Consider the following 57,047-nt stretch of genomic DNA (forward strand, 5'->3'; position numbering starts at 1 on the left):
GGTCCGGGGGCGTTCCCGGTGCGGCGCGGTCCGGCGGCGGGTGCGCACTCCCCCGGCGGGTGCGGAGCCGTGCCCCTCCCCCCTCGGGGGGCCGGTGTGCCGGAGCGGGGCCCGCCCGGCGCGGTGAGCCGGGCGCGGGTCAGCGCCAGGTGGGTCCCCAGTTGGCGCTCTTGGACACCCCGGGCGGCAGGGGCGGCAGGATCCCGGTGCCGGGGGTCCCGGGGCGCCGGCCGGCCCGGCCGGGGGGCTCGGGCGCGGGGTCGGCGGACGGTGTGGGCGGTGCGGGCTCCGCAGGGCGCGGCCCGGCCGGGGGCCGGGTGTCCGGCGTCGGCAGGGGCGGCACGGGGAAGGGCTCGGTCCACGGTTCGGCCGGGGGTGCGGCGGGGGTCGGGGCCGGTGCGGGCGCCTCCTCGGCCAGGAAGCCGCGCACGCGCCCGGGCTCGGGTTCGTCCACGGCCAGGACGGGTTCGGGGATGGGGGTGTGCTCGCCCTCGTCGTCGCTGGGGATGGCGGGTTCGGCCGGGGCGACGCGCTTCCACCACAGGGCGGCCTCCTCCCGGGGCAGTTCGGACTCCACCTCCAGCCATCCGCGGACCTGGGGGTGGCGCCGTCCGGCGTTCCAGGAGCGGGGGTAGGGCTGTTCGTCCAGGACCAGGACGGGTTCGCCGTCGACGGTGGGGATCTCGGCGGGCACGCCCTCGTTCCAGACCCAGGTGCCGTCGTGGGCGACCAGGTTCCACCAGCCGCGCACGGTCTGGGCGGCGGGGTCGGGGTCGCTGTCGCGGAAGGCGGCGACCCAGCGCGGGTCGGGCGGGTCCCCGGCCAGCCCCTGGCCGCGGGGGCCGACGAGGGCGTCGGCGAGCAGGGTGTGGAGCTGGAAGTTGTCGCCGATGCCGTCGAAGAGGACGCGGAAGGCGCGCTGGGAGTGGCGGTCCATGACCAGGGCGCTGGTGGCCTCGGTCATGCGCAGCAGGGCGCGGACCTCGTCGAACTCGTTGAGCAGGTCGCTGAGCTGGTTGGCGATGGCCATGAGTTCGGCGTGCAGGGAGGGTGTGCGGCGTACCAGGGCGCGCACGGAGGCCTCGCCGAGCATGGTGCGGGCGGCCAGGCCGTGGCGGCGGATGGTCCACCAGCACATGGTGGCGTTGGGGGCGTCGGTGCCGAGTTCGGCGGCCACGCGGGCCTCGGCGTCGGCGGTCACGGAGTCGGGGTCGGGGGGCGGGCCGCCGCCGGTGCGCTCCCAGGCGCGGACGAAGACGATGGCGCCCTTGCCCATGGTGCGCAGGCGGTGCAGGACCTCGGGGCCGGTGGGGCCGGGGTCGGTGCCCATCTCGACGAGGGCTCCGGCGACCACCGACAGGTCGGCGATGATGCCGGGGGCGGCGTGGTCCCCGGAGAGGAGGGGGGCCAGGGCCTCCAGGGCGAGTTCGCGCTCGGAGGCGGGGATGCGGGAGGCGAGTACGTAGACCGTGTGCACCGCCGGGGGGAAGTGGCGGGGGTCCGTGGCGACTGAGGCGTCGATCAGCTGCTGGAACGCCCTGCGAAACTCGTCGACCATGGGTCCGTCCCCTTTCTTACGCAACCAACCTAATGTCTCATCAGGGAAGGATCGCACTTTAACGGGTGATTTCATGTGCTGCTGGTGGGTTTGTTGACGTTTTGAGACGCCAGGGGCGTAAGGGCCCCGGGAGGCTCACAGCCCCAGTCGTGTGACCGCGTTGTCCTCCAGCGGGTTGGCGGTGCGGATGTAGTCGTGCACGGTGCGCGGGTTGGTCCACCGGCCCTGGCGCATGATCTCGCGGTCGGTGGCCCCGCCCAGGGCCGCCTGGGTGGCGAACCCCGCCCTCAGGGAGTGGCCCCCGAAGTCGTCGGGGTCCAGACCGGCCCGCTCGGCGTAGCGTTTGACCAGCTCGTTCACCGCCCGCCCCGACATCGCCCGCTCCCCCACCCGGCCGTGCCGGGTGACCGTGGGCAGCAGCGGGCGCTCGGAGCCGTCGGCCAGGTCGGTGCCCCGCCAGCCCTGGCACCGGTGCGCCGGCGAGGCCGTGGCCGCCGTCCCCTCCACCAGGGCCCGCACCGCCTGCGGCCCGCCGTCGCGGCGCGCCTCCAGCACCTGGGACCAGTCGGCCAGCGCGCACACCGGGCAGGTGTGGCGGTGGCGGCCCCGGGGCAGCGCCACGACCTGGCCGTGGCGCCCCTCCTGGTCGGTCTTGGTCGAGCCCAGCCGCACCACCAGGGCCGGGGTGCCGGTGGAGGCGTCGGTGCGCACCGCCACGTCGTCGAAGGTGAGCGCGGCCAGCTCGGCGCGGCGCAGCGCACCGGCGAACCCGGTCAGCAGCAGCACCGTGTCCCTGCGGCGGCAGACCCCGCCGGGGAAGCCGTCGGCGGGGCGCACCGCGAGCAGGGACTCCAGTGTGGAGAGCACCACCGGGTCCTTGCGGCGCGGCCGGCTCCTGCGGGTGCGGCGGATGCCGCGCAGCGTCATCCGGACCACCTCGGCGCGGGTGGGCGTCTCCAGGCCGTGGGCGCCGTGGACGGCGGCGATGGCCGCGGAGCGCCGTTCGATGCTGGAGGGGGCCAGCGCCCACCCGGAGCCGTCCCCGGTGCGGGCCTGGGCGCAGGCGGCCAGGTAGACGGCCACGTCGACCGGGTCGGCCGGGAGCGACTGGCGGTGCTCGGCCAGGCACCAGGCGGTGAAGGAGGTCCAGTCGGCGCGGTAGGCGCGCAGGGTGTTGGGCGACTGGGCGCTGGCCAGGTACCGGCCCAGGGCGCGGGCCTGTTCGTCGTCGAAGCGCTCGCGGACCCGGGCCAGGGCGCGGGTGTCCACCAGGACGCTGTGGGTGACGCGCTCCAGGCGGGCGCGCACGGTCGCGGGCAGGGCGGCCTCGTCGGCCGGTTCGGGGTCCTGGGAGGGGGTGGGTGTGTTCACGGTTATCCATGATGGCCCAGGCGCGGGTGCGGGCGGCACCGCGACGCACGGGGGCGTGCGGGGGTGGTGGCTGGTGTGCCGGGTGTCCTCAGCGCCGCCGGTCCGGTCCCGCGCGCGGGTGCGGTGTGGCGGGGGCCACGGCTCAGCCGCCGAAGTGGGCGCGCAGGGCGTCCCACAGCTCGGCGGGCGGCATGACCCACAGCAGGGGCGCCGCGGACAGGACCAGGGCGGCCGTGAACCCGATCGCGGCGATCCTGCGGCGCAGCACCAGGGCGGTGACGGCGCCGCCCGCCGGGACGCCCAGGGCCAGGACCAGGACCCACACCAGGGCGTTGCCGACCGCGTCCATCGCCTCCTGCGGCGCCGGGGCGGTGGGGTCGGCCGCGGCCACGGCGGCGTCCTGCAGGTCCATGGCCGTGAACAGCAGGTTGGCCAGGGCCAGGAAGGTGCCCAGGGCCCACACCAGGGTCAGCACCACCCACAGCAGGGTGATCCTGCGGTCGGGCGGGTCGGCCACGACCACCGGGGTGCGGCTGATCCTGCCCTCGGTGCGCGCCGGGGGCGCGTCGGCCTCCCGCGTGCGGGGGGCGGCGGCGGACACGGGGGCGGTGGGCCGGTCCTTGCGGCGTTTGCGTTTCTTGGGTGACACGCGCCTGTCCTTGGTGGGGTGGGTTCGCTGGTCGCCGCACCCGGCCCGGGGTCCTCGCGGGCGGGCGCGGCCGGGAAGTCGGAGCCTACCCGCCCAGCGGGGTCAGGTGGATGGCCGACACGAACACCACGGGCCAGGCGAGCAGTGCCAGTGCCCACAGGGCGGCTCTGCGGTCCCCGGCGACGGTGGCCACGGCGGCGGCCAGCAGGGGGATGCCGACGGCGGCGCCGAAGGCGAGGGTGAACCACTCGGCCGCCGAGCCGGCGTGGGAGTGGGCGTCGACGCCCATCAGGTAGCCCACGGGCCCCAACACCAGGGCGAACAGGGCGAGGACGGCGACGACGACGCGGATGCCGGTGGGGTGGCTGGTGTTGCGGCCACCGCCGGGGGCGGAGGGACGGTCAGACACGGGGGCCGTGGTGCCTTTCGAGAACGGGGCGGCGGGCCAGGGCGTCGACGGACGGGGGCATGCCCGGGCCCGGGGGCGCGGGGTGGGTGGGTCCGTCGGGGACGGCCCGCATCCGCCCGGGCGCGGGCGCGCCGGGTCGAGTGCGGTGCTGTGTAAAACGTACTCCACCTGGGGGGCGTCCGAAACCCGAGGGCGGGCCCTCAGGGCGTGGGGGGCCAGGGGCGGGCGCCCCCGACCAGGCCGGTGAAGGAGGCCAGCAGCCGGAGTTCGTCGATGCTGCGCGGGGCCGTGGTGAGCAGGTCGGGCGAGTGGACCACGGCCGCCAGGAGCTGGGCGCGCGAGAGGGCGACGTTGAGGCGGTTGCGGTCCAGGACGAACGCGGTGCCGCGGCTGGCCTCTGCAGCGTTGGAGGTGGTCATCGAGCAGATGACGGCGGCGGCCTCCTGTCCCTGGAAGCGGTCGACGGTGCCCACCCGCACCCCCTCCAGTGCGGGGTCGGTGCGGGCCGCGGCGGCCAGGGCTCTGCGCAGGGCGCGCACCTGGAGGTTGTAGGGGGCCACCACCAGGATGTCCTCGCCGGTCAGGGGTCGCGGCTCCAGGCCGGGGCCGGGGGTGAGCTTGTCCTGGACCAGGCGGGTGGCGATCGCGACGACGGCCTCGACCTCCTCGGGACTGTGGGTGGTGCGGCCGTGGTGGGTGACGGGCAGGGTGTACACGCCGGGGTCCAGGGCGGACAGGGCGCGTTCGGCGGTGGAGGGGTGGGCGTGCAGGCGGCCCTGGTAGGACAGGGCCGAGACGGTCGCGCACACGTCGGGGTGCATGCGGCGGGTCTGGTCCAGGAAGTAGCCGCGGGCGGGGTCGATGATCTGGCGTCCGGCCATGAGGTGCTGCAGGGCGGAGGCGTCGGCGCCCTCGCCGTGGGTGCCCTGGACGACCTGGGGCAGCTGCTGGGGGTCGCCGAGCAGGACGAGGTTGTGGGCGGCGGCGGAGACCGCGAGGGTGTCGGCCAGGGCGAACTGGCCGGCCTCGTCGATGATGAGCACGTCCAGGGGGTCGGCGATCATCGCGGCGTTGGACAGGGCCCAGGCGGTGCCGCCGATCAGGACGGGCTGGTTGTCGGCGGTGCGCTTGGCGCGCCAGCCCATCAGCGCCTGGGGGCTGGTGGGCTGGTCCCAGGGCAGGTCGGGGTCGACGGCGTCCTTGCCGCGGCCCTTGGCGCGTTTGGCGGCGGCCAGGGACACCCCGGCCTGTTCGGCGGCGCGCAGGGCGGCGCCCATGACGTTCTCCACGGCCTTGTGGCTGGTGGAGCACACACCCACGTTGCGGCCCTGGCGGGCCAGGTGGGTGATGAGCTGGGCGGCCAGGTAGGTCTTTCCGGCGCCGGGCGGGCCCTGCACGGCCAGGTAGGAGCCGTCCAGGCGGTCCACGGCGGAGATGGTGGCGGCGATGAGGTCGCCGCCGTGCTCGTCCGGGGAGGGCAGGGGGCCGGGGGTGCGAAGGCGGGGCGGGACGCGGCGCAGCACGTCCAGGCCGGGGTGGTGGGGCCACCGGGGCAGGGCGGCGACGGCGGTGCGGGCGACCGACTCCAGCGCCCCGTCCTTGGGCTGGGGGTTGACGGGTGAGCCGGGCAGGACCGCCACGGGCGCGCGGGAGCGGGTGTCGTCGGGGTCGCTGGTCTCGGTGACGGTGAGCGTGTCGGCGTCGGCGCGGGCGACGTTGGCCGGTACGGCGGTGGCCGGCCTGCCCGGGGCGCCGGGGTAGAGCAGGTGGACGTCCTGGCCGGTGGTGAAGGGGTGGGGGTGGGCGGCGTCCAGGCGCATGGACAGCTCGCGGCGGGCCTTGCGCTGGCGGCCGGTGGGTTCGGCCCACTCCCCCGTGTGGACCTGCCAGGGCACGGCGCAGTCGGTGTCGGCCTCCAGGTCGGTCAGGGGGGCGCTGGTGCGGCGGTAGTGCTCGCGCCAGGGCGGCAGGTTCTCGCGCTGGTAGTAGCCGACCAGGGCGGCCAGGGAGGCGCGGGTGCGGTCCTCCTCGCCGCGCTCCTCGGCGGTGGCGGGCAGGTCCGCCAGGAGGGGTTCGGTCAGGGCGGCGTGGCGGGCGAGCTTCTCGGCGCGCTTGCGGGCGCGTTCGGCCTCCTCCTCGGTGAGTTCGAGCTGGACGGGGGGCCGGTCGGTGATGCCCTGGCGGACGCGGTGGTCCTCCAGCCAGTCGCGCAGGCGGGCGGTGGAGTGGCAGTCGTCGCGGTTGTAGGCGCCGATGTCGGCGAGCACCCGGGCGGCGCGGTCGTGGTCGCCGTGCTCGGCGGCGCGCAGGTAGGCGGCGTAGGCGTCGATGCTGGAGGTGGCGGTGGTGACGTCGCCGGAGCGGGCGGTGCCCAGGTAGAGGGGTTCGAGGTACTTGATGGAGTAGGAGCGCTGGGACACGCGCAGGCTCTTGCGGACCACCGTGTACAGGTCCACGAGCCGGTTCTCGCGCAGGAGCCGGTTGACCTCCTCCTCGCGGGTGGCGAACTCGGAGCTGAGGTGTTTGAGCCGGTCCACCTCGTAGGAGGCGTAGTGGTAGACGTGGGCGTTCTCGTCGGCGTCGATGCGCGCGCAGGCGAAGTCGACGAAGTCCTCCAGGGCCTTCTTCTCCTGGGCGCGGTCGTGGGCCCAGAAGGTGTGGAAGGTCTCGGTGCCGTGCTCGTCCTCGGTGGTGGCGCCGAACAGGTACTCCAGGCCGCGTCCGCCGTCGCGGGAGTGGTAGGGGTAGCCCTCCATGTCGAAGAACACGTCGCCGGGGCTGGGGGCGGGCAGGGCGGCCAGGCCGTCGGGTGAGAAGACCTCGGCGGTGACGGTGCCCTGGGGGTTGTGGGGGGTGCGCGTGGTGTCCTGGCGGACCTGGAGGGCGGCCTGGGCGCGCAGCTGGTCGAAGGAGCGGCGGGGCAGGGTGGCGGGGCGCTGGTCGTCGCCGGCGCCGGCCAGGGCGTCGATGGTGTCCAGGCCGGCGTCGGTGAGTTTGGCGGCCTGGTCGGTGCGCAGCCCGGCGACCAGGGACAGGTGGCGGGCGGCGGTGCGCCCGCCCGAGCACCAGGTGCCGTAGCCGCAGCCCTCGCAGCCGGGGCGGGGTTCGCCCCAGGTGGGGGCGGGCAGGGCGGGGGGCTGGGCGAGCCGGTCCAGCAGGCGGGTGGTGACGGTGGTGAGGATGGGGGCGAAGTCGGCGGTGTCCAGGGTGTGGGTGTGGCCGTCGCCGGTGAGCAGGTGCATGCGGTCGGGGGTGCGGCCGGTGGCCACGGCGACGGCGTGGGCGTAGGCGGCGAGCTGGACGACGGCGCCGGGGCCGGGGCGGCGGGCGAGCTTGGTGTCCCAGGGTTCGTAGGACCAGGGGTCGGGTGCGGGGTCGCGGCGCTCGCCGGTGGCGGGGTCCAGGTCGGAGCGGATGAGGAAGTCGGCGCGGCCGTGGAAGGCCACGGCCGGGGCGGTGGGGGTGGCCGCGGTCAGGGGGTGGTGGAAGCTGCCCTGGTAGATGACGGGCGCCCCGGCGGCCATGGCCTGGGCGGTGGCGGTGGCCGCGGCCGCGAGGGAGGCGTCGTCGGCGCGGGGCTCCTCGATGCGCACGACCTCGCCGAACAGGGCGGTGAGCCGGTCGAGTTCGGCCTGCTCGTGGACGTGGCCGTGGTGGGCGACGAGGGGGTCGACCTTGTCGGGGGCGGGGGCGCCCTCCAGGCGGGCGGCCAGCGCGGTCTTGAGGGCGCTGCGGTGGTCGCACTCCAGGGTGTCGACGAGGTCGGTGGGCGAGACGACCCAGCCGGTGGTGGTGCGGAACAACGCCCCTGCTCCCTGTGTGTCGGTGGTGGGTGGGTGCTGGGGATTGTGCCACGTCGAGGTGACGTGTGGGGTCTCACACGCGCGTGTGCCCCGCCACGGGGTGTCGGGGCGCGTCCGCGCCCGGCCGGGGCCGGCCCCTTCCGCGGCGGCCCCGCCGGGGCCGGTGACGCGAACGTGACGCGGGTCGGGGGAACCGGAGGGGCGCGGGGGGCGTCCTCCCCGGTGGTCGGCGCGGATCGGTCACCGGAAGAGGTGTCCGCACCGGCGGCCCGGAAGGAGTGGATCCCCATGGTGTTCCCGCGGAGTCTTGCGGTGATCGGTGCGAACGCGCTGCTGGTGCTGGCGTCCTCGGCCTCGTGCGAGGTGACGTCGGGCAGCGGGGCCAGGTTCGCCACAACCTCCTGCCAGAGCCGGGACTGCGAGGTCACCGTCAGCGGGGACCAAGGCACCGGCGACCTGTGGGAGCAGGGGAACACGACGATCGGGTACCGCATCCTCCTGGCCGAGGACCAGGAGGCCGACGTGCGGGTGAGCGTGCAGGAGCGGGCGTACCGGGAGTCGGAGGAGGCCGTTCTGGTGCCCGGGGACTCCGCCGAGGTGGGCGGCTACACCGTCACCTACGTCGAGCACACCGGCGACGCCGCCACCTTCGACTTCACCTGGCAGGACTGAGCCGGGGCCCTCCCGCTGCGGCGGTCCGCTGCGGGCGGTGGCGGGGCCGCCCGGCTCGCGGGGGCCGGGACGGGGCCGTCGGGGCCGCTGCGGTGGCGGTCGGGCCGGGGCGCAGACGGGTGCGCCCCGCCCCGGGGTGTCGGGGCGGGGCGCACGGGGTCCGTGTGGAGGGGGCGGCTAGCCGACGACCTGCCATTCGACCTGGCCGACACCGGCCCCGGTGCCGATGATCTGGTCGAAGGCGGCCGTGGACAGGTCCAGGCAGCGGCCATCGATGTAGGGGCCGCGGTCGTTGATGCGCACGGTCACCGACTTGCCGTTGCTGGGGTTGGTGACCTGGACCTGGGTGTTGAACGGCAGGGTCTTGTGCGCGGCCGTCATGGCGCTGGGGTCGAAGGTCTCGCCGTTGGCCGTGGAGTTGCCCGCCAGGTCGGCGCCGTAGAAGGAGGCCTGGCAGGTGCCGCCGTCGCCGGAGGCCTCGCCTCCCCCGCCGCCGGTGTCGGCCTCGGGCTCCTCGGCCTCCTCCTCTTCCTCGGGTTCCTCCAGGACGTCGGAGGCGTCGGTGCTGGTGCTCTGGGTGGCGGAGGTGACGGCCTCCTGGGCCCGCTGGAGGGCGTCCTCCCCCGCCTGGGGCGCGGCGCCCTCGGCGACCAGGGGGTCGGGGTCGGCCTCGGGGATCCCGGCGGCGTTGGCGGCCGTCTCGGGGTCGGCGCCGGAGGCGATGACGGCCGCGGTGGCGGTCCCTCCCACGAGCAGGGTCAGACCCGTGGCCGAGGCCAGGATCATGGTGCGCTTGCGTCGGCTGCGCTTGGCGGCGACGCGGGGGCCGACGGCGGGGGCGTCGGTGCGGTCGTCTTCGACCGGCGGGGTCTGGGGCTCGTGTTTGCCCACGGCGGAGTCCTTACGAACGGGAACAGGGCGTGGCGGCCCGCTCCTGGTGCGGGGTGTGTGCGACGCCCCGGACGGGTGCGGGAGGGCGTGGCACGGGCGCGGAGCCGGGACCGCCGGTGGCGGTGCACGGGGTCTGGGCGCAGAGCTTAGGGGTAACGCGAGGGTAACGGTACCGGAAAGCGGGGGTTTGTGGAACTTGTCACCCGGTGATGTGGGGTTCGGGCAGTTCGGGGCGCCGGGGCGGGACGCCGTCGGGGAACAGGCGCAGGGCGGGGTCGGGCAGGTGCACCCCGCTGAGCTGGGCGACGGCCTGGGACAGGGAGGGGTTGTCCAGGTGTCCGCCCACGGCGCGGATCATGGCGGCCAGGGTGGGCAGGGGCGGGGCGCCCAGGGAGGCGACGGCGTAGCGGGTGGCCACGGCGGGGGTGCGCGAGGCGCCCGCCCAGCAGTGCAGCAGGACGCGTTTGCCCTCGGCGCGCAGGGCGGCCACGGTCGCGGCGGCCTCGTCCAGGGTGAAGTGCAGGTTGGCGTTGGCGGTGGGGCGGTCGTGCATCCACACCCTCACCCAGTCGGCGTCGGGCAGGTGGGGGGCGTCCTGGGGGTGGGTGCGGCACAGGGAGACGACCGCGTCCACGCTCTCGGGGTGGTGGCGCAGGTGGTCGAGGTTGCCGAGCAGCACCTGGGGGTCCAGGGGGTGGGGGACGGCGAAGGGCGGCAGGCGGCGGGGCTCCTGGAGCAGGACGGGGTGTTCGGGCCAGGCACCGGGGCGGGTGCCGTGTACGGCCGTCAGCGCGGCGGTCGTGAGGGCGTGGGGGTCCAGGGTCTCGGACATGCGGCGCAGGGCGTGCAGGGGCACGGCGGAGGCGCCCCACAGGGCTCCGGCCAGGGCGCCGGTGTGCATGGCGGCGTCGTCCCCGGCGGCGGTGTACGCCGACCAGACGGCGTCGACGAGGTGGGCGCACGCGAAGGACCCGCTCGCGGGGTCGTGGGCGGGGCGGGGGGTGCGGGTCAGGGCCCGCCAGGAGGCGCCCAGGGGGTCGTCGGCGGTGGTGTGCTCCAGGGCGGGCGCCGACCCGGGCGGGGTGCCGGTGCGGGCGGTGCTGCGCAGGACCTGCGCCCAGGCCTGTTCGGTGGGGTCCGCGGGCGGGGCGGGGGTGCGCGCGGTGGCGGTCAGCTCGGTCAGCGCGGTCCGGATCAGGCGGGGAAGCCGCGCGGAGGCCTCGGTGAACCCGCGGGTCAGCGCGGCGGGGGCGCCCACCAGCGCGGCGGCCACGGGCGCGCCGAGCATCGCGCCGATGGACCGGTCGGCGGCGGGGTCGTGGAAGTCGGGTGCGGGGGCGGGTACTGCGGACATGGCCGTCCTCGTGGGCGCTGCGGTCTGGTGCGGACTGGTGTCCCAGGGGTGGTCTTCCCGCGGGGGCCCGGTGTTGCGCACGGGTTGCCGGTTGTGGCCATCCGGGGTTCGGGGGGTGTACACCGGTGGCTGCGCGCAGGGCTCCTGCGCCGGGTGGGGAACCCGGTGGGCGGCCGGGGTGCGCGGAAGGGCGCCCGGGCTGGGCGGTCCGGTGCGGAGCGGCGTGGGCGCCTGTGGAGGGGCGGGGCCCGGCGGTGCGGGCCGGGCCGTTCGTCGGCCGGGGGCGGTACGGCCGGTGCCCTCCCCCGTCGGGCCCCTGCCGGTGCGGGGCCGGCGCTCGACTCCTGCGGTCCCCGGGCCGGGGCCGGCCGGTGGGGCGCCCCGTTCGGGGGCCGCTCAGGCGTGCTGGGGAAGGGCCGCGCGGTGGTAGCGGTCGGCCACGGCGTGGGCGACGGCCGGGTCCGGGCACAGAGGACGGGCCACCGCGTCGGCCCCGGCCAGGGCGAGCCTGTCGTGGAACAGGCCCGGTGCGAGCAGCCAGCTGGCCACCGCGACGCGGCGGTGGCCCCGGGCGCGCAGGCGGGCGACCTGTTCGGCGACGGTGGGGCGGCCGGTGGCGATGAAACCGGTCGTGACCGGGGCTCCCAGGCGCCGGGCCAGGCGGGCGGCGGCGCGGGACAGTTCGGCGCCGGCGCGCGGGTCGGTGGTTCCGGCGCAGGCCAGCACGACGGCGTCCCCGGGGCGGTACCCGGCCTGGGCCAGGCGGCGCACGGCGGTGTCCAGCACCGCGGGGTGGGCGCCCAGGGCGGGGGTGAGGACGGCGTCGGCGCGCCCGGCCCGCAGGAGCTGGTCGGGGATGTCGGTGCGCACGTGGTAGCCCGAGGCCAGGAAGGCGGGCACGACGACCAGGGGCCCCGGGGTGTCGGCGGCCACCTCGCCGACGGTGGGGGCGAGCACGTCGGCGAAGGCCAGGCGGGTGGGGCGCCGTGTCAGCTCCCCCACGCGCAGGGCCAGGGAGTGGGCCACGGCGGTGCCGTGGGGGTTGCGGGTGCCGTGGACGGCCAGCAGCAGGGTGGGGTGTCTGTTCATGGCTCTCGGGTGTGGGAGTGCGTGTGCGGTGGGGCGCGCCGTTGGGCGGCTCAGAGCTCGGGCGCGCAGTCGTGGGTGTCCAGGGCCAGGCGGTAGCCGCGTTTGACGACGGTCTGGATGATCCTGGCGTCGCCCAGCGCGGTGCGCAGGCGTGCCACCGCGGTCTCCACGGCGTGCGCGTCGGCGTCCTCGCCCAGGCAGGTGAGCAGGCGGGTGCGGTCCAGGACCTGGCCGGGGCGGCGGGCGAGTTCGCGCACCAGGCGCATCAGGGTGGGCGAGAGGGTGTGCACGGTGCCGTCGACCAGGACGGCGTGGCCGCGCAGGCGCAGTCGGTGTCCCGCCACGCCCAGGGTGGGAAAGCGCGCGGGCAGCTCCTCGGTGAGCTTGCGGACCTGGGCGCCGATGCGGGCGCGTTCGGGCCACACGGTGGGGATGTCGTGGGCCATGAGGGGGCGGGCGGTGACCGGTCCCACGCACATGGCCAGGACGTCGCCGCGCAGGGCCTCGACCAGGGGGCCGGTGCGGCCGGTGGTACGGGCGCGGGCCAGCAGGCCGGCGGCGGCGGGGGCGCTGGTGAAGGTGACGGCGTCCACTCCCCCGCAGGTGACGGCCTCGATGAGCCGGTCCAGGGGGGCGACGTTCTCGGGCTGGGTCCACCGGTAGACGGGGACCTCCACGACGTCGGCGCCGGCCAGGCGCAGGGCCGCGGTGAAGTCGGGCAGGGGTTCGCCGTGCAGCTGGATGGCCACGCGCAGGCCCGTGACGCCCTGTTCGAGGAGGTAGTCCAGGACCTCGGCGGAGGACTCCGAGGGCGGGGACCACTCCTCGGTGAGCCCGGCGGCGCGGATGGCGCCCTTGGCCTTGGGGCCGCGGGCCAGCAGGCGCGAGGAGCGCATGCTGGCCAGGAGGGGTTCGACGGTGCCCCAGGTCTCGCACGCCTCGATCCAGCCGCGGAAGCCGATGCCGGTGGTGGCGATGACGACGTCGGCGGGGCGGCGGGCGAGTTCGTCGGAGACCGAGGCCAGGCGCTGGTCGTCGCTGAGCGGGACGATGCGCAGGGCGGGGGCGGCGATGACCTGGGCGCCCTTGCGCTGGAGCAGGGCGCTGAGCTCGTCGGCGCGGCGGGCGGCGGTGACGGCCACGGTGAACCCGGCCAGGGGCGCGGTGGTCGCGGGCGCGCCGGCCTCCGCCCCCGTGCCGCCGGCCCCGCTCGCGCGGTCCTGGTGGGGACCCGCGGCGGGGGGCGGGGTGTGGGAGGACGGCGCGGACGCGGATGTGCTCAAGGTGACTCCTCTTCGGCGCGGGCGCTGATCTGGACGGTGGCGCCGGTGTCGCGGACGGCCCAGGTGCGCAGGCGCACCTGGGGGTCCTCCAGGCTCTGTCCGGTCAGCAGGGAGAACACATTCTTGAGCATGGGCGAGGCGATGGTGGGCTCGCCACGGCGGTCGCCGACGATGCCGCGCGAGATGACCGCGGCCCCGGTGAAGGGGTCGATGTTGTCGACGGCGAACAGGCGGTTGTCGCGGGTGCGGAACAGGGCCGCCTGACGGCCGTCGGGCAGCAGGACGGCCACGCCGTCGTCGGCGCCCAGGCGGTGGGCGGGGCAGGCGTCGATCCACAGGGCGGGCGGGGCGTGGGTGGTGGTGGCGGTCATCGGGTGGCCTCCTGCGGGCGGGGGGCGGGCATGCCGAGGTCGAGAGCGGCGCCCGGGACGGGCTGGTCGCGTGTGGTGGTGAAGCTGATGGTGGGGTCGGGTGTGCCGGGGGCGTTGGCGAAGGACTCGAACCGGGCGAGTTTGGCGGGGTCGGCCAGGACGGCGGCCCACTCGTCGGTGTAGGAGTGCACGTGGCGTTCCATGGCGGCCTCGAGCTCCTCGGCGATGCCCAGGGTGTCGTGGACGACGACGTCGCGCACGTGGTCCAGGCCGCCGTCCATGGCCTCGATCCAGGGGGCGGTGCGCTGGAGGCGGTCGGCGGTGCGGATGTAGAACATCAGGAACCGGTCGATGTAGCGGATGAGGGTCTCCTCGTCCAGGTCCGAGGCGAGGAGTTCGGCGTGGCGGGGGGTGAAGCCGCCGTTGCCGCCCACGTACAGGTTCCAGCCCTGGTCGGTGGCGATGATCCCGAAGTCCTTGCTGCGGGCCTCGGCGCACTCGCGGGCGCACCCGGAGACGGCGGACTTGAGCTTGTGGGGCGAGCGCAGGCCCCGGTAGCGCTCCTCCAGGCGGATGGCCAGGCCCACCGAGTCCTGGACGCCGTAGCGGCACCAGGTGGTGCCCACGCACGACTTGACGGTGCGCAGGGACTTGCCGTAGGCGTGGCCGGACTCGAACCCGGCCTCGACCAGGCGGGTCCAGATGGCGGGGAGCTGTTCGAGGCGGGCGCCGAACAGGTCGATGCGCTGGCCGCCGGTGATCTTGGTGTAGAGCTGGAAGTCACGGGCGACCTCCCCGATGACGATGAGCTTGTCGGGGGTGATCTCGCCGCCGGGGATGCGGGGCACGACCGAGTAGGTGCCGTTGCGCTGCATGTTGGCGAGGTAGCGGTCGTTGGTGTCCTGGAGTGTGGCCTGTTCGCCGTCGAGGATGTGCCCGCCCCCCAGGGAGGCCAGGATCGATGCGACGGCGGGCTTGCAGATGTCGCAGCCCTGGCCGGTCCCGTGGTTCTCGATGAGGGCGGAGAAGGTGGTGGTGCCGGTGGCGCGGACGGTCTCCAGGAGTTCGGCTCGGGACTGGGTGAAGTGCTCGCACAGGGCCTTGGACTGCTCGATGCCCGCCTGGGAGAGGATCTGCTTGAGCATGGGCACGCACGACCCGCAGCTGGTGCCCGCCCGTGTGCACGCCTTGAGGCCGGCGACGTCGCAGGCGCCCTGGGTGTGGACGGCGTCGGTGAGGGCGCCCTTGGTGACGGCGTTGCAGGAGCAGATCTGCGCGGAGTCGGGGAGGGCGTCGGCGCCCAGGGCCGCGCCGCCCTCGGGGGTGATGAGGGTGAGCGGGTCGCCGGGCAGGGGCGAGCCGACCATGGGGCGCAGGGTGGCGTAGGCGGAGGCGTCGCCGACCAGGATGCCGCCCAGGAGGGTGGTGGCGTCGTCGGACAGGACGAGTTTGGCGTAGCGGCCGCCGGCGGCGTCGTTGACGACCACGTCCAGGCAGTCGTCGGCGCGGCCGTGGGCGTCGCCGAAGCTGGCCACGTCCACGCCCAGGAGCTTGAGCTTGGTGGAGGTGTCGGCGCCGGTGAAGGTGGCGCCGCCGCCGAGGAGGCGGTCGGCGACGACCTCGGCCATGGCGTTGCCGGGGGCGATGAGCCCGTAGACGGTGCCGCGGTGGGCGGCGGCCTCGCCGATGGCGTGGATGCGGTCGTCGGAGGTGGTGCAGGTGTCGTCGATGACGATGCCGCCGCGTTCGCCGACCCGGAGGCCGGCGGCGCGTGCGAGGTCGTCGCGGGGGCGGATGCCCACGGAGAACACGACCAGGTCGGCGTCCAGGCGGGTGCCGTCGCCCAGGAGGAGGTTGCGGACGCGGCCGTCCGCGCCGGCCTCGACGGCGGTGGAGGCCGCTCCGGTGTGGATGTGCACGCCCAGGTCGGTGACGAGTCTGCGGAGCAGGCCGCCGGCGCCCTCGTCGATCTGGGCGGGCATCAGGTGGGGGGCGAGTTCGACGACGTGGGCCTCCACGCCCAGCAGCCGCAGGGCGTTGGCGGCCTCCAGGCCGAGCAGTCCGCCGCCGATGACCACGCCGGTGCGGGCGTGGCGGGCGGAGGCGGTGATGGCGTCCAGGTCCTCGATGGTGCGGTAGACGTGGCAGCCGGGCAGGTCGTGGCCGGGGACGGGGGGCACGAAGGGGGTGGATCCGGTGGCCAGGACGAGCCGGTCGTAGCCCAGGGTGCGGCCGGAGGCGGTGGTGACGGTGCGGGCGTCGCGGTCCAGGGCGGTGGCGCGCTCGCCCACGTGGACGTCCACGTGGGGTCCGGACAGGTCGCCCAGGGACAGGTCCTGGGCGCTGGCGCCGTCGAAGTAGGAGGAGAGCGCGACGCGGTCGTAGGCGGTGCGGGGCTCCTCGCCCACGACTGTGACGTGCCAGCGGTGGTCGCTGTCGCGGTCGTGGAGGGCCTCGACGAGTCGGTGGCCGACCATGCCGTTGCCGATGACGACGAGTTCTTCCATGGTGCGCGGCTCCTCCTGCTGCGGGGTCGGACGCCTCTCAGGCAACCCGCAGGGTGTTACCCGCGGGTCAGCCTCGTGTGTCGCGGTTGTTTCGATGTGCTGTCACCGCAGGTGGGGAGTGCGTGATTCGCGCCGGGGGCGGAGAAGGGCCAGCCCGGGGCGGGTGCGGGCGGCGCGGGGGCGCGGATGGGTGTTCGGTCACACCGGGTGCCGGGGCCGGTGCGTGGACAGCGGTGGCGGGGTCGGCCAGGATGGCCGGTGATGCACACGATCCCTGATCCGCGCCGGGCGCGCGCCCTGTCCTCCCTGTCCGCACTGTCCGTCGGCGACGCCTTCGGCTCCCAGTTCTTCGTTCCCGCGAACCTGCGCTTCCTGGAGGAGCGCGAGCTGCCCCCGGGGCCCTGGGAGTGGACCGACGACACGGAGATGGCGGCCTCGGTCCACGCCGAGGTGCTCCGGGGCGGGGCGGTGGACCCCGACCGGCTGGCGTCCTCCTTCGCCCGCCACCACGACTTCGACCGGGGGTACGGTCCGGCGACGGGGCGCCTGCTGCGCCTGGTGCGCGAGGGCGGTGACTGGCGGGAGCTGGCCGCGGGACTGTTCGAGGGGTCGGGTTCCTTCGGCAACGGGGCGGCGATGAGGGTGGCCCCGCTGGGGGCCTGGTTCGCCGGCGACCCGGACGCGGCGGCCGTGCAGGCGGCGGTGACGGCGCGCGTCACCCACACCCACCCCGAGGCGGTGGACGGCGCGGTCGCGGTGGCGGTGGCCGCGTCCCTGGTGGCGGGGGGCGGGGCGGCGGCGCCCGGGCCCCTGCTGGACGGGGTGCTCGAGCGCCTTCCGCCGGGGCGGATGCGCGAGGCGGTGCGCGGTGCGCGCCTGCTGCTGGTGACCGCCGATCCGGTCGGGGCGGCCCGCGCCCTGGGCAACGGTTCGCGGGTCAGCGCCCTGGACACGGTGCCCTTCACCCTGTGGGCGGCGGCCCGGTACCGGTCGGGCTTCGCCTCGGCCATGTGGGCGACCGCCGCAGCCGGGGGCGACGTGGACACCACCTGCGCGATCGTCGGCGGGGTCCTGGGCGCGGGCCTGCCGGGCGGCCGGGTTCCCGCGGAGTGGGCCGAGCGCACCGAGCCCCTGCCGGGATGGGCGCTGGAGGGCTGAGCGCGGTCTCCGCCGGGGAGGGGCCTGGGGCCGGTGTCCGCCCCCGCTTTCCGGGGAGGGGCGCGGTCCGAGGCCGGGAGGGGACCGCGTGTGCGCGGCGGACCCGTGCCGGGGTCCGGCGCGCCCGGGAGGGGCGGGGGGTCAGGTGCCGTCCGGGCGGGGGTCCCTGGCGCGGTCGTGGCGTTCGCGGGCGGCGCGGATGTCGTCGCGGTGCAGGATTGCCCAGCGGTCCAGCGCGTTGAGGGGTTCCAGGAGGGTGCGGCCCAGGTCGGTGAGGGCGTAGTCCACGCGGGGCGGGACGGTGGCGTGCGCGGTGCGGTCGACCAGGCCGTCGCGGACCAGGGCGCGCAGCGTCAGGGTGAGCATGCGCTGGCTGATGCCGTCGATGGCACGGTGGAGCTCGCTGTAGCGGTGGGTGCGCCGCCCCAGCATGACGATGACGAGCACGCTCCACTTGTCGCCGACCCGGTCCAGGACCTCGCGGACCGGGCAGTCCTCGGGGGCGCGTTCGTCGGTGTGCCCGGTGGAGCGAACACCGGTGTGCGCTCGGGACGTCAATGTGCCTCCTTGTGCCTGGCCTGGGCTCACCTCATACTGACTGATAATGTTGTTACGCACAATAAGTATGCAAGGGGTGTCGTGAGCGTGAGCAGCCCGGAGCCGAGGGCCGAGCCGCGGGAGGCGGACCGGCCCGCCGAGGAGGAGCTCCCCCTGGACGCGGTCACCGGACTGGTGTCGCTGGGAACCGAGGACGCGCCGGCGTGCTCGGACGGAACGTGCTGGTGAGTGAGGGGATTGTCCGTGCAGGTCGAGGTGTGGTCCGACATCGTGTGCCCGTGGTGCTACATCGGCAAGCGGCGCTTCGAGACGGCCCTGGAGCAGTTCGAGCACGCCGACCAGGTCGAGGTCCTCTGGCGCAGCTTCCAGCTGGACCCCTCCTACCCGCGGGGGCGCGGCGAACCGGTCCGTGACGCCCTGGCCGCGAAGACGGGCGCCTCGCGCGAGCAGGTGCGCGCCATGACCGCGCAGGTGGAGAAGGTCGCCGCGGAGGTGGGGCTGGAGTACGACTTCGAGAACGGGTTCATGGTCAACACCTTCGACGTGCACCGGCTCGTCCACCTGGCGCAGAGCCGGGGGCTGGGCACGAAGGCGCACGAGCGCTTCATGCACGCCCAGCTCGTGGAGGCGAAGGACCTCTCCGACACCGCCACCCTGGTGGAGCTGGCCGTGGAGATCGGCCTGGACGCCGCGGAGGCCCGCCGGGTGCTGGAGGGCGACGACTACGCCGCGCAGGTGCGCGAGGACGGCGCCGCCGCGCAGCGCCTCGGCGGGAACGGCGTGCCGTTCTTCGTGATCGACCGGGCCTTCGGGATCTCGGGTGCCCAGCCCGTCGAGGTGTTCGCCTCGGCCCTGGAGAAGGCCTACCGGGCGGCGTCGGCCTAGACCGCCGGCGGGCGGTCCGGGCGCGCCCCCGGGGCGCCCGCGCCGGAGACCGGGCCGGTGGCGGTGGAGCGGGTTCCCCCTCAGGGGGGAGCCCGCTCCCGCTCGTGGGGGAGGTGTGCCCGGGGGTGCGCGCGCCAGGGTGGAGGTATCCACTCCGCACCACTCCGGGAGCACGCCATGACCGCCTTGCCACCCCTTCCCGCACCCCCCGCAGATCCGGGGCACGAACGGCACGACCGCGCGACGGCGGTGCCCTGGGCCGCGCTGGCGTGGTCGGCGGCGGCCCTGGCACTGGGCCTGGGCTGGCTGTCGGGGGTGCTGCCCCTGAGCGTGGCCGATGAGGAGGGGTTCGGTTCGCTCTTCGCCGGGCGCGGCGAGGCCCTGCCGGTGGTCCTCGTACTGGCCATGGGCGCGGTGGGCGTCGTGTGCTCCGTGCTGATGCTCCGGGGCGGCGGGCCCCGTGCGGCGCAGGTGGGCGCCTGGGCCCTGGCCGTCCTCATCCTGCTGGTGTTCGTGGACGGCAACCTGCTGGCCCTGTTCGGCTACACGATGATCATGCCGGTGGTGGGCTGGATCGTGCCCGGCCTGGCCCAGACCTGGGTGACCGCGCTGTTGGCGCCCGACAGCCTCACCGGCCTGTTCTTCACCGCCGGTGTGGGGGTGTGGGTGCTCGCGGCCCTCGCGTGCCGCCGGGCGGGCCGCCGCTCCTGCGCGCGGTGCGGCAGGAGCCCCCGGTGGTCGGCCGCCGTGGAGCGCGGGACCCGGGTGCGGGCGCTGAGGGTGGGTCGGATCGCGGTGGCGGTGGGCGCGGCGACCGCCCTGGTCTATCCGTCCATCAGGATCCCGTGGCTGTTCGGCGTCCCGGTCGGGATGAGCCGGGAGGACTTCGCGGTGCTCTCCGCCGACCCGTTCACGCTGGTCATCGGCGTGGGGTTGGGGTCGGCCGGCATCGTCGGCGCCGTTCTCATGCTGGGGCTGGTCCAGCGCTGGGGCGTGCGGTTCCCCCGGTGGACCGCGGGCCTTGCCGGGCGCCGGGTGCCGGTGCCGCTGGCGGTGGTGCCCGCGACGCTGGTCGCGGTGGCCCTGGTGGCGATGGGCCGCAGCAGCGTCACCGAGGTCCTTGCCGGAGGGGCCGGGTCGATGTTGAGCTCCAGCACCGTGCACGTGGTGGTGTTCTCCTCCATGGGGCTGTGGGGGACGGCCCTGGGCGTGGCCACCGCCGCCTACCTGGTGCGGCGCCGGTCCGAGTGCGGCCGGTGCGGGCGGGGGCTTCCCGAGGCGGAGCCCCGCGACATCCGGGCCGCGGCGGCCTGAGTGGGGACCGCACTCCCCCGCCCTCTCCCGGAGGCGCCCGCCCGGGGCGGCGCGTGCGGGACCGGTGCCCCTCCCCCGGCGGGGAGGGGCACCGCCTCGTGTGCGGCTGGAGTGCTGCGTGTGCGCCCGGCCCCAGGGCCGTGTCCCGACGCGTTCCGGGGGTTCGGCGCGGCTTCCGGGGGCGGCGGCCGGGAGACGTCCCGGCGGGGTGACGTGGCCGGTGCGCGCTTCGCGGGAGGGAGGCAATGGGGCTGGTCATCGGGCAGGTAGAGGCCCGGTCCGGGCTCACCCCCGGCCGGAGCCGGGCACCCGCACGTGCGCGCACCGGCCCGTGTCCGCCTCCACCTGCCACCCGGCGGCGCGCAGCGCCTCCGCGTAGGCGCCGACCTCCGCGGTGAACCACCCCCCGTCCTCCCGCTGCGAGCGTCGGGCCTCGCCGTGGTACACGTACAGGAGCCGCCCGCGCGGCTCCACGTAGAAGCCCCTGGGTTCCCCCACCGCCGTCCAGTCCACGGGCGCGTGCCCGGCCGCCTGCAACACGGCCACCGCCCCGAGCACCTCGGGGGGCGAGCCCTCCCACGCCGGTGTCCCCTGCCCGCCCCACCACTCCCTGCCCGCCGCCTCCACGGGCGCGTCCTCGCCCCGTGCGCGCCGCGCCAGGGCCGCGTCCAGCCCGGCACGGGAGGCCAGGACCCCGCGCTGGATGCCGTACTCGTCCCCGGAGCGGTGCGGCAGCCCCTGGGACTCGCGCTCCTCCAGGTAGTCCAGGTGCTCGCGCAGCGCGGCCAGACCCGCCTGCGTGATGCGGAAGGCGTAGCCGCGGCTGGGGGGATCGCACGGGGAGAGGAGCCCGGCGTCGATCAGCCACTCCCGGCGCCGCCGGTCGCCCACAGAGGTGCGGTAGGCGAGGATGTGCGGTCTGGCGCCCAGGTCGTAGAGGTCGACGAAGCGGGCCGGGGTGAGGCGGCCGGGCATGGGGGTCTCCATCGTGTCGGGGTCGGTGGTGGGGCGTCCGCCCGGGTACGGCGGAGGCGGCCACCGCCACCTTGGCCGGTCCCTCCGACAGTTCGCACCCCTCCCGGTCCGTCCGGGAGGCCGGGGCTGTGCGGCCATGGTCGCAGGGTGTCCCGTGGAGCGCGGCACGGGGCGCCGGCGTGCGGACCGGCCTCCGGGAAGGCCGCACCGACCACGTCGGGGAGACCTCCCACGGCCGCCCCGGCGGCTTTTCCAGAGCCCAGGCCTCACCGCCCGGCCCGCATAGGCCGCCAGCGACCTCAGGTGGCAAGAGGCCATCGTCGGAGGCAACGCCACCTCCTACAACCACCAGCCGGGGGCGTCGATCCTCGACGCGCACGGAAGCCCCTGGGAATCGCACAGCCCCAGCCCGCTCGAAAGCCTGACTGAGCACTAGTTCGGACAGACAGCGCGCCGAACCGACCGCCCCCGTCTGACCATGACAAGTCCTGCTGCTCCCGAACGTTCGGCAACAGGACATGCGGCCGGCGAGTAGCTCTTGTCGAGTGGCCGTTGCCGGACACGGCGCGGCCGGGATCGGCCACACCCCGTGCCCGCGGGCCGGGGGCGGGGCATGCTCGGGGGGCGGGCGCCCCGGAAGGAGCCCCGGTGTTCGCACCCCCCGCCCCACTCCTGGTCTTCACCTCCACCGCCAAGGGAAGCGGACCCGGGGTAGGAAGCCGGTCCCCGGGTGAGCCGCGCGAGACCGGTGAGCCCGAGCGGACCGAGCCGGCCCCCGGACAAGGACGAGGACTGGGACGGGGTCGACCATGCGCAGGGGCGCGCCCCGGGTGGTGACGGAGCTTGAGAGGGGTTCCAGGAGCGTCTGGGAGACCTCGACCAGGAGGTACTCGCCGTCGCTCTCGACCCTGTCGACGGTCGTCTCGAAGGCGGGTTCTTCGCGCGCCGGTGCGCCCGGGCGCACCGGCCTGCCACGGCCGCGGCGGTCGTGGAGCCGGGGGCGGCCACCCTCCCAAGCTGGACTTTCTGCTCGAAATGTGGCAAACCGGGTAGAGGTTCCGAAGCAGTTGCCGCCTCGCGAGATTGACCGGGGTCATGCCATGTCGCTCAAACACGGGTCCAACGAGCTGATGACGTCCCTGGTCAGGGCCGGGCACCTCGCCAACTTCGAGGAGCTCCCCTCCCTCGTGGCCGGCAAGGCCGCGGCCGCGGACCTCACCGAGATCCGCATCTACCTCGCCGACCGCCAGCAGCAGGTCCTGCGCGAGGTCACCGGCCGCGGTCTCGACGCCCACCAGGGCGGAGACGACCTGAAGATCGACGGGACCGTCGCCGGCGAGGCCTACATCATGGGCGTGACCGTGCCCGTCGGGGACCGGGGCCGCTACTGGGTGCCGATCCTGGACGGGGCCGAACGCCTGGGCGTGCTCCACGTGGCCTACAAGGGCGACCCCGACCGCTCCGCGATGCGCGACCTGGCCGCGATGGTGAGCCTGCTGATCATCGCCAAGCGCGCCAACAGCGACGCGCACGCCCGCCTGGTGAGGGTCAGCCCCATGTCCGTCTCGGCGGAGATGCAGTGGACCCTGATGCCCCCGGGCACCTTCGCCGACTCCCGGGTGACCATCTCCGCCGCCACCGAGCCCGCCTACGACAACGCCGGGGACTCCTTCGACTACGCCCTGGCCGGGGAGATCGCCCACCTGGCCATGTTCGACGCCATGGGCCACGACACCGCCGCCGGGCTGATCGCGAACCTGGCGGTGGGCGCCTTCCGCAACGAGCGCCGGCGCGGCGTCCCGCTGGAAGAGATCCCCCGGGGTGTGGAGAACACCCTGATCCAGGAGTTCGTCCAGACCCGGTTCGCCACCGCGATCCTGGCGGAGCTCAACCTGAGCACCGGCGAGCTGAGGTGGGTCAACTGCGGCCACCTGCCGCCCGTGCTCATCCGGGGGGAGGAGGTCCGCGCACTGGAGTGCGACCCCTCCCACCCCCTGGGCATGGACCTGGGGGTGCCCGTCGCGGTCTGCCACGAGCAGCTCGAGCCCGGCGACCGCCTGCTCCTGTACACCGACGGCATCATCGAGGCCCGCGACTCCGAGGGCCGGGAGTTCGGCGTGGAGCGGTTCGTGGACTTCGTCATCCGCCACCAGGCCGACAGCCTGCCCGTCCCCGAGACGCTGCGGCGCCTGGTCCACGCGGTCCTGGAGTACCACCACGGGCAGTTCGGCGACGACGCCACCGTCCTCTTCTGCGAGTGGCACGGCTGAACCCCGGGCGCGGCCCCGCGGCCGTCCGCGCTCACCCCGGGCGCCGGGCCACCACCGAGAAGTTCAGCGGGATCCGCGGGGCCCCCTCCGGGAGCCGCCACCCCTGCGGGCACGCCACGAGCCCGGGGAAGGCGGGCCAGTCCATGAACGGGTGCTCCCCGAGCGCCTCGACCACCAGTCCCGCCTCCAGCAGGGCTCCGGTCACCTCCGCCAGGCTGTGGCGCCACTGGTGGTTGACGGTGCTCGTGATGGACTCCGCCGTCCCGTCGGTGTAGGTCTCGGCCTCGTCGTAGGTGTCGGCGCCCCCGCCGCCGAGGTAGTCGCCGGTCACCTGCCACGGCTCGTAGTCCAGCGCGTTCAGGAGCGGGTGGTCGTCCCGGACCACGAACACCCCGCCCGGCTCCAGCAGGTCGTGGACCGACCGCGCCCACGGGCCCAGCTCGGGAAGCCACATGACGGCGCCCGTGCCGGTGACGACCACCTCGAACCGCCGGTCGACGGCCTGCGACGCCGTGCGCGCGTCGCTCTCCACCCAGGTGACGTCCGCGCCGTCGGCGGCGGCGATGCGCCGGGCGTGGGCCAGCGAGTTCGCCGACAGGTCCAGGCCGTGGACGTCCACGGCGCCCAGCCGGACCCAGCACACCGTGTCGGTGCCGATGTGGCACTGCAGGTGCAGCAGGGACCTGCCCGCCACCGTCCCGCCGTCCAGGTGCGGCTCCAGGACCGCGAGGTCGTTGCGCACGACCTCCGAGATGTAGGAGGGGTCGGCGATCAGCCCATCGACGTCGTACATCGCGGACCGGGCGTGGACGTCGGCCCTCTGGTCCCAGTTCGCGCGGTTGTCGGCGACGGCCCTGTCGTGGTCGCTCATGTCCTCGGACGCCTCGTTCCGTGTGTCGGGGCGCCGGAGCGGATGTCCGCCCGGCCCTTCGGGGCATGGTCTCGGATCGGGGCCGGACGGGGAAGCGGTTTTTCGCGGGCGCGGGCCCCGTGCGGGCACAGGGGCGGAAGGCCCCCTCCCCGCACCGGGACCGGTGTGCCCGGGAGGGCGGGGCCCGGGTCAACCGGAGCCGGCGGCGGCCCCGTCCCCGTGGTCCCGGCCCGGTACCGAGGCCAGGTCCCGGCGCGAACGCAGCCCCAGCTTGGCCAGCGCGTTGGCCACATGGGTCTCCACCGTGCGCGGTGACAGGTGCAGCAGGGCCGCGATCTCCCGGTTGGTGCTCCCCCGCCCGGCCAGGGCCGCGATCTCCCCCTCACGCGGGGACAGGCGGGGGTCCCGCGGGCCGCGCCCGCCCGCCGGGGCGGCCACCACCCCGTGCGCGCGCAGCGCACGGCGCACCCGCGCCGCGTCCCAGGCCGCGCCCAGCGCCGTGTACTCCTCCAGCGCTGCCCGCAGCCCCGCCACGCCCTCCTCCTCGGACCGGCCCCCGGAGCGGTCCAGTCTCGTGTGGGCCGCGGCCTCGCGGACCTGGGCGGCGTCGTAGGGGCGCGGCATGGCCCGGTAGGCGGACGCGGTCTCGGCGTACAGGTGCAGCGCCCGGTCCCCCTGGCCGCGGTGCCGGGCCAGGGCGGCCTCGAACCGCCCCAGGGCCGCCGCGGCGGCCGGGGCGCCGGTGCCGCGCAGTCCCGCCCGGAAACGGGCGCACAGGTCCTGGGCCTCCGCGTCGCGCCCGGCCGGGATCAGCGCCTCCATGCCCGGGACCAGGTCGGCCGCCCACACCCACACGCCCTTGCTCGCCACCAGAGACACCAGGCCCTCCACCCGGGACCACGCCTCCCCGGGGTCGCCCCTGGCGATCGCCAGGCGGGCCAGCAGCCCGGCGGCGAACGCGCGCACGGGAACCGCGTGGTCGGGGTCGGGCGCCGCGGGGCCGTCCCCGGGGGCGGGTTCGAGGAGCGCCAGGTGGGACCGGGCGCCGGCCGGGTCCCCCTGGGCCAGGGCCAGTGCGGAGCGCACCAGGGTCAGCTCGGCGGCGACCGCGTGCAGGTGGGCCAGGCGCGCGGGGCCCAGGTGGCGTTCGGCCTCCTCGTCCAGGCCCGCCCAGTGGCCGCGCTGCCAGTCGAGGATCAGCCGGAGCGCCTGGGCGCTCTCGCGGATGTAGGACACCTCCGAGGCGATCGACCAGGTGGCGGCGTCCGACAGGTAGTGGTCGGCGCGCTCGTAGTGGCCGAGCATGACCGCGGCGTCGGCCAGGTTGAGCGAGGCGCGGGCGAACTCGCGGCGCCGCACGAGGGCCTCGGGCGTGGGCCGCACGTGTGGGGAACCGGGGTCGGGCAGGGCCGCTGTCCAGGCGGCCGGGTCCCCGACCTGGGCGAGCAGGGTGGCCTGGTTGACCGAGACGCTGTGGGCCACGGCCGGGTCCTTGCTGCGGTGGGCGGCCGAGACCGCCTGCTCCATCCACCTGCGGTGGGTGTCGACGGGGTCGGGGGTGCTGCGCGGCACGGCCAGGGCGCACATGGCGCGGGCCGCCAGGTCGGGGCGTGAGGTGAGTTCGGCGGCGGCCCGGACGAGTTCGCTGCGGGCGGTGCGCCCCTGCGCCGCCTGGTTGAGCAGGAGCAGGCCCAGCTCCATGCGCAGCTCGCCCCGGGAGGGCGCGGGCAGGCCGGGGGTGGCCAGGACGTCGCGCAGCAGGGCGATGGTGTGCTGGGCGGAGATCCCGGTCAGGGCGGCGCGGCCCAGTTTGAGGGCGAGGTCGCAGCGGCGCCCGGCGGGCAGGGTGGGGCGGGTCAGGGCGTCGCGCAGCAGGGTGACGGCGCTGGCGTCCTCGCCCTGGGACAGGGCCTGGTCGGCGGCGCGTTCGGCGTGGTCGGTCCACTCCTCCACGAGTCCGGCCTCACGGGCGTGGCGGGCCAGGCGGGCGTGGGGAGGCGCGGGGCCCCGGGACAGGGCGGTCAGGGCGGCCCGGTGCAGGTGGCGGTGCTTGCCCAGGGGTAGGGAGTCGTGGCAGACCCGGCGCAGGAGAGGGGTGCGGACCTCCAGGGCCGCCGGGCCGGCGGGCCGCAGCAGGCCGAGCCGGCAGGCGCGGGAGAGCGCCCTCTCCGCGCGGGAGGGGCCCAGGTCCGCGACCCGGGCCAGGACGTCGTCGGCGGCGGGGGCCTCCAGGACGCAGGCGGCGCGCACCAGGTGGCGGGTGTCGCGGTCCAGGGCGTGCAGGCGTTCGAGGAACCAGTCGCGCAGGGTGGGGGGTACGGGCGGCTCCTCCGGGACGGCGGGGCCGGCGCCGGGCCCGGTGGCGGCGCGGGCGCAGGCCAGGTGGTGCAGGGTCTCCACGGCGGCCAGGGCCAGGCCTCCGGTCCAGGCGTGCAGGCGTTCGGCGTCCTCGGCGGTGACCCCTGCCCCTGCCCCGGCCCCGGTCCCGGCCGGGGGCGGGGCGGCGGTCTCGGCGGCCGGGTCGGCGGGTGCTGTGCGCGGAGCGGTCGCACCGCAGGGGGCGGCGTCCAGGAGCCGGGAGGCCAGCGCTAACAGGTCGCGGGGGTTCAGCGGGGCCAGGGCGAGTTCGTGGTGCGGGGTGCCCGGCGGGGTGCGGGCGGCCAGCGCGTGGACGGGGAAGGACCGGGGCAGTTCCTCGGGTCTGTAGGTCAGTACCAGGCACAGGTGGGCGGGCAGGCGCGGCGCCAGGTAGTACAGCAGGTCCCGTGTGGCCGGGTCGATCCCGTGCACGTCCTCCAGGACGAGCACCGTCGGGCCCAGGGAGTCCATGAGCTCGGTGAGGGCCCGGTAGGTGCGGTGGTGCTCGGCCGCCGGCGAACAGGCGGGCGGGGGCGGCGGAGGCAGCCGCTCGGCGTGCTCGGGCATGAGGGGGTGCAGGGCGCCGCACAGCGGGCTGAGCCCGCCGGGGATCGTCGCCCGGCGAAGGGCCTCGATGACGGGGGCGAAGGGGAAGGGTTCGTCCCGGGAGGGGCAGTACCCGGTCAGGACCGTGGCGTCCACGGCTCCGGGGAGCTCCCGGACCAGGCGGGTCTTACCCGATCCCGCGGCCCCGGACAGCAGGACCAGGGACCCGGGGACCGCCGCGGTGCGCAGCTGTTGTCGTTCCTTCTCACGGCCGACGAGCGGGGGGAAGCACACCTACCGACGGTATAGCGGCAGGGGGCGGCGGAGAAGGGGGTCGGGGCGCGCACTCAGGTGTTGACGCGCCGGAAACACAGGACACCGTGCCCGGGCGCCCCGCAGGGCGACAACGGTCCCGGCCGCCCGCGTCCGCAGGGGCGCGCGACCACCGGTTCCGGGCATACAATCCGCCCAGAGGACCGCGACAACAGGAAAACCGGGGTACGAAATGGCGGACATGGTGTACGCGGTCGTCCCGGTGGCCGCCACAGTGTTGACGGGCCTGTTCGCGGGGCTGTTCTTCGGGTTCTCGATCGCCGTCATGCCCGGCCTTGGGCGGGCGGGCGACCGCGCCATGATCGAGTCGATGCAGGGCATCAACGTCGCCATCCTCAACCCCCTTTTCGCGGCTGTGTTCATCGGCGCCCCGGTGGGGGCGCTGGCCTCGGTGGTGCTCCACACCAGTGCGGCCGAGACCGCTTCCGCGGTCTGGTTCGGCGGGGCGCTCGCCTGCCTGGTGGCGGCCCTGGGCATCACCTTCGGGGTCAACGTGCCTCGCAACAACGCCCTGGACGAGGCCGGCCCCGCCGAGCGGATCGCCGACCCGGCGGCGGTGCGCGGCGCCTTCGAACCGGTGTGGGTGCGCTGGAACCACCTGCGCTCCCTCGCCTCCGCGGTGGCCCTGGTCTGCGCCGTCGTGGCCCTGACCGTGCGCTGACCGACCGCCGGAGAACCCCCCGGCGACCGGGTCGACAGGCGCGACCGCCGGGTGCGGCGGGAGCGCCCACGCAACGCCCCCGGCCGTCGCGCCCCCGCCTCAGGGGAGGCGGTGGACCTGCGCCGGGTCCGGGGCCGCCCGATCACCCGGGACCGCCCCGACCGAGCCCCGGCCCGGGGGCTCGGAGGCGGTGCGGCCGGGGTCTACTGTTGCCTCCCATGACCCGCACCGAGATCGACATCACGGGGGAGCTCGTCCGCGGCCTGCTGCGTGAACAGCACCCCGACCTGGCCGACCTGCCCCTGAGCCTCGGGGCGCGTGGCTGGGACAACCAGCTGTGGCGGCTGGGCGACGATCTCGCCGTCCGGCTGCCGTGGGCGACGGAGTCCGCCGACGCGCTGCTGCACAAGGAGTACGCCTGGCTGCCCTTCCTCGCCCCGCGCCTCCCCCTCCCGGTCCCCGTCCCCCAGCGCCTCGGCGAGCCCTCCCAGCGGTTCCCGCGGCCCTGGATCGTCACCACCTGGGTACCGGGCACGCCCGCCGACCGCGCTCCCGCCACGCGCGCCGGGGCCGCGGCCGACGGCCTGGCCGCCTTCCTCACGGCCCTCCACCGGCCGGCCCCCGTGGGGGCGCCCGCCGGCCGCGACCGCGGGGGGCCGCTGGCCGGGGCCGCCGAGCAGTTCGCCGAGCAGCTCGACACGGCCACCGGGCTGGGGCTGGTCCCCGACCCGGACGCGGTCCGCGCCGTCTGGGAGGACGCCGTCGCCGCTCCCGTCTGGGCAGGCCCGGCGCTGTGGCTGCACGCCGACCTGCATCCGGCCAACGTCCTCACCGAGAACGGCGCCTTCTGCGGGGTGGTCGACTTCGGGGACCTGTGCGCGGGCGATCCGGCCTACGACCTCGCCGCCGCCTGGACCCTGCTGCCGGACGGCGCCGCCGACCGCTTCCACGACGCCTACCGCCCGGGCGCGGACGCCGCGACCCTGCGCCGTGCCCGCGGTTGCGCGGTGCTGCGCGCCCTCGTCGGGATCCTCGTCGGCGACGCCGGCGAGCACGGGCGCCCCGGCGGCAAGGCCGCCTGGGGCCCGCCCGCCCGCGCCGCCCTGCGGCGCCTCACCGCCCCGGCCCGCTGAACGGGGCCCGGCAGGGGGTCGAGGAGGGTTGCCGCAGGATTCGGCGGTAGGTGGCTGTCCGTGCCGCGTCCACTCCCGGACACGGAGCGGCCGGTGCCGGGCGGCGGGGCATGCTCACCGGGATCGGGCGCAGCCCGAGCGCCCCGGAAGGGAGTACCCGTGTGCACACCCCTCGCCCTTCGCCCTCACCACCACCGCCGAGTCCGGGCCGGCGCGGGTCAGTCCGTTACGGGGTCGGCGAGGACGTGGGACAGGACGCGGCGCTGCACGCCTCGCTGGTCGGGGCTCGACAGCCCGGCCATGGTCACCAGCGCCTTCCACAGCGCCCAGCCGCGGGCCCTTCGCCAGGTGTCGGACGGAAGGCCGACAGCCTCGCGGAAGACCGGGCGCTCCTCGGCCGTGAAGAACGTCCAGGCCATGACGAGGTCGCACGCCGGGTCGCCCACGGAGCAGCAGCCGAAGTCGATGACCGCGGACAGCGTGCCGTCGGTGGTGAGCAGGTTCCCCGCGGCGACGTCGCCGTGGCACCACGTGGGGGCGCCCGACCAGGCGGAGCGCACCGCCTCGGCCCAGATGCGCCGGCACGAGGCGGAGTCCACGGCGCCGCCGAGCCGCTCCAGGGCCTGCTCGACCTGATGGCCGTACACGCCGGGGTGGCACCCGCGGTGGTGCGAGTGGGCCCCGGAGGCCGGGCCCGGACCGGTCGGGGCCCGGCGCAGGGCGGTCAGGAAAGCGCCGAGGTCGCGCGCCAGCCGCGTTCGGTCGATGCCGGTCGCGGCCTCGACGGTCACGCCGGGCAGCCAGCGCCGCACCGACCACGGGAACGGGTAGGCCGCCGCCGGCCGGCCGGTGGCGACCGGCACGGGTACCGCGAGCGGAAGATGCCCGGCCAGCCTGGGAAGGCAGCGGTCCTCCTTCGCCACGGCGGCGACGTAGCCCTCGCCGCTGGGCAGCCGCACGACCAGCTCGTCGCCGAGCCGGAACGTCCGGTTGTCCCAGCCCTGGCGGGCTACGGGGCGTACAGGGAGGTCGCGCCACCGGGGGAACTGCTCGGCGACCAGGGCGCGCACGAGCTCAGGGGTGATGTCGGCCATGGCCGACAGTCTGCAGGAGCCCCGCCCCCTCCGCAGCCTTCACCGCGGGGCCCAGCGCCCCGGTGCGAACGCCGCACGGCTACGTCCGGGCCGTGGTCGTCGACCCCGCCGCCTGCCCCGTACAACACGACGGTCTACCGATCCACATCAAGGCCCCTTCGTCCGGCATGGCGAATTTCAGGAGTCGTTGCGCGGGGGCTCTCTCGTACCCGGATCCGTCAACCAGGGTGACTCACCGCCAATAAGGTTCACTTGTCGGGGATGAGGTTGAGAAAAAGGCGCGCCCCCTGTTTGAATGCGAAGGTGAGGAGTCGACATCCTTGTTTTCCTCAACCTCATGAAAGCAGGGTGGGACCCTCGGCCTCTTCCGCCACTCGAGGAGCCCGTGCGAATGTCGGGGATCTGCGATATGACGGGTGCATGGTGACACTGCCGCTCTCCGATGTCCTCTCCCCACAAGGACGAGCCTTCCGGGCTGTGCCCCAATCCCACGTGTGACCGCTACGTGCAGTTCTTGCACGAGACGAACGCCCCTGTGCGCACACGGGTCCGGCCCGAGTTCGGTTACCACAATCCACAGAACCTTCCCGTGGGCATGTACTACCAGGTCTGGACCTGCCCGGTCCGCAAGCGGTCGGTGGTCGTTTTCGAAGAGCGTGACGGCTTCGACGGCCTGGAGTTCTCCGCCGAGGAGGTCGCCGACGTGGCCGACCTCATCTACGAGGCGCTCTTCCAGATCTACGTGCAGCCCGCCCAGCGTGCAGCGTTGCGGGCTTCAAGGAAGGCCAAGCGGAACGCGCACCGGGCTCGCAGGAAAGCCGAAGCGGCTGTCGTCCCCCTGGGTGATGCAGATGCTCAGGGCCCTCTCGCGGAAACGACGAGCGAAAGCCAGGGACATCCGTCCGGTGCTGCGCTCCTCCCCGACCCACGGGCCCGCGCGAGCCCCCGCCCACCCGCGGGCGGTCCCGGCGCGGCCGGGCGGGGCGTACGGGCCCCTCGTTCCGGCGCCGGAACGAGGGGGCTCCCTGCGGCCCGTGTCCCGGGCCGGGTCCGGGACACGGGCGACGCGGCGCGTCGTCGCGCCGGGCCCTGCGGGGTGCCGCCGACCGTGCCGCCCGTCGGCGGCGCGGACGCCGGAGGCCCCCTCCTACCGCCCGGACGTCCCCGATCACACCGTCTGCATGCCGCCGTCCACGGGCAGGACCGCCCCCGTCACGTAGGAGGCGCGGTCGCTGAGGAGCCAGGCGGCCGCCTGGGCGATCTCGTCGGGGTCGGCCGCGCGGCGCAGCGGGGTGCGGGCGTTGAGGTGGTCGATGATGCCCGGCGACCTCTCGTCCCAGCCGCGCATCATGTCGGTCAGCGTGGTGCCGGGGGCGATGGCGTTGACGCGGATGCCCTCCGGCCCGTAGGTGGCCGCCGCCGATTCGGTGAGGCTGTTGAGCGCCCGCTTCGCCGCACCGTAGGAGGGCAGCGCGGGGTTGCCCCTCAGGCTGCCGACGGAGGAGGTGTTGACGATGGCGCCGGTGCCGGAGGTGGCCCGGATGGCGGCCACCTGGGCGACCATGGCCGTCCAGGGGCCCCTGAGGTTCACGGCGTAGACGTGGTCGAAGTCGGCCTCGGTCGCCTGGTCCATCGGGCCTGGCGGCACGGCGGTCGCGCCGTTGTTGAAGGCGACGTCGAGGCGGCCGTACAGGGCCACGGCGCGGTCGACGGCGCCGCGGATGCTGTCGCCGTCGGCCAGGTCGCACACCGCGTGGTCGGCGGTTCCGCCCGCGGCCCTGATCTCCTCGGTCACCGCCTTCAGCTGTTCTTCGGTCCGGGCCGCGAGCAGCACCCTGGCGCCCTCCCGGGCGAACAGGCGGGCCGCGGCGGCGCCGATGCCGCGTCCGGCCCCGGTAACGAGGGCGACCTTGCCGGCCAGAAGGCCCGTGGCGGCGTGGGCGGGGGTGTCGGTGGTCTGTGCAGTGTTCATGGAGGTGAGCCTGGCGCGGACCGCGCGGCCGATCCAGGCACCGGCGGTACCTGGCTACCGCCCCCGGCCGGCGTGCACACTGGGGGCGTGGACAGAAGAGAGCTGGCCGGATTCCTGCGCGGCAGGCGTGAGCGCATCGCCCCTGCCGACGTGGGGCTGCCCGCCGGTCCGCGCCGCCGCACGCCGGGACTGCGTCGCGAGGAGGTGGCGCAGCTGGCGTACATCTCGACCGAGTACTACACGCGGTTGGAGCAGGCCCGCGGTCCGCGCCCCTCGCGCGAGGTGCTCTCGGGCCTCGCCCGGGCCCTGCGCCTGTCGGACGCCGAACGGGACCACCTGCACCACCTCGCCGGCGCACCGCCCGGGCCACCGGTCGGCCCCTCGCGCGAGGTGCGGCAGAGCATTCTCGACCTGCTGGGGCGCCTGCCGCAGGCCGCGGCGATCGTGCTGTCCGCGACCTACGAGGTGATCGCCTGGAACGACCTTGCGGCCGCGCTCCTGGGGGACTTCTCCGCTCTGCCCCGGCACGAGCGCAACCTCGTGCGCCACGCCTTCCTCGCACCGCGCTCGGACACGCGGCTGCACGACCCCGCCGAGGCGGAGGCGTTCGCGCGCGCCGCGGCCGGGCACCTGAGGGCTGCCGCCGCCCGCTACCCCGACGACCCCGAGGTGGCCGCGCTGGTGGGCGACCTCCTCTCCGGCAGCGCGGAGTTCGCCCGGCTCTGGGCCGACCACGACGTGCGCACCGGTCCCGGCCTGCGCAAGACCCTCCGGCACCCGCTGCTGGGCGCCCTCACCCTCAACTGCGACGTCCTGGACATCGCCGACCGGGACCAGCGGGTCGTGATCTACACGGCCGACCCCGGCTCCCCGGCGGAGGAGGCGCTGCGCCTGCTGTCGGTGGTCGGCACGCAGCGCATGGACGTGCCGGGCTGAGTGGGACCGGGGCGGCTCCGGTGCTTCGGGGACCGGTTCGGACCGGCGGGCGCAGCCCCTCCGGCCGGGGCTCCCGGCCCCGGGGTCAGGCGACCGGGGCGGGGGCCTGGGCACCCATCCCCGACAGCAGCGCGTTGACGTCGCGCACGCACCCGCCGCACCCGGTGGTGGCCCGCGTGGTCTCGGCGATGGCCTCGCGGGTGCGCGCCCCGTCCAGCCAGGCCTGCTCGATGTCGGTGCGGGTGACCGCGTTGCAGCGGCACACCGGCGCCTCCGCGACCGCGCCCTGCCCCTCGGGGGCGGCGGTCGGCAGCCCCTGCAGCAGGGCCAGCCGGTCGGCGGGCACCGGGGCGCCGGTGTCGAAGAGTTGGGACAGCGTCGCCGCGGCCTCGGGGAATCCCAGGAGCACCGCGCCCACCACCTTCTCCTCGCACACCGACAGCTTGGCGTAGCGCCCGCCGTAGGGGTCGCTGATGGTGACCGTCTCCAGCCCTTCGGCGTCGTCGGCCTCGTGCACCCTGCCGAACGCGGTCAGCTCGATGCCCTCGGCCTTGAGCCGGGTCAGCGGCCGGGCCCCGGTGTAGAGGGCGTTCGGCGCCGTTCCCGTGAGCCGCCGGGCCAGGACGCCCGCCTGCTCCCAGCCGGGCTGGACCAGGCCCGCGCCGCCGCCCGGGTGCTGGGCGCAGTCGCCGATGGCGTGCACGCGGGCGTCGGAGGTGGACAGGGCGTCGTCCACGAGGATGCCGTGCTCGACCCCGATCCCCGCGTCCGCGGCCAGTTCGGTGTTGCCGCGCACCCCGGCGGTGACCACCAGGGCGTCGCCGGGCAGGATACGACCGTCGTCCAGTTCCAGGCCGGTGCCCGGGATCCACCGGGAGGCCACCCGCCAGGAGTGCACGGCCACGCCCAGGGCGGAGTAGCGGTCGGCCAGGATCCGGGCGGCGGGCTGGTCGATCTGGCGGCGCATGATCCAGGGGGAGGACTCCACCACCGACACCCGGGCGCCGCGTCCCACCAGGCCGCGCGCGGCCTCCAGGCCCAGGACCCCGCCGCCCAGCACCACCACGGGCGCGCCGGGCCGGGCCAGGGCCAGCAGGCGGTGGCAGTCGGCCAGGTCGCGCAGGGCGGTCACCCCCTCCCCCGGCGCCCCGTCCGGCGCGGTCGCCCCGGTGATCGGCGGGAAGGCGGCGCGCGCGCCGGTGGCCAGGACCAGTTCGTCGTAGGCCAGGTGGCTGCCGTCGTCCAGGGCGACGGTGCGCCGCTCGGTGTCCAGGGCGGTGGCCGTGACGCCGGTGCGCACGGTCACCCCCGGGGTGTCGGGGACGGGGAGCCGGATCTGGTCGGCGCTGTAGTCGCCCGCGACGATCCCCGACAGCAGGACCCGGTTGTAGGCGGCGTGGGGCTCGGTGCCGACCACGCTCACGTGGACGCGCTCGCCCTTGGGGTCCAGGCGCGCCACCTCCTCGGCGAAGCGGGCTCCGACCATGCCGTTGCCGACGACCACGATCTGACGCGGGGACGCGCCCTGCACGGTGCTCAACTTCTGCCTCCTGGTGTGGGGTGTGCGTTCCCGGGCTGCGTCGGCCGGGTGGACGGGTGCGGTGCGGGCGGCGGCGCCCGCGGCGGACGGGATCAGAGCTCGGGTTCCAGGCGCACGGCGCTGACCTTGAACTCGGGCATGCGGCTGGTGGGGTCCAGGGCCGGGTTGGTGAGGTTGTTCGCGGCCTGGTCCCCGGCGAAGTGGAAGGGCAGGAACACGGTGTCCAGGCGCGCGGTGGGCGACAGGCGCACCCGGGCGCGGGTGCGGCCGCGCCGGGAGGTGACGCGGGCCCAGTCCCCCGCGGCCAGTCCGGCGCGGGCGGCCGTGTCCGGGTGCACCTCCACGTACGCCTCCGGTTCGGCCCGCCCCAGTTCGGGGACGCGGCGGGTCTGGGCGCCGGACTGGTAGTGGCCCATGAGCCGCCCCGTCGTGGCGACCAGCGGGTAGTCGGCGTCGGTGGCCTCGGCCGGGGGCCGGTGGGACACCGCGAGGAACCGGGCGCGGCCGTCGGGGTGGGCGAAGGAGTCCAGGAACAGGCGGGGCGTGGGCGCGGCGTCCGCGCGCACCGGCCAGTACAGGGCCTCGCCGGAGTCGAGCCGTGCGGGGGTGACCCCGGAGTAGTCGGCGGCGCCCCCCGCGGAGGCACGGCCCAGCTCGGCCAGGACGGTGTCGGGGTCGGTGGCGAAGCGCTCGGGGGGCTGGCCCAGCCGCACGGCCAGGTCGGAGAGCACCTGAAGGTCGGTGCGCACCCCGGGGGGCGGCTCGGCGGCCCGGTTGCGGCGCAGGACGCGCCCCTCCAGGTTGGTCATGGTCCCCGACTCCTCCGCCCACTGGGCGACGGGCAGGACAACGTCGGACATCGCGGCGGTCTCCGACAGGACGAAGTCGGCGGTGACCAGGAGGTCCAGGGCGGCCAGGCGGGAGCGCACGCGGCCGCTGTCGGGGGCGGAGACCGCCGGGTTGGAGCCGAACAGCAGCATGGCGCGCGGCCCCCCGGCGGTGCCCAGGGCGTCCAGGAGCTCGAAGGCGGAGCGGCCCGGCCCGGGCAGGGTGTCGGGTTCCACGCCCCACACCCCGGCGACGTGGGCGCGGGCGGCGGGGTCGTCGATCCGGCGGTAGCCGGGGAGCTGGTCGGCCTTCTGGCCGTGCTCGCGCCCGCCCTGGCCGTTGCCCTGCCCGGTGATGCACCCGTAGCCGGAGCCGGCGCGGCCGGGCAGGCCCAGGGCGAGGGAGAGGTTGATCCACGCCGAGACGGTGTCGGTGCCCTTGGCGTGCTGCTCGGTGCCGCGCCCGGTCAGGACGTAGGCGGAGCGGTTGCGCGCGGCGGCGCCGAGCAGGTCGGCGGCGGCCCGGATGTGCGCGGCGGGCACGCCGGTGACCTGTTCGGTGTGCTCGGGCCACCAGGCGGCGGCGTGCTCCCAGGCGGCCTCGAAGCCGGTGGTGCGGGAGGCGACGAACTCCTCGTCCACCCATCCCCCGACGCGTACGGCGTGGAGCAGGCCCAGGGCCAGGGCGAGGTCGGTGCCGGGGCGGGGAGCCAGGTGCAGGCCGCCGTTGTCGAGGGCGACCTGGGCGGTGGCCGAGCGGCGCGGGTCGACGACCAGGAGGGCGGGCGCGGACAGGTGGCCCATCATCGGCGGCATGGTCTCGGCGGGGTTGGCCCCGGCCAGCAGGACCGCCTCGGCCCCGCCGACGTCGGAGAGGGGGAAGGGCATCCCCCGGTCCAGGCCGAAGGCCCGCATGCCCCCGGCCGCGGCCGAGGACATGCAGAACCGGCCGTTGTAGTCGATCTGGGAGGTGCCCAGGGCCAGGCGTGCGAACTTGCCCAGGGTGTAGGACTTCTCGTTGGTGAGCCCGCCGCTGCCGAACACCGAGACGGTGTCGGGGCCGGACTCGGCGGCCAGGGCCAGCAGGCGCTCGGCCACGTGGTCCAGGGCGGTGTCCCAGTCCGTCTCCACCAGGTCCGAGTCGCGGTCCTTGCGCATCAGGGGCCGGGTGAGGCGGTCGGGGACGGTGAGGACCTCGGCGGAGGTCCACCCCTTGCGGCACAGTCCGCCACGGTTGGTGGGGAAGGGGGCCGGGCGGGCGGCCAGGCGCCCGTCCGGCCCGGGCTCCAGGCGCATGGCGCACTGCAGCGCGCAGTAGGGGCAGTGGGTGGTGGTCATCGCGTGGTGGTCTCCGCCGCGTCGGCCGCCGGTGCGGCGGTTCCGGCGGCCCGGGCGCCCTCGGGGGTGCGGGCGGGCTTGCGCAGGTAGACGGCCCAGGTGACCAGTGCGCACAGCAGGTAGAAGGCGCCGAAGGCCAGGAAGGCGGGCGCTGTCGACCCGGTGGCGGCGAACGACTCGCGGAAGGTCACGTTGATGGCGACCCCGCCCAGTGCGCCGACGGCGCCGATCAGTCCGAGCATGGATGAGGAGACGCGCTTGGTCCGGGACAGGGCCTCCTCGCGGGGCTCGCCCGCGGCGATGGCGTCCTCCGCCTTGGCGGCGTAGATGGACGGGATCATCTTGTAGGTGGAGCCGTTGCCCAGGCCGGTCAGGACGAACATGACCGCGAACGCGCCGATGAACAGGCCCAGCTGGGAGGCCTGGACGGCCAGGACGAGCACGGCGGCGCAGGCGGTCATGGCGGCGAAGACCCACAGGGTGACGCGGGCGCCGCCCAGGGAGTCGGCCATGCGTCCGCCGACCGGGCGGATGAGGGAGCCGATGACGGGCCCCAGGACGGCGATCCCGGCGGACTGGACGGGGGCCAGGCCGAACTGGGCCTGGAGCAGGAGCCCGAAGGCGAACCCCGTGCCGATGAACGACCCGAAGGTGCCGATGTAGAGCAGCGACATGATCCAGAAGTGGCGGTCGCGCGTGGCCGAGAGCTGCGCGGGGATGTCGCTGCGCACGTTGACCAGGTTGTTCATGGACCGCCACGCCCACCAGGCGGCGAGGAGGATCAGCGGGGCGTAGAAGAGGGGGACCAGCTGCCCGGCGGAGGTGGTGAACAGGGCGATGACGGCCAGGCCCACGAGCTGGACGGTGGCGACCCCGATGTTGCCGCCGCCGGCGTTCAGGCCCAGCGCCCACCCCTTCTCCCGTTCGGGGAAGTAGGAGTTGATGTTGGCCATGGAGGAGGAGAAGTTGCCGCCGCCCAGGCCGGCGGTGGCGGCCAGGGCCAGCATCAGCCAGAAGGGCGTGTCGGGGTTCTGGACGAGGAGGAACGCCGCGCCCGTGGGGATCAGGAGCAGGGCGGTGGAGACGATGGTCCAGTTGCGGCCGCCGAAGATCGGCACGGCCAGGGTGTAGGGCACGCGCAGGATCGCGCCGACCAGGGTGACCGCCGACAGGAGCAGGAACTTCTGCTCGGGTGTGGTGGAGAAGCCGTGTTCGGGGAGCATGAACAGCACGAGGACCGACCAGATGCTCCACACGGAGAACCCGATGTGCTCGGAGGCGATGGAGGCCCACAGGTTGCGGCGGGCCACGGGACGGCCCTCGCTGTTCCAGAACCCCTCGTCCTCGGGGTCCCAGCGGGAGATCCAGCTCTTACCGGTGCGCTGGGCGCGCTGGCCAGACGTCACGACCGGGCCTTCCTTCTCGACGGCTGATGGCGGATTCGACGGATACCGATGAAACCGAAGGTAGGAAGCCCGCGTTGCCTGGACGTGTCGGGCCGTAACACGCGGGAAACAGTCGGCTCACCCGGGCGCCGTGCGGGCGGTGAGGCCGACGTTCTCGCAGGTGGGGGTCGTGGCCTCGGCGCGGGGGTGTGGCAGGGGACACGTCGGGTCGGTCAGTCCTTCTTGTCGTCGCCCCCGGCGTCCGTGTCGCCGTCGGTCTCCTCGCCCTCGTCCCGGTCCTCGTTCTCGGCGCCGTCGTCCTCGGGCTCGTCGCCGCCGCCGGTGAACGAGCCGAGAGCGACGCCGAGGGCCAGGCCGATGCCGATGCCCAGGGCCAGGTTGTCCATGACCAGACCGAAGGCGGCGCCGAGGGAGAGCCCCAGGGCCAGGCCGATGCCGATGTTGTTCTTCGTGCTCATGCGTTCCTCGTGTCCGGTGGCGGCCGGGGCCGTGTCGTCCGCACACGCCCCGTGATTCCCAGGCGTCACAAAGGTAGCGTGGTCGGCGTTCTCGTCCCACTCGGAGACGAACAGGTGGGTACCCGCCCCGGTCCCCCGTCCGGCGGTCGGATGTTGCGAGGCGGGCGCGGGGCCGTCCGCCCCGGGGCGGGGGCGGGCGGGGCCCTCCCGGCGGAGGGCGTCAGTCGAGCGGCGCGACGACGTGCTTGCGGGCGCTGTCGTAGATGATCTGGCTGCGGAAGCTCGTCACCTCCCGCCGCTGGGTGAGCCTGTCGATGAGGAAGCTGTGCAGGGTGTCCAGCGAGGGCACCGACACGTGCACGAGGAAGTCCTGTTCGCCGGCCACCACGTAGACCGCCAGCACCTCGGGCAGGGCGAACATCGCCGCCTTGAACCCCTCGATGACCTGGCGGCTGGGCGGGCGCAGCTGCACCGACACGAACGCCTCCACCGGCCTGTTGAGCGCGGCCGGGTCGATGTCGGCGTGGTAGCCGCGGACGACCCCGCGCCGGTGCAGCAGCCGGACCCGTTCCAGGCAGGTGGAGGGGGCCACGCCGAGTTTCTGGGCGAGGGAGCGGTTGGTCTGCCGCGCATCCTGCTGGAGTTCGCGCACGATCGCCGAATCTAGTTCGTCCATGCCCTCCAGCCTAGAAGCCGTGGCGAATAGTGTTCGGAACCAGCCCTCAACCCGCGTGCGTATGGCTAGTTTCTGGACGGCTGGAACGTCATATGAACGGGGAAATCATGACCATGGACACCAAGCTCGTCGTCATCCTGCGCGAGGACCTGCCTCCCGCGATCGCCGCCAACGCCGGCGTGGTGCTCGGGCTGGCACTGGGCGGACGCCTGGAGAACTCCGTGGCCGCCGACACCAAGGACGCGGACGGCGGGGTGCACGCCGGGCTCAACCCCCACCCGGTGCCGACGCTGGTCGCCTCCGGCGAGCGGCTGCGCGAGATCAAGGCCGGGGCGGACGAGCAGGACCTGACCGTGGTGGGGTTCAACGAGGTGGCCCGCCGGTCCCGCGACTACGGCGCGTACATGGACGCGCTCGCCGCCACCCCGGCGAGTGACCTGGAGTACGCGGGCGTGGCACTCCACGGCCCCCGCACCGTGGTCAACAAGCTCACCCGGCAGCTGCCCCTCATGCGCTGAGGCCGGGGCGCGCACCCGGCGGCCGACCCGCGCCGGGCGGGCCGTGGTGGGACACCCGGCCACTCGTGTGGCACGGTGGCACTGTGAGATCCCTGGTGGAAGTCCTCGACCCCTCCACGGCCCCGCACGCCGACCTGGCAGCGTGGGCCTCGGTCTACGCCGACGGGCAGAGCGAGGTGTCCGGCAGCGCTCCCGAACCGGAGGCCCTGGTGCGGCAGCTGCTCCGGACACCGGCCGGGGAGGCGTGGCGCTGGTCGGCCCGGGCGGAGCCGGGCGATCCGGTCCAGGGGGTGGCGGAGCTGCGCCGCCAGCCGCACGACGTGAGGCTCGGCTTCCTGCGCCTCTTCGTCGACCGGGCGGCGCGCCGCCGGGGGCTGGGACGGGCCCTGCGGGAGGCGGCCGCCGCCGAGGCGCGCTCCCTGGGCGTGGTGGGACTCCAGAGCACGGTGCTGGCCGGGCCCCCGGGGGAACCCTTCGCCAACAGCAGCCCCTACCTGCGCACCCTGCTGCGCCTGGAACTCCAGAGGCAGTACCTGGACGAGGAGACCCTGCGGCGCTGCTGGGGCGTCGCCTCCAGGCCCAGGCCCGGATACCGGCTCACCCACTGGCTGGACGAGGCCCCCGACGCCCTGGCGGCGTCCTTCGGCCGTGTGCTGGACCACGTGCTCGACTCCCCCGGGGCGATCCTCCAGACGGGTGCGCGCAGCTGGGGCGCGGACCAGGTGCGCGAGTGGGAGCGCCGGATGACCGACGACGGCTCGCGCCTGGTGGTGGGGGCGGCGCTGGACCGCACCACCGACGAGGTGGTCGCCGCCACGGTGAGCACGGTGACGCGGGGCCCGGTGGCCGACCAGCACGACACGGCCGTCCTGCCCGGGCACCGGCGCCGGGGCCTGGCCAGCCGGGTCAAGGCCACCCAGGCACTGCGCGTCCACGACCTGTTCCCGCACGTGGAGGCCATGGCGGTGACCATCAACCGGGAGAACGCCCCGATGCTGGCGGTCAACCGCTCCCTGGGCTACCAGAGGGTCAGCGAGCGGCTGCTCGTGGAGGAGTCGCTGGTCCACGAGGGGTGAGGAGCGGTTGCGGCGCGGCCGGGTTCCGACGGCGCGGTGTTCCGGCGGCTCAGTCGCGGTAGCGCGCCGTGAGCGCCTCCAGCTCCTCCAGGGAGGCCACGCGTTCGACCTCGGCCCCGGTGAGCTGGTCGATCATGTGCCGGTAGCCGTGAGCCTGCTCCCTGGTGGGCAGGCCCCCCGTGTGGAGCAGGGGCAGACCCAGCTCCATGCCGCACACCGCCCGCGGCTGCACCCGGTGGGGGCGGCTCGCCACCGACCAGGCCACCCGGACGGCGTGCTCGTTGCCCGGCGGGACCCCGGGGCGGTCGACCTCGCGGGCCGCGTAGCGGAACCCGTCGGCCAGGTCGCAGGGGACGCAGCCGCGTTCGCCCGACCCCAGGCTCTCGCCGCACCCCTCGCAGGTCAGGCGGTCGAGCGCTGCGTCGACCACCCGCCACTCGAACTGGTCGGGGCCCTCGGCCACCAGCCGGGCCAGGTCCTGTTCCTCCGGGCTGCCCGGCTCGGCGCCCCAGGCCGCGCACACCCGCGACCAGGCCCGCTCGACCTCCGCGCCGATCAGCTCCATGGCCTCGGCCAGTTCCCGGCTGCGCCACCGCCGGCGCGTGCTCCCCATACGGGCACGCTAACCCGGACCCCTTCGGGGCGCGAGGGGATTTCCGCCCTCGCACGGGGAACCGTGCGGGATGCTGGACTCTCCTATCCGCAGGGGTTTCCCGCCCCTGTCACGTGAAAGGCGGCGCACAGTGGAGTTCGACCCGGCGATGTTGGCCGACGAGGGGTCCAAGGTCCTCGTGCAGGAGATGACCCGGACCGGCTGGGAGCTGGTGAAGGGCGGTTTCGCCCGGGTGTTCGGCCGCGGCGAGGCCGACGAGGCGACCCTCGCCGAGCTGGAGACTTCGCGCGAGGAGGTCCTGGAGGAGGACGAGGAGCTGACCGAGAGCGTGCGGGGGATGTGGAAGGTGCGGCTGCGCCAGCGCCTGAAGAACGATCCCGAGGCCGTCGCGGAGCTGCGTGCCCTCCTGGACGAGATCGCGCCCGAGCCGGAGATCCGGGGCGGTGTCACCAACATCCACCACGGCGACGTCCGGGACCAGGGCATCCTCATCCAGGCCGGGAGCATCGAGGGGGGCGTCCACCGCCACACCTACCAGGGCGACCACGTCGACATGCGCGGCGCGAAGGCTGGCGGCGACGTGATCGGGACCCAGTACAACGACGGAAACCGCCGCCGGAAGAGCTGACCACGTGGGCAAAAAGAAGAAAAAGTCCCCCAAGAAGTCCGGCTCGCGCGTCGACATGCGCGAGCCGGTGCCCCGGAGGGACGCCATCGGGGTGCAGAACAACTACGCCCCGCCCGAGGGTGCGGCGGCCCCGGTGCTCGGGCTGCCCCAGGTGGATCCGGGGTTCACCAGCCGTGACACGGAGCTGGGCAGGGTGCTGGCGCTCCTGGACCCCGAGGGCACCGCCCAGGCGGGGCTGGTGGTGGCCGAGGGGATGGGCGGTGTCGGCAAGACACAGCTGGCCCTGGTGGTGGGGCACGAGGCGCTGGCCCGGGAATGGTTCGCCGGAGCGCTCTTCATCGACCTGCACGGGTACACCACGCCCGTCGACGGCGACCGAGCGGTGGAGTCCTTCCTGCACGCCCTGGAGGTGCCCACACAGAGGTGGCCCGCCGACGCCGACGGCAAGCGGGCCCTGTACCGGTCGGCGCTGGAGAGGCGCGCCGAGGACCTGGGCGGCCCGATCCTGGTCGTGGCGGACAACGCCTCCCACGCCGACCAGGTCAGGCCACTGCTTCCGGGGCAGACTAGACACCGTGTGCTGATCACCTCGCGCGACAGACTTACCTCTCTCCATTCGCGCAGGATCGTGCTCGGCCACCTCGACGAGGCCCATTCCGTGAGCCTGCTCAGCGAATCCCTGCGCATCGTCGACCCTGGAGACGAGCGCGCGAACGACACCGGCGCCCTCGCCCGTGTGGCGAAGACCTGCGGGGGTCTTCCCCTCGCCCTGCGCATCTGTGCCGCCGTTCTGTCGGCCGCCCCGGACATGTCCACCGGCGAGCTCGCGACGACCCTGGAGGACGCCGAGTCCCGTCTGGTCCACCTCCGGGACGACTCACGGAACCTGCGCGCGGTGTTCGAGCAGTCCCTCGCTCGCCTGTCGAAGGACGCCGCCGAGATGCTCGCCCTGCTGGGGCTCGCTCCCGGGCCGGACATCTCCACGACGGCCGCATCCGTGCTGGCGGGTGGTACGGAGCAGGAAACTCTCGTCTCCCTGCGAGCTCTGGCCTCGGCTCACCTGGTCAGCGGCAAGGAAGGGCGTTGGCGTATGCACGACCTGGTCGCCGACTACGCCGCTTCCCTGGCCAGTGGGAAGAACGAGACTGGCCGTTACCCCCGAGCCCGGCGCCGCCTCCTCCAGCACTACACAGCCGTCGCACGGGACGCAGACAGCCATCTTGAAACACGTCCCGGCAAGGAACCGTCGACGGCTTTCAAAGACCAGGCCGCGGCGCTGGAGTGGCTCGACACCGAACGCGCGGTCCTTCTCGACGCCGTGTATACGGCCCAGCGTTTCTCGCATACAGAAGTGGAGATCGGACTGCCCTTCGCGTTGTCCGTATACCTCGACAGTCGAAGAGGCTTCCACGACATGGAAGTCGTCAGCCGGATCGTTCTGCGCGCATCCCGGCGAACCAGCCTCCACGGAAGCGAAGCAGCGGCGTGGAACAACCTGGGATTGGCGCTGCGGAAGGTGGGCCGGTTCGAGGAAGCCATCAACGCCCACCAACGCGCCCAGAACATGCACCAGCGGCTCGGAAACACCCACAACGAAGCAGCGGCGTGGAACAACCGGGGATTGGCGCTGCGGAAGGTGGGCCGGTTCGAGGAAGCCATCAACGCCCACCAACGCGCCCAGAACATGCACCAGCGGCTCGGAAACACCCACAACGAAGCGATGGCGTGGAACAACCGGGGGCTAGCGTTGCGAGAGATCGGGCGCTTCGAGGAAGCCATCAACGCCCACCAACGCGCCCAAGCCATATATCAACAGCTCGGTGACACCTACCTTAAGGCGACGGCCTGGAACAACCTGGGGCTAGCGTTGCGAGAGATCGGGCGGCTCGAGGAAGCCATCGTCCTGCTGAACCGTGCGGTCGACTACTTCGTGTCCTCCGGGGACGAGCACAGCGAAGGGCACACACGCTACGAACTTGGGCTGACGTGGATGGCGGCCGAGGATCCCGACAGCGCGGTCCCCTGTCTAGAGCGAGCTGTTGAACTCCTGGGGGCCGACAACGACCCCCACTTGCACGGCAAGGCCGCCCGGGCCTTGGCGGAGGCGCGGGCGGCCCTCGGACGACCGGTCAGCACCAGGTGACGACTCCGCCGAACCGGCAGGCGAAGCGCTCGACGTCACCGAAGCTGTGGATGCCGCCCGGCCTGTCGACCGGGCGGGCCAAGCCGCCCCGCGCCGGGTGGAACACCCCGTAGTACGCGTGCACGAGGTCGTCGGTGTCCTCGTCCCACACGTCCACGTAGAACGCCCGTGGGCGGTCCTCGGAATCGGCGTTCTGATAGACAGGAGCGGGATCGACGGGATTGTTCGCGTCCATGCGTGCCTTCCTCTGGTTCCCGGCCCGAGCGGGGAGCGACCAACTGTTCCGCTCGGGCCTTCTTGCGCTTGCCAGACCAATCCGCCTCCACACCTTCTCTGTGCAGGCGGGATTACACACTGCTACAGTAGGTCACACGTTCTAGGTGCACAAGCTTTTCTATAAGAAGCTTCCACGGCCCCCAGGAGGCTCACATGGCCGCTGTCAGGAAACCCAAACGAGTGACACTGCGGGGACGTTGGTTGGGCCAACGCCTACGAGACCTGCGCGAGGCAGAGGGTCGCACCATCGAAGAGGTGGCCGACTATCTCCAGCGTGCGATGGGTACTGTGAGCCGCTTCGAGACGGGCATCTACCCCATCCGACGCACGGAGGTCGTGGCACTGCTCGACCTGTACGGTGCCAACGATCCGAAGCTGCGCGCAAACCTGCTGAAGATCGCTGACGACGTGTGGCAGACAGGCTGGTGGGAGGGGTACGCGAACGATGTCGTGGATTGGCTCATCGATTTTGTGTGGCTGGAAGAGTTGGCGATTGAACACTGGCTATTCCAGAGCACGGTGGTTCCGGGCATCCTTCAGACCGAGCCATATGCCCGTGCGCTTGTAGCGGCCGCCAATCCAGAAGCCACGGATGAGCAGATGGAGCGCTGGGTCGAGTTGCGGATAGCCCGCCAGGCTCTGCTGAGTCGAGAGAATCCTCCATCACTCCGGGTCGTGCTGGACGAGTCCGTGCTGCGTCGACACGTCGGGTCTTCGCGCATGATGCGCTCTCAGCTCCAGGCCCTCAACCAGGTGGCTGAGCAGGATCACATGGACATACGCGTTCTCACATATGAGGCAGGCAGTCATGCGACGCTGAGCAGTGGATCGTTCGCCGTATACCGGATGGAGGACCCTTATCCTGAGGTCGGCTACGTCGAGACCCCCAAGGGTGCCCTCTACATCGAGACTCCCGACTCCGACTCGATGATGGAAATGTACGATCGCCTGTGGGAAGTCTCCCTCTCTGCCGAGGAATCGGCGGAGTTCATCTTCACTGTCAGCAAGGAACTCACGTGACCGACAAGCAGACGCAGGCCACCGATCCTCAGGTGCTGGAAGGCGCTGCCTGGCACATCAGCAGCTTCAGTGCCGACCGGGGCGGGAACTGTGTCGAGGCCGGTCCGCTGAACGACGGGACGGGCCGGGTCGCGGTCCGCCACAGCCACTTCCCCGACGGTGCGACGATCCTCTACACCCGCCAGGAATGGGAGGCCTTCACCCGGGGCGTCCGCGCCGGAGAATTCGACTTCCCCGAATAGGTCCGTGGCGCGGGGCCGGGCCCGCCGACCTGGAACCCCTCAGACCCGGTGGCCGTCGAGGGAGCAGGCGTACAGGTACAGGAGCGCGTTCATGGACGTGCCGCCGACCAGCTTGCGCTCCCGCACGAGTGCGGGGACCCGGTCCAAGGGGACCCACTCGATGCGCTCCGCCTCCCAGGTGTCGGTGGGCTCCCCCATGTGTTCGGCCCCGTCGGCGACGAACACGTGGTGCTCGCTGTCCATCAGCCCGTGGGAGGGCTGGGCGTACACCAGCGGCCGCAGCGGGCCGGGCCGCCACCCCGTCTCCTCCTCGACCTCGCGGGCCGCGGCCGCCTCGGGGGCCTCTCCCTCGTGCAGGCCGCCCATGGGGATCTCGTAGGTCCAGGTGTCGGTGATGAACCGGTGCCGCCACAGGAGCAGCACGTTGCCGTTCCCGTCCCGCACCACCGCCCCGGCCCCGCCCCGGGTGCGGATCAGCCTGTGGCCGAACCGCTTCCCGCCGGGCAGCTCGACGTCGGCGATACGGACGTCGAGCCACGGGTCGGTGTAGAGGGGCTTCTCCGAGTGGACGGTCCAGCGCACGAGTGCTCTCCCGGTGAACGAGGGTGGTGGCCGCCGACGGCGACGCCGTGGGTGTACCCCTGCGGGATGCTCCCCACCCGGGCCCGGAGGTCACGCGTGACCGACCTCGCGCCCGTCCCTCCGCCTCGGCTCCCCCAGAACCTGGGTGAGAGCGTCCTCCACCCGGGCGAGCAGATCGCGTCCGAACACGCACAGGCTGCCCTCCCACGGATGTCCGAACGTTCCCAGGCGCAGGTCACGGGTCGCATAGATGTAGTAGTCCCCGTCGGGGAGAACCTGCCCTGGAGCTCGGGGCAGGCCGGGACCCTCCACCCGGGCGGGGTCGAACCGGTAGCCCTGGTGGTTCCAGTCCAACCAGTACAGGGGTTCGCCGGGTAGGACGGAGTCCAGAAGGCCGCGCAGCACCGTGTCCTCGATCGCCTCGTCGGGACCGTCCAGGAACCAGGTGGCGGAGTCCGGGGGTTCGACGATGCCCGGGTATCTCTCCACGCTGGGGGCGAAGGAGAAGCGTTCGTCGAAGCGGTCCCACAGGTCGTCGTGCTCCGGATCGGAGAGGAGCATCTGGACGGGGCGCGTGGTGGCGGGGGTGCCAGGCGGAACCCAGTGGTAGGAGCGCACCGTGGTGATCTCGTGGAACCCCGAGCGCCGGAGCACGTCACGGAGCGGGCCGTCCGCCTCGGCGAGCATGAAGCGGGCTCCGGAGTTGAACCAGTCCCACCAGCGGGGCCAGGACGGGCCGAGTCGGCGCGCCCGCAGGGAGGGGAAGACCGGGTTCGGCTCACTCATCCCGCCGACGGTCACGAACGGTGTTCCTGTGAGCACCGAGGCCCACCCCACCGCTCGCAATCGGTCCGGGGACCCCTCGTCCACCAGGTGCAGCGTCCGGTCGGCGTGGTCGAACCCGTCCACGCGCGCCTCGGGCAGCGGGGTCCGGTGCGGACCTGAGGCGTCGGCGATTTCGAGGGCCCGAGTTGAGGGGTGGATGCCGGCTTCGATCAGTCGGAAACCCGGCGGGGGGTCGGCCTCCGGTATGTCCTCCACCGGTGCGACCAGCACGGACCGCTCCCATCCGGGGGTGAAACCGGCGCCGGTCAGGGCCTCGGCCAGGGCCGGGCTGTCGTGCGCGTGCACTCGCCACTCGACCGGTTCGACCCGCCTGGCGAACTCCTCCTTCTGGCGCAGGACGAGGCGGGTCAGGTCGGCCCCGGCGGTGTCGCGGTGGTCGACCTGCCCGTGGGTTCCGTAGTGGACGCGCACCAGCGGTCCGTCCTGTGCGACGACCGCCCCGAGCGGCGAGGGCACCGGGACGCGGGCGCGTACCAGGGCGTCGTAGAGGGCCAGGGGGTCGTCGGCGTCCGTTCCCGGTGCCTTGCTCCCGGTGGCCCCGTTCAGCGGTGGGTCCCGGCCGTGCCGCCGGAGGGGCCTCCGGACCTCGACGTCCGGGCCCCGTCCACCGCGTGCTGCCGGACGGTTGGGGCAGATTTCCCTGTCGTGCCTGTGGCCATGGGCGGGATCCTGCAGTCCTGCCACGACGCGGAGGTCCGCGTCGGTGCGGGATCCGGAGCGGCAGTCGTTCGCGGTCTCAGGCAAGGCCCGCCCAGGGGTCCTCGCGCCGCCACAGGGTGGGGAAGTGCAGGGAGACCCCCTGTTCGGCGGCGAGCCCGCCGAGGACGCGCATGGTGGTGTCCAGGTCGTCCGCGGGGCGGGGCAGTGCGCGCAGGGGTTTGTCGAGTGGTCGGAAGAAGTCGTCCCAGTGGATGAGGACGGCCCGGCGCGCCCCCACCGCCCCGACCGTCTCGTGCCAGTAGGTCCGGATGTAGTCGTCGTCCCGGCTGCCGAGCTGTCCCACGCCGAGGTAGGCCACGTCGGCGGAGTGCCCGGCGAGGGCGCCCGGCACGAACCCGGCGCTCCCCTGGATCAGCGCGGAGGCGCCGCCGGTGTGCCGCAGCAGGAGGGACCACGCCTCGCCGCAGCGGTACGCGGAGACCCGGACCGGGGGTGTGACGGGCGCGTCGATGTCCCCGGGGAAGCGGTCGGGCGGGCAGTGGCGGGACTCGACCGGGGTCAGGGTGAACGGGCCGTACGCCAGGGGTTCGCCCGGCACGGCGCGGACGATCCTGTCCTCGGGCAGGCCGCCGCCGCGCCCGATGTTGGCGGTGGACGCGCCGCCGACCAGGCGGGCCCCGGTGCGCAGGGCGACCGCCGCCGAGTCCATGGCGTGGTCGAAGTGGGTGTGCACGGGGAGCAGGGCGTCGAGCGTGGCCACCCCGGCCCGCGCCAGGGCGGCGTCGATCCGTGCGGGGTCGGGGGCGATGCGCCGCAGGCCCACGGCGGTCAGTGACGGGCGGGAGAAGAACCCGTCGGTCATGACGGCCGAGTCCCCGTCCCGCACGAGGAGCGTGGAGACCCCCAGGAAGGTGACCGAGGGGCCGGGGCCGGCCCCGGCTTCCGGGAGGTCGAAGAGGCCGGTGCGGCGGGAGAGGTCGGGGCGACCGAGGCGGACCTTCATGGGGCGGAGTCTAACCAGGGCCCCTCCGGTCGGAGCGGCGCGGGAAGCCCTCCGGGCCGGCGTCGTCACCGAGAAGTGCCGAGTGACCGCCGGTGAACCGGCGGTTCCCCGGCCGGCGGGCACGGGATCCGGCGGCCGGCCCTCCCCCGCGGCCCGCGGAGCCGGGGCCGGGGCCGGAGGACAATGGGGACGTGCTCATCCGACGACTGCGCCACGCGGCCCTCCTGGAACATGTCAACATCGTCCTGATCGCGGTGGTGGCCCTCGGCGTCCTGGGCATGCCCGCGAGCCCCGCCAACCTGGCCGGGCTCGGCCTGGTCGCGCTGCTGCTCCTGGAGGGCGGGGCCTACTGGTGGCTCAAGGTCCACCAGCTCAGGGTCCGCGCGCCCCGCCCTCCCTGGATCGGCGTCTTCCGGACGCTGGGCCGCCTCAACCTCGCGCTGTTCGCCCTGGGCGGTGCCGTCATCGCCGGAGCCCTGGCCACCGGCGCGTCCGGCGCGCACGTGTGGCCGGGGGCTGCCCTGTGGGGGTTCGCTGTGCTGGAGCACGTCAACTACTTCCACCTCCAGCTCTCCCACCAGTGCCGGGCCGACCTGGCCCGGCTCCGCCGCACCCGGCGCCTGCACCCCTCACCGCTGGCCCGTGACCTGCGCGGCCACCGCGATCGCACGTCCGCTCCCCGGTAGCCGGGGCGACCGCGCGAACGGTGGCCGCAGCCCTGACGCACCCGGGCCGGGGCGGTCGTCAGGACGGACCGGCCGCCGGTCTTCTCCACGAACGCCTCGACGCCTGCTGGCCCCACTACCTCTCGCTGCCGCGTTCCGACGGCCCTCCTTTACAGTGGGTCTTCGTGCTTTACGGAAGATCTGTGGAAATCGGCGCGCTCGACGAAGTGATCGCCAGGGCCGGCCACGGCCGCGGCGGGGCGCTGGTGCTCCGGGGCGAGGCCGGCGCCGGCAAGACCGCCCTGCTCGACGCAGCGGCCGAGCGGATCGAAGGGATGGGGGTGCTGCGGACCGGCGGCGTCGAGTCCGAGTCCGATCTGGCGTTCGCGGCGCTGCACCAGCTGCTGTGGCCGGTGACCGGACTGCTCGACGCGCTGCCCGGGCCGCAACGCGACGCCGTGCGAGCGGCCTTGGGGCACGCCTCCGGCGGCACGGGCGACCGCTTCCTCCTGGGCGCCGGCGTGCTGTCGTTGCTGGTGGAAGCGGCGGGCCCGGAGGGCCTGGTCTGCGTGGTCGACGACTTCCAATGGATCGACCGTGCGTCGGCCGACGCGCTGCTGTTCGCCGCCAGGCGGCTGGGCACCGAACGGATCGCGATGTTGTTCGCCGTCCGCGGTGACGCCCCCGTCAAGGGCGTGCCGTCGACGGTGGACGTGCGCGGCCTGCCCGAGGACGCTGCGGCCGAGCTGCTGGAGTCCCGGCACGGGCTGCCGGCCGCCCCGGTGCGACGGGAACTGATCAAGCTGACCGGGGCGAACCCCCTGGCCCTGGTCGAGATCGCCGCCCGGCTGACGCCCGCGCAGCTCGCCGACCGCGAACCGCTGCCCGACCCGCTGCCCGGCGGCGCCCGGCTCTACGGCGACCGGGTGGCCGGGTTGTCCTCCCCCGCCCGGCTGGTCGCCCTGCTCGCCGCAGTCGAGACCGACCTCGAGGTGGTCCTGCGTGCCGCCGAGCGGCTGGCGTCGGGGCCGGAGGCGGTGGCGGTCGCCTTCGCCGAGCTGGAGGAGTGCGGGCTGGCCGGGGTGTCGGGCACCGGCGTGCGCTTCCGCCACCCGCTCATGCGATCCGCGGTCCACGAGGCGGCCGCCCCGGCCGAGGTCCGCCGCGTGCACGCCGCCCTGGCGGAGCTGACCGCGGGCGACCGTAGGGCCTGGCACCTGGCCGGAGCCGCTCTGGGCCAGGCCGAGCCGGTCGCCGTCGCGCTGGCGGAGGCCGCCGGGCGGGCTCGCGACCGTGGCGGGTACGGCGCCGCCGCCAGCGCCCTGACCAGGGCCGCCGAGCTGACCCCCGAACCACGCGCCCGCGCCGCCCGGCTCAAGGACGCCGCCGTTTCGGCCTGGCTCGCCGGTCGGCCGGGACAGGCCGAGTCGCTGCTGGCAGAGGCACGAGAAGGAGCCGGCGGCGACAGCACGCTCGCGATGGAGATCACCCGGCTCCGCGGTCGGTTCGAGCTGAACTCGGGCAACGCCGCCGAGGCCGTGCGGATCCTGACGGCGGGCGACAGCCTGGACATGCTGGCCGACGCCGTGGAAGCGGCCTCCCACGTCGGCGACACGGCCGCCGTCGTCGAGCTCGGCCGACGGGCGACGGCGCACCCCGAGGGGTTCCTGCGGGACACGGTGGCCGGTATCGGGCTGACCCTGGACGGCGACGCCGCCGGACCGGGACTGCTGCGGCGGGCACTGGCGCGGGCCGACGAGCTGGACGACGCGGTGGGCTGCCTCTGGGCGACGGCCGCGGCCAGCGCTCTGGGAGAGTCGGACCTGGCGACCGGGATGGCCGAGCGGGCCGGGCGAGTGGCCAGGGTGTCGGGGATGGCCGGACAACTTCCCGTCGTGCTGGGGTTCGTGGCGACCGCCGACCGTCTCGCGGGGCGGCTCGCGCACAGCCGGGCCGTCTCCGAGGAGGGCCTGGCGCTGGCGCGGGAGGCAGGGTACGAGAACACGGTGGCCGCGCACCTGGCCAATCTGGCGGTGCTGGCGGCTCTGCGCGGCGAGGAGGAATCCTGCGAACGGCAGGCCCGTGAGGCGCTGGCCATCGCCCTGCCGCACCGGGTGGGGCTGAGCGCGGGGGTGGCCTCCTACGCGCAGGCGATGCTCGAGTTGTGCCTGGGCCGCTACGCGTCGGCGCGCGACCGCTTCCGGGGCCTCGCGGTGGCGGGGCCGGGCGCGGGACATCCGACCGTGGCCTGGCGGACCATGCCTGACCTGATCGAGGCCGCGGTGGGCGCGGGCGACGAGACCGGTGCCCGAGCCGCGCTCTCGGCCTACGAGCGGTCGACCGAGCACGCCGTGACGCCGGAGTCGCGCGCGCTGCTGGCCCGCTGCCGGGGTTTGGCCGAAGCGGACGAGGAGGCTTTCGGGGAGGCGCTGCGGCTGCACACCAACCCGTTCGAGGCGGCCAGGACGGCGCTGCTGCTGGGCGAGCGCCTGCGCCGCGCGCAGCAGCCGGGCCGGGCGCGAGCGCACCTGCGGACGGCGTGGGAGGTGTTCGAGCAGGCCGGCGCCCGGCCATGGGCGCGGCGCGCACAGGAGGAGCTGCGGGCGGCGGGCGAGTACGGCAGCGCCCCGTCCCCCGGCGTGCTCGACGCGCTGACCCCGCAGGAACTGCGCATCGCGGGCCTGGTCGCCGACGGGTTGTCGAGCAAGCAGATCGCCGCCCGGCTCTTCCTGAGTCCTCGTACGGTCGAGTACCACCTGTACAAGATCTATCCGAAGCTGGGCATCGGCTCCCGTACGGATCTGGCGCGGCTGGTAGTTCTACGGAAGGCCCCCGTGGCCGGGGACGACATGCTGTGAGGCATGCAGAACGTGACCATCTGGAGTGAGGGGTTCGGCGCCGAGACGGACGCGCCGATCCTGTTGATCATGGGTTCGATGTCGCAGGGCATCCTGTGGCCGGACGAGTTCGTCGGCCGCCTGGCCGCCGGAGGCCGCCGGGTGATCCGGTACGACCACCGTGACACCGGTATGTCGGGCACCGTCGACTTCGCGACCGCGCCGTACACCTGGAACGACATCAAGAACGACGTCTACCGCGTGCTGGCGGCCCACGGCCTGGAGAGCGCCCACCTGGTGGGCCATTCAGCGGGCGGGCTGCTCAGTCAGCTCATCGCCGTGGAGGCGCCGGAGCGGGTGCGGTCGCTGACCGTCATCGCCTCCTCGCCGCTCGGCGGCGGCGAGAGCCAGGTGCTCGTGCGGGCGCTGACCGGTCAGCCGCAGTCCGAGGGCAGCCTGCCGGCGCCGGAGCCGGAGTTCGTGGAATTCTTCCGCACGCTGATGGCCTCCCCGCCCGCCCAGGACCGCCGCACCCTGATCGACGGCATGATCGCCGAGCAGCGCGTGCTGCACGGCACCGGACTGCCGTTCGACGAGGACGCGGCGCGCCGGCTTCAGGAACGCGTCTACGACCGGGCGCGCGACCTGTCGGCGGCGGCCAACCACCGGCTGGCCGCGGGGGCCGGCCCCGACTTCGAGCCGGTGGACGCGCTGCACCGGGTGCAGGCGCCCACGCTGGTCGTCGAGGGCAGCCACGAGCCGGTCAAACCGGGTCACGGCGCGTTCATCGCCGAGCAGATCCCGGGGGCCCGGCTGATGACCGTGGCGGGCATGGGGCACACGCTGCCGCTGGAGACCCACCAGGAGCTGGCCGACGCGATCCTCACGCACACGGCCGAGTGAGGAAGTCTGTTGCAGAACCCCTGCGTCCCCGCCATCGAAGTGGCGGACCTGACTCAGCGCTTCAGCACCGCGCTCGCCGTCGACCGGCTCAGCCTGAGCATCCCGCCGGGGATGTTCTACGGCATCGTGGGGCCAAACGGCGCCGGTAAGACCACCATCCTGGCGGCTGTGTGCGGGCTGCGCCGTCCGACCGCAGGCACGGTCAGGGTCGCCGGTCATGATCTGCGCACCGCGAGGGAGGCCGCGCTCGCGCAGCTCGGCGTCATGATGGACGGGTTGTCCTTGCCCGAGCGACTGACCGCCGCCGAGATCCTGCGCTACAGCGCGGGGCTGCGCGGCCTGGACGACGGCTGGCGGGCGCGGGCGGGCGACCTGCTGGAGATCCTCGGACTCGACGCGGTTCCACGCACGCTGATCGTGGAGTACTCCACAGGTATGCGCAAGAAGATCGGTCTTGCTCTGGCACTGCTGCACCGGCCCCGGGTACTCGTACTGGACGAGCCGTTCGAGGCGATCGACCCGGTCTCTGCCCGCTCCATCGAGCATGTGCTCAAGCAGTACGTCGACGCCGGCGGCACGGTGGTCCTGTCGAGCCACATCATGGACTTCGTCGAGCGCAATTGCCGGCGGGTCGCGGTGGTGGTCGGTGGCCGGGTGCTGGTCGAGGGGCCGGTGGAGCGAGTGGCCGGGGACTCGACACTGAACGAGCGGTTCGTCGAGCTGGTGGGCGCAGATCCGGTGCGCCCGCTGGAATGGCTGTCATGACGCGCGCCTTGTTCGCGCTCAAGCTGCGCCTGTTCCGCAACGGCCCGCACGACGAGCGCGTTTTCAGCCTGGTCACCGGACTGATTCTGGCCGCCCTGGTGATCGCGGGCGCGTCCTCGGCCACCCATGGCGTGATCCACGAGGGCTGGATCGCCGTGGCGCTCACGGTGTGGGGCGGCATGTGGCTGTTCGGGCCGCTGGCCCAGCCCCGCCATGAGCCGTCGGTCATCTCCCACGAGTGGTTGCGCGGATATCCGCTCCGGCCGTGGCGGCTGGCGCGGGCGCTATCGTGGACCGAACTGCTGGGCGTCGGCCCGCTGGTCACGCTGGCGTGCCTGTCGTCGCTGGTGGTGCTGGCCGCGCCGGGCGGCGCGGCGGCGGTGGTGGTCGCCGTGGCTGCGGTGGCCGCTCAGCTGTACCTGCTCGTCTGGGCGGGCAGGACGGTGGCGGCACTGGCCGCCTGGCTGCTGCGGACCCGGGTCGGGATGACGCTGGCCGCCGTGCAGACCGCGATCATGCTCGCGCTGTCGTTCGCCGGATGGGTGCCGGTCGCGGCCTGGCTGCTGCCGCGTCTCGGCGAGGGGGACACAACTCTGGTCGCCCCCGCGACCGAGCGACTGCCCGAGCCGATGATCGACGTGCTCGCCGCAGCGCCCACCGGCTGGGGGTACAGCGCGGCGCTCGCCGCCCGCGACGGAGCCGGGACGGGACCGGTCCTGCTGCCTCTGGCGGCACTGCTGACCGTGGGTGCCCTGTTTCAGCTGTGTTGGATCGCGCTGACGGTAGGCGCCCTGCGCCGGCCGCCTCGCCCGGCGAGTCCGCGGCGGCTCTGCGTACCGGGACGCGACCTGTCCTTGCCGTTCGTGACGCCGGAGGTGGCCGCGGTCGCCTCACGAGAGCTGGTCACCTGGCTGCGCGACCCGGCGCGCGGCGTCGAGCTGCGCAGCGCCTGGCTGACACCGCTGCTGATGGCGCTCGTCATCGCCTCCTCCGGCTGGAGCTGGGCACTGCCCCTGGCAGGCCCGGCGGTAGCCGTGTTCGGTGCGATGGCCGCGATCAACACCTACGCCCTGGACGGCACGGCGCTGTGGCAGCTCCTCACCACACCGGGTGCCCTCAAGGCCGACGTTCACGGGCGGATGGCAGCGTGGGCACTGGTATTCGGCCTGCCGTCCGTCGCGCTGGCGGCCGTGTTGTGGGCCGTGACCGGCTCTCCCCTGGGTGGCGCCGCCTTCGGCGGCGCCATCACCGCGGCTGCGGTGGGCTGCGCCGGGGCACCGCTGCTCGCCCTCCTGATGCCGGCCGTGGGAACCGACGCCCGCGATCGCATCCACCCGGGACAGCAGGCGGGCGATCCGAGGGGTGGACAGATGACGATCTTCCCCGTGGTCCTGCTGGCCGCCGTCCTGCCCGGCGTCGTCGGCGGTCCGTGGTGGGGAAGCTTCCTCGCCGCGGTTCTCGTGGCCGTCGTCGTGGGCGTGATACCCCTGCTCACCGTTGGACTGCTCCAGCAGCGCGGTACCGGCCTGCTGGAGGCGATGGCCACCCGCGGCACCGCGGTTCTGCGCGCAGCCGCCCGGACGAAGAGCTGACCGGCCCGCGCCGCCGACGCGGTCGCCCTCGCTGTTCGTGTGTCGTCGACGAACGCGTCACCAGCCGCGTACGGGAGGTGGGAAGACCGGGACGGGCCTGCAGGGGCGGAATCCGACCGGCCGACCGGGGGCACTCGGCGGACCGCCTTCGGACGACCGGGCCCGGGGGCCGCACCGGACTGTGCGGCCTCCGGAGGGTTCCCCGGAGTGTTCAGCCCCCGTCCGCGCCGCGGCGGGCGGCGTTGGCGGCGAAGGCGTCGCGCAGGTAGACGCTCAGCCCCTGGCCGTGGGCGTCGACGGTGGCGGTGAACCGCTCGTCGTCCGTGTACAGCTGTCCCAGCCCCCGGTGGGTCTCCACGGTGCAGTCGTAGAACCAGCGGGTGATGTGGTCGCGGTGCCGCTCGGCCAGGTCGGCGGCGGCCTCGCTGCCGGCGGGCACCCCGTCGTCCATGGCGCGGGCCAGGGCCCGGTAGATCTCGGCGGCCTCGGCCTGGCTCCGCAGCCAGTCGTCCCTGGTGTAGCGGCCGACGTCGCGCACGGACCGGTCGAACGCCTCGGGGCTGCGGGCGCCCCAGCGTTCGCGGGCCTCCTCGGCACGGGCGTCGACGTCGAAGTCCCCGAAGAGTTCGAGGCGTTCGCCGGGGGTGAGATCGAGTTGCATGGTGTCGGCCTCCATCAGGCGTTCCAGCGCCCGAGCCATGGTGCGCAGGCGGTCGATGCGCTCGGTCACCAGCGCGTGCTGCCGGACCAGGTGGGCGCGGGTGTCGGCGGCGGGGTCGTCGAGCAGTTCGGCGATCCGCTCCAGACCGAAGCCCAGTTCCCGGTAGGTGAGGATCTGCCGGAGCCGCTCCAGGTCCCGCTCGCTGTAGCTGCGGTAGCCGGACGCGGTGCGTTCGGCGGGGACGAGGAGCCCGATGGTGTCGTAGTGGTGCAGGGTGCGGACGGTCTGCCCGCTGATCCGGGCGGCCTCGCCGACGGTGTGGCCCATGGTGTTTCCTGTTCCGTCGCTGGTGGTGACGTGTCCACGACGTTAGGGGTTGACGCGGCGTGAGGGTCAAGCCCTTTCCCTGGGAGAAGGGGCCCGGGAGGGCGGTCCCGGGCACACACAGCGCTACTACCCGCCGGTAACCTTGGGGGATGAGCCTTGACGACACCACCGAGGGCTTCCAGTTCGACCGGGACACCCGCGTCGAGAAGCGGAGCGACGGCGAGTTCACCGCCACCCTCACCGACGGGTGGACCACCTTCACCTCGCACCCCAACGGCGGCTACGTCCTGGGCACGGCGCTCAACGCGCTGGCCCAGGGGATGAGCCAGCCCGACCCCCTCGTGGTCTCCGCGTTCTTCCTGCGCCCCGCCGCCCCGGGCGGGGCCGAGGTCCGCACCGAGACCATCCGCGAGGGCCGCCGCAC

The 57,047-nt window shown here is 74.4% G+C and carries 49 protein-coding genes (1 of these 49 running past the window's edge); 21 read left to right on the top strand and 28 right to left on the bottom strand.

The window, feature by feature from the left end:
- Positions 1-139 precede the first annotated feature (139 nt).
- The 5 genes from ACWGL3_RS06245 to ACWGL3_RS06265 all read right to left on the bottom strand — a co-directional run bounded on the left by ACWGL3_RS06245 (position 140) and on the right by ACWGL3_RS06265 (position 7,790).
- Positions 140-1,558 (bottom strand): hypothetical protein, encoded by a 1,419-nt coding sequence (locus tag ACWGL3_RS06245; RefSeq protein ID WP_267949958.1) that lies wholly within the window; start codon positions 1,556-1,558, stop codon positions 140-142.
- A gap of 135 nt (positions 1,559-1,693) precedes the next feature.
- Entirely contained in the window at positions 1,694-2,929 is a 1,236-nt protein-coding gene (locus tag ACWGL3_RS06250; protein WP_267949959.1) for a site-specific integrase, read from the bottom strand.
- Between the two features lie 142 nt (positions 2,930-3,071).
- On the bottom strand, positions 3,072-3,578 hold the full coding sequence (locus tag ACWGL3_RS06255) for a hypothetical protein (RefSeq protein WP_267949960.1): 507 nt from the start codon (positions 3,576-3,578) through the stop codon (positions 3,072-3,074).
- A gap of 85 nt (positions 3,579-3,663) precedes the next feature.
- Positions 3,664-3,987: a hypothetical protein gene (locus tag ACWGL3_RS06260; RefSeq protein WP_267949961.1), complete on the bottom strand. Its 324-nt coding sequence runs from the start codon at positions 3,985-3,987 to the stop codon at positions 3,664-3,666.
- 200 nt (positions 3,988-4,187) lie between these two features.
- Positions 4,188-7,790, bottom strand: coding sequence for a TM0106 family RecB-like putative nuclease (locus ACWGL3_RS06265; RefSeq protein ID WP_452460967.1), 3,603 nt, complete (start codon positions 7,788-7,790; stop codon positions 4,188-4,190).
- A gap of 288 nt (positions 7,791-8,078) precedes the next feature.
- On the opposite strand from ACWGL3_RS06265, the gene ACWGL3_RS06270 reads away from it, so the two are divergent.
- Entirely contained in the window at positions 8,079-8,462 is a 384-nt protein-coding gene (locus ACWGL3_RS06270; protein ID WP_267949963.1) for a hypothetical protein, read from the top strand.
- Between the two features lie 177 nt (positions 8,463-8,639).
- Here the strand turns inward: ACWGL3_RS06270 and ACWGL3_RS06275 are convergent, their stop codons facing one another.
- The 6 genes from ACWGL3_RS06275 to nirB form a co-directional block, all read right to left on the bottom strand.
- Positions 8,640-9,353: a septal ring lytic transglycosylase RlpA family protein gene (locus tag ACWGL3_RS06275; protein WP_267949964.1), complete on the bottom strand. Its 714-nt coding sequence runs from the start codon at positions 9,351-9,353 to the stop codon at positions 8,640-8,642.
- A 199-nt stretch (positions 9,354-9,552) separates the two neighbouring features.
- On the bottom strand, positions 9,553-10,707 hold the full coding sequence (locus tag ACWGL3_RS06280) for a dual specificity protein phosphatase family protein (protein WP_267949965.1): 1,155 nt from the start codon (positions 10,705-10,707) through the stop codon (positions 9,553-9,555).
- A 396-nt stretch (positions 10,708-11,103) separates the two neighbouring features.
- Positions 11,104-11,796, bottom strand: coding sequence for a sirohydrochlorin chelatase (locus tag ACWGL3_RS06285; RefSeq protein WP_267949966.1), 693 nt, complete (start codon positions 11,794-11,796; stop codon positions 11,104-11,106).
- A 50-nt stretch (positions 11,797-11,846) separates the two neighbouring features.
- Complete coding sequence (locus tag ACWGL3_RS06290; RefSeq protein ID WP_267950379.1) at positions 11,847-12,953, bottom strand: uroporphyrinogen-III synthase; 1,107 nt, start codon at positions 12,951-12,953, stop codon at positions 11,847-11,849.
- Between the two features lie 122 nt (positions 12,954-13,075).
- Entirely contained in the window at positions 13,076-13,450 is a 375-nt protein-coding gene (nirD, locus tag ACWGL3_RS06295) for a nitrite reductase small subunit NirD (RefSeq protein ID WP_267949967.1), read from the bottom strand.
- Positions 13,447-15,957, bottom strand: coding sequence for a nitrite reductase large subunit NirB (gene nirB / locus ACWGL3_RS06300; protein ID WP_267949968.1), 2,511 nt, complete (start codon positions 15,955-15,957; stop codon positions 13,447-13,449). The genes nirD and nirB overlap by 4 nt, the downstream gene beginning before the upstream one ends.
- Positions 15,958-16,218: 261 nt before the next feature.
- Here nirB and ACWGL3_RS06305 point away from each other — a divergent pair, with 261 nt between their 5' ends.
- Positions 16,219-17,115 carry an ADP-ribosylglycohydrolase family protein gene (locus ACWGL3_RS06305; protein WP_267949969.1) on the top strand — a complete coding sequence of 299 codons (897 nt, stop codon included), beginning with the start codon at positions 16,219-16,221 and terminating at the stop codon, positions 17,113-17,115.
- A gap of 141 nt (positions 17,116-17,256) precedes the next feature.
- On the opposite strand, the gene ACWGL3_RS06310 is transcribed toward ACWGL3_RS06305, so the two are convergent.
- A complete protein-coding gene (locus tag ACWGL3_RS06310; RefSeq protein WP_267949970.1) occupies positions 17,257-17,673 on the bottom strand; it encodes a winged helix-turn-helix transcriptional regulator in 417 nt (138 codons plus the stop codon).
- Between the two features lie 81 nt (positions 17,674-17,754).
- Between ACWGL3_RS06310 and ACWGL3_RS06315 the strand changes: the two genes are divergently transcribed.
- From ACWGL3_RS06315 to ACWGL3_RS06325, 3 genes are all read left to right on the top strand, one after another.
- On the top strand, positions 17,755-17,901 hold the full coding sequence (locus ACWGL3_RS06315; protein ID WP_452460968.1) for a hypothetical protein: 147 nt from the start codon (positions 17,755-17,757) through the stop codon (positions 17,899-17,901).
- A 15-nt stretch (positions 17,902-17,916) separates the two neighbouring features.
- Positions 17,917-18,558: a DsbA family oxidoreductase gene (locus tag ACWGL3_RS06320; RefSeq protein ID WP_267949972.1), complete on the top strand. Its 642-nt coding sequence runs from the start codon at positions 17,917-17,919 to the stop codon at positions 18,556-18,558.
- A 177-nt stretch (positions 18,559-18,735) separates the two neighbouring features.
- Positions 18,736-19,872 (top strand): hypothetical protein, encoded by a 1,137-nt coding sequence (locus ACWGL3_RS06325; RefSeq protein WP_267949973.1) that lies wholly within the window; start codon positions 18,736-18,738, stop codon positions 19,870-19,872.
- A gap of 285 nt (positions 19,873-20,157) precedes the next feature.
- Here the strand turns inward: ACWGL3_RS06325 and ACWGL3_RS06330 are convergent, their stop codons facing one another.
- Positions 20,158-20,847 (bottom strand): hypothetical protein, encoded by a 690-nt coding sequence (locus ACWGL3_RS06330; protein ID WP_452460969.1) that lies wholly within the window; start codon positions 20,845-20,847, stop codon positions 20,158-20,160.
- Positions 20,848-21,947: 1,100 nt separating this feature from the next.
- On the opposite strand from ACWGL3_RS06330, the gene ACWGL3_RS06335 reads away from it, so the two are divergent.
- Positions 21,948-23,117 carry a PP2C family protein-serine/threonine phosphatase gene (locus ACWGL3_RS06335; protein ID WP_267949976.1) on the top strand — a complete coding sequence of 390 codons (1,170 nt, stop codon included), beginning with the start codon at positions 21,948-21,950 and terminating at the stop codon, positions 23,115-23,117.
- A gap of 31 nt (positions 23,118-23,148) precedes the next feature.
- Here the strand turns inward: ACWGL3_RS06335 and ACWGL3_RS06340 are convergent, their stop codons facing one another.
- Both ACWGL3_RS06340 and ACWGL3_RS06345 read right to left on the bottom strand, forming a co-directional pair.
- Complete coding sequence (locus ACWGL3_RS06340; RefSeq protein WP_267949977.1) at positions 23,149-23,988, bottom strand: class I SAM-dependent methyltransferase; 840 nt, start codon at positions 23,986-23,988, stop codon at positions 23,149-23,151.
- Between the two features lie 189 nt (positions 23,989-24,177).
- Positions 24,178-27,186, bottom strand: coding sequence for a helix-turn-helix transcriptional regulator (locus ACWGL3_RS06345; protein WP_452460970.1), 3,009 nt, complete (start codon positions 27,184-27,186; stop codon positions 24,178-24,180).
- A 211-nt stretch (positions 27,187-27,397) separates the two neighbouring features.
- Between ACWGL3_RS06345 and ACWGL3_RS06350 the strand changes: the two genes are divergently transcribed.
- Positions 27,398-27,886 carry an anthrone oxygenase family protein gene (locus ACWGL3_RS06350; RefSeq protein ID WP_267949979.1) on the top strand — a complete coding sequence of 163 codons (489 nt, stop codon included), beginning with the start codon at positions 27,398-27,400 and terminating at the stop codon, positions 27,884-27,886.
- A gap of 218 nt (positions 27,887-28,104) precedes the next feature.
- Positions 28,105-29,019 carry an aminoglycoside phosphotransferase family protein gene (locus ACWGL3_RS06355; RefSeq protein WP_267949980.1) on the top strand — a complete coding sequence of 305 codons (915 nt, stop codon included), beginning with the start codon at positions 28,105-28,107 and terminating at the stop codon, positions 29,017-29,019.
- Positions 29,020-29,237: 218 nt separating this feature from the next.
- Here the strand turns inward: ACWGL3_RS06355 and ACWGL3_RS06360 are convergent, their stop codons facing one another.
- Positions 29,238-30,113 carry an aminoglycoside phosphotransferase family protein gene (locus tag ACWGL3_RS06360; protein WP_267949981.1) on the bottom strand — a complete coding sequence of 292 codons (876 nt, stop codon included), beginning with the start codon at positions 30,111-30,113 and terminating at the stop codon, positions 29,238-29,240.
- A 1,168-nt stretch (positions 30,114-31,281) separates the two neighbouring features.
- The gene (locus tag ACWGL3_RS06365; RefSeq protein ID WP_267949982.1) at positions 31,282-32,085 is read right to left on the bottom strand and encodes an SDR family NAD(P)-dependent oxidoreductase; all 804 of its coding nucleotides are present in this window, start codon (positions 32,083-32,085) and stop codon (positions 31,282-31,284) included.
- 87 nt (positions 32,086-32,172) lie between these two features.
- On the opposite strand from ACWGL3_RS06365, the gene ACWGL3_RS06370 reads away from it, so the two are divergent.
- Positions 32,173-33,021: a helix-turn-helix transcriptional regulator gene (locus ACWGL3_RS06370; RefSeq protein ID WP_267949983.1), complete on the top strand. Its 849-nt coding sequence runs from the start codon at positions 32,173-32,175 to the stop codon at positions 33,019-33,021.
- An 85-nt stretch (positions 33,022-33,106) separates the two neighbouring features.
- Here the strand turns inward: ACWGL3_RS06370 and ACWGL3_RS06375 are convergent, their stop codons facing one another.
- From ACWGL3_RS06375 to ACWGL3_RS06395, 5 genes are all read right to left on the bottom strand, one after another.
- Positions 33,107-34,561, bottom strand: a complete 1,455-nt coding sequence (locus ACWGL3_RS06375; protein ID WP_267949984.1) for an FAD-dependent oxidoreductase — start codon at positions 34,559-34,561, stop codon at positions 33,107-33,109.
- Positions 34,562-34,653: 92 nt separating this feature from the next.
- Positions 34,654-36,726 (bottom strand): molybdopterin oxidoreductase family protein, encoded by a 2,073-nt coding sequence (locus ACWGL3_RS06380; RefSeq protein WP_452460971.1) that lies wholly within the window; start codon positions 36,724-36,726, stop codon positions 34,654-34,656.
- Positions 36,723-38,132, bottom strand: coding sequence for an MFS transporter (locus ACWGL3_RS06385; protein WP_452460972.1), 1,410 nt, complete (start codon positions 38,130-38,132; stop codon positions 36,723-36,725). Before ACWGL3_RS06385 ends, ACWGL3_RS06380 begins: the two co-directional genes overlap by 4 nt.
- 212 nt (positions 38,133-38,344) lie before the next feature.
- Positions 38,345-38,590, bottom strand: coding sequence for a hypothetical protein (locus ACWGL3_RS06390; protein WP_267950592.1), 246 nt, complete (start codon positions 38,588-38,590; stop codon positions 38,345-38,347).
- Between the two features lie 220 nt (positions 38,591-38,810).
- Positions 38,811-39,266 carry an Lrp/AsnC family transcriptional regulator gene (locus tag ACWGL3_RS06395; RefSeq protein ID WP_267949987.1) on the bottom strand — a complete coding sequence of 152 codons (456 nt, stop codon included), beginning with the start codon at positions 39,264-39,266 and terminating at the stop codon, positions 38,811-38,813.
- A gap of 107 nt (positions 39,267-39,373) precedes the next feature.
- Here ACWGL3_RS06395 and ACWGL3_RS06400 point away from each other — a divergent pair, with 107 nt between their 5' ends.
- Positions 39,374-39,784, top strand: a complete 411-nt coding sequence (locus tag ACWGL3_RS06400; RefSeq protein ID WP_267950380.1) for a DUF2000 domain-containing protein — start codon at positions 39,374-39,376, stop codon at positions 39,782-39,784.
- Between the two features lie 83 nt (positions 39,785-39,867).
- Positions 39,868-40,860, top strand: a complete 993-nt coding sequence (locus ACWGL3_RS06405; protein ID WP_267949988.1) for a GNAT family N-acetyltransferase — start codon at positions 39,868-39,870, stop codon at positions 40,858-40,860.
- 49 nt (positions 40,861-40,909) lie between these two features.
- On the opposite strand, the gene ACWGL3_RS06410 is transcribed toward ACWGL3_RS06405, so the two are convergent.
- Entirely contained in the window at positions 40,910-41,473 is a 564-nt protein-coding gene (locus ACWGL3_RS06410; protein ID WP_452460973.1) for a hypothetical protein, read from the bottom strand.
- 130 nt (positions 41,474-41,603) lie between these two features.
- Between ACWGL3_RS06410 and ACWGL3_RS06415 the strand changes: the two genes are divergently transcribed.
- Positions 41,604-42,101 carry a hypothetical protein gene (locus ACWGL3_RS06415; protein ID WP_344175888.1) on the top strand — a complete coding sequence of 166 codons (498 nt, stop codon included), beginning with the start codon at positions 41,604-41,606 and terminating at the stop codon, positions 42,099-42,101.
- Between the two features lie 4 nt (positions 42,102-42,105).
- A complete protein-coding gene (locus tag ACWGL3_RS06420) occupies positions 42,106-44,244 on the top strand; it encodes an ATP-binding protein (protein ID WP_452460974.1) in 2,139 nt (712 codons plus the stop codon).
- Here the strand turns inward: ACWGL3_RS06420 and ACWGL3_RS06425 are convergent.
- Positions 44,231-44,479, bottom strand: a complete 249-nt coding sequence (locus tag ACWGL3_RS06425) for a hypothetical protein (RefSeq protein WP_352982590.1) — start codon at positions 44,477-44,479, stop codon at positions 44,231-44,233. The two genes, ACWGL3_RS06420 and ACWGL3_RS06425, sit on opposite strands and share 14 nt — an antisense overlap.
- A gap of 194 nt (positions 44,480-44,673) precedes the next feature.
- Between ACWGL3_RS06425 and ACWGL3_RS06430 the strand changes: the two genes are divergently transcribed.
- Both ACWGL3_RS06430 and ACWGL3_RS06435 read left to right on the top strand, forming a co-directional pair.
- Positions 44,674-45,540 (top strand): helix-turn-helix domain-containing protein, encoded by an 867-nt coding sequence (locus tag ACWGL3_RS06430; protein WP_452460975.1) that lies wholly within the window; start codon positions 44,674-44,676, stop codon positions 45,538-45,540.
- On the top strand, positions 45,537-45,782 hold the full coding sequence (locus ACWGL3_RS06435; RefSeq protein WP_267949992.1) for a DUF397 domain-containing protein: 246 nt from the start codon (positions 45,537-45,539) through the stop codon (positions 45,780-45,782). Before ACWGL3_RS06430 ends, ACWGL3_RS06435 begins: the two co-directional genes overlap by 4 nt.
- A 39-nt stretch (positions 45,783-45,821) precedes the next feature.
- On the opposite strand, the gene ACWGL3_RS06440 is transcribed toward ACWGL3_RS06435, so the two are convergent.
- The 3 genes from ACWGL3_RS06440 to ACWGL3_RS06450 all read right to left on the bottom strand — a co-directional run bounded on the left by ACWGL3_RS06440 (position 45,822) and on the right by ACWGL3_RS06450 (position 48,873).
- Positions 45,822-46,364 carry an NUDIX domain-containing protein gene (locus ACWGL3_RS06440; protein WP_267949993.1) on the bottom strand — a complete coding sequence of 181 codons (543 nt, stop codon included), beginning with the start codon at positions 46,362-46,364 and terminating at the stop codon, positions 45,822-45,824.
- Between the two features lie 90 nt (positions 46,365-46,454).
- Positions 46,455-47,954 carry a DUF2716 domain-containing protein gene (locus ACWGL3_RS06445; protein WP_452460976.1) on the bottom strand — a complete coding sequence of 500 codons (1,500 nt, stop codon included), beginning with the start codon at positions 47,952-47,954 and terminating at the stop codon, positions 46,455-46,457.
- Positions 47,947-48,873, bottom strand: a complete 927-nt coding sequence (locus ACWGL3_RS06450; RefSeq protein ID WP_267949995.1) for an MBL fold metallo-hydrolase — start codon at positions 48,871-48,873, stop codon at positions 47,947-47,949. Before ACWGL3_RS06450 ends, ACWGL3_RS06445 begins: the two co-directional genes overlap by 8 nt.
- Before the next feature lie 191 nt (positions 48,874-49,064).
- On the opposite strand from ACWGL3_RS06450, the gene ACWGL3_RS06455 reads away from it, so the two are divergent.
- The 5 genes from ACWGL3_RS06455 (at position 49,065) to ACWGL3_RS06475 (ending at position 55,635) form a co-directional block, all read left to right on the top strand.
- Positions 49,065-49,559: a hypothetical protein gene (locus ACWGL3_RS06455; protein ID WP_267949996.1), complete on the top strand. Its 495-nt coding sequence runs from the start codon at positions 49,065-49,067 to the stop codon at positions 49,557-49,559.
- A gap of 164 nt (positions 49,560-49,723) precedes the next feature.
- Positions 49,724-52,396 (top strand): AAA family ATPase, encoded by a 2,673-nt coding sequence (locus ACWGL3_RS06460; RefSeq protein WP_452460977.1) that lies wholly within the window; start codon positions 49,724-49,726, stop codon positions 52,394-52,396.
- A gap of 3 nt (positions 52,397-52,399) precedes the next feature.
- Positions 52,400-53,278, top strand: a complete 879-nt coding sequence (locus ACWGL3_RS06465; RefSeq protein WP_355013997.1) for an alpha/beta fold hydrolase — start codon at positions 52,400-52,402, stop codon at positions 53,276-53,278.
- A gap of 9 nt (positions 53,279-53,287) precedes the next feature.
- Complete coding sequence (locus ACWGL3_RS06470; protein ID WP_452460978.1) at positions 53,288-54,043, top strand: ABC transporter ATP-binding protein; 756 nt, start codon at positions 53,288-53,290, stop codon at positions 54,041-54,043.
- On the top strand, positions 54,040-55,635 hold the full coding sequence (locus ACWGL3_RS06475; protein ID WP_452460979.1) for a hypothetical protein: 1,596 nt from the start codon (positions 54,040-54,042) through the stop codon (positions 55,633-55,635). Before ACWGL3_RS06470 ends, ACWGL3_RS06475 begins: the two co-directional genes overlap by 4 nt.
- Before the next feature lie 211 nt (positions 55,636-55,846).
- Here the strand turns inward: ACWGL3_RS06475 and ACWGL3_RS06480 are convergent, their stop codons facing one another.
- Positions 55,847-56,623: a MerR family transcriptional regulator gene (locus tag ACWGL3_RS06480; RefSeq protein ID WP_452460980.1), complete on the bottom strand. Its 777-nt coding sequence runs from the start codon at positions 56,621-56,623 to the stop codon at positions 55,847-55,849.
- A gap of 149 nt (positions 56,624-56,772) precedes the next feature.
- On the opposite strand from ACWGL3_RS06480, the gene ACWGL3_RS06485 reads away from it, so the two are divergent.
- A protein-coding gene (locus ACWGL3_RS06485; protein ID WP_452460981.1) for a thioesterase family protein crosses the window boundary here: on the top strand, positions 56,773-57,047 show its 5' portion. The gene runs 532 nt beyond the window's last position; the window shows 275 of its 807 coding nt (coding positions 1-275); the start codon lies at positions 56,773-56,775; its stop codon lies off the right edge, out of view.

This window comes from Nocardiopsis sp. NPDC055824 (assembly GCF_053616335.1).

Bases quoted from the DNA above. Each gene is read 5' to 3' on its own strand.
- ACWGL3_RS06350 (WP_267949979.1), top strand. From the start codon at position 27,398: ATGGCGGACATGGTGTACGCGGTCGTCCCGGTGGCCGCCACAGTGTTG.
- ACWGL3_RS06355 (WP_267949980.1), top strand. From the start codon at position 28,105: ATGACCCGCACCGAGATCGACATCACGGGGGAGCTCGTCCGCGGCCTG.
- ACWGL3_RS06285 (WP_267949966.1), bottom strand. From the start codon at position 11,796: ATGAACAGACACCCCACCCTGCTGCTGGCCGTCCACGGCACCCGCAAC.
- ACWGL3_RS06390 (WP_267950592.1), bottom strand. From the start codon at position 38,590: ATGAGCACGAAGAACAACATCGGCATCGGCCTGGCCCTGGGGCTCTCC.
- ACWGL3_RS06480 (WP_452460980.1), bottom strand. From the start codon at position 56,623: ATGGGCCACACCGTCGGCGAGGCCGCCCGGATCAGCGGGCAGACCGTC.
- ACWGL3_RS06340 (WP_267949977.1), bottom strand. From the start codon at position 23,988: ATGAGCGACCACGACAGGGCCGTCGCCGACAACCGCGCGAACTGGGAC.
- nirD (WP_267949967.1), bottom strand. From the start codon at position 13,450: ATGACCGCCACCACCACCCACGCCCCGCCCGCCCTGTGGATCGACGCC.
- ACWGL3_RS06325 (WP_267949973.1), top strand. From the start codon at position 18,736: ATGACCGCCTTGCCACCCCTTCCCGCACCCCCCGCAGATCCGGGGCAC.
- ACWGL3_RS06360 (WP_267949981.1), bottom strand. From the start codon at position 30,113: ATGGCCGACATCACCCCTGAGCTCGTGCGCGCCCTGGTCGCCGAGCAG.
- ACWGL3_RS06330 (WP_452460969.1), bottom strand. From the start codon at position 20,847: ATGCCCGGCCGCCTCACCCCGGCCCGCTTCGTCGACCTCTACGACCTG.
- ACWGL3_RS06395 (WP_267949987.1), bottom strand. From the start codon at position 39,266: ATGGACGAACTAGATTCGGCGATCGTGCGCGAACTCCAGCAGGATGCG.
- ACWGL3_RS06465 (WP_355013997.1), top strand. From the start codon at position 52,400: ATGCAGAACGTGACCATCTGGAGTGAGGGGTTCGGCGCCGAGACGGAC.
- ACWGL3_RS06335 (WP_267949976.1), top strand. From the start codon at position 21,948: ATGTCGCTCAAACACGGGTCCAACGAGCTGATGACGTCCCTGGTCAGG.
- ACWGL3_RS06270 (WP_267949963.1), top strand. From the start codon at position 8,079: ATGGTGTTCCCGCGGAGTCTTGCGGTGATCGGTGCGAACGCGCTGCTG.
- ACWGL3_RS06280 (WP_267949965.1), bottom strand. From the start codon at position 10,707: ATGTCCGCAGTACCCGCCCCCGCACCCGACTTCCACGACCCCGCCGCC.
- nirB (WP_267949968.1), bottom strand. From the start codon at position 15,957: ATGGAAGAACTCGTCGTCATCGGCAACGGCATGGTCGGCCACCGACTC.
- ACWGL3_RS06410 (WP_452460973.1), bottom strand. From the start codon at position 41,473: ATGGGGAGCACGCGCCGGCGGTGGCGCAGCCGGGAACTGGCCGAGGCC.
- ACWGL3_RS06430 (WP_452460975.1), top strand. From the start codon at position 44,674: ATGGCCGCTGTCAGGAAACCCAAACGAGTGACACTGCGGGGACGTTGG.
- ACWGL3_RS06425 (WP_352982590.1), bottom strand. From the start codon at position 44,479: ATGGACGCGAACAATCCCGTCGATCCCGCTCCTGTCTATCAGAACGCC.
- ACWGL3_RS06245 (WP_267949958.1), bottom strand. From the start codon at position 1,558: ATGGTCGACGAGTTTCGCAGGGCGTTCCAGCAGCTGATCGACGCCTCA.
- ACWGL3_RS06305 (WP_267949969.1), top strand. From the start codon at position 16,219: ATGCACACGATCCCTGATCCGCGCCGGGCGCGCGCCCTGTCCTCCCTG.
- ACWGL3_RS06380 (WP_452460971.1), bottom strand. From the start codon at position 36,726: ATGACCACCACCCACTGCCCCTACTGCGCGCTGCAGTGCGCCATGCGC.
- ACWGL3_RS06475 (WP_452460979.1), top strand. From the start codon at position 54,040: ATGACGCGCGCCTTGTTCGCGCTCAAGCTGCGCCTGTTCCGCAACGGC.
- ACWGL3_RS06450 (WP_267949995.1), bottom strand. From the start codon at position 48,873: ATGAAGGTCCGCCTCGGTCGCCCCGACCTCTCCCGCCGCACCGGCCTC.
- ACWGL3_RS06400 (WP_267950380.1), top strand. From the start codon at position 39,374: ATGACCATGGACACCAAGCTCGTCGTCATCCTGCGCGAGGACCTGCCT.
- ACWGL3_RS06365 (WP_267949982.1), bottom strand. From the start codon at position 32,085: ATGAACACTGCACAGACCACCGACACCCCCGCCCACGCCGCCACGGGC.